Below are 55,018 nucleotides of genomic sequence, written 5' to 3'. Positions count from 1 at the left end.
TGCATCACGCCTACAGCAACGTGCCGATGTACAAACGCAAGTTTGACGCCGCGGGCGTTCACCCTGACGATTTCAAAGAGCTGGCGGATATCCGCAAATTCCCGTGCACCACCAAGCAGGACCTGCGGGATAACTATCCGTTCGATACCTTTGCCGTGCCGATGGAGCAGGTGGTGCGTATTCACGCGTCATCCGGGACCACCGGCAAACCGACCGTTGTCGGCTACACGCAGGGCGACATCGACAACTGGGCCAATCTGGTGGCCCGCTCCCTGCGCGCGGCGGGCGGCAGCGCGAAGGACAAAATTCACGTGGCGTATGGCTATGGCCTGTTTACCGGCGGGCTGGGCGCGCACTACGGCGCCGAGCGTTTAGGCGCGACGGTGATCCCGATGTCCGGCGGCCAGACGGAGAAACAGGCGCAGCTGATCCGTGATTTCCAGCCGGATATGATCATGGTGACGCCGTCCTACTGCCTCAACCTGATTGAAGAGCTGGAGCGCCAGATGGGCGGCGATGCCAGCGGCTGTTCCCTGCGCGTGGGCGTCTTCGGCGCCGAGCCGTGGACGCAGGCCATGCGGCGCGAAATTGAAAAACGCTTAGGCATTACCGCGCTGGATATCTATGGTCTTTCCGAAGTGATGGGGCCGGGCGTGGCGATGGAGTGTATTGAAACCGTCGACGGCCCGACCATCTGGGAAGATCATTTCTACCCGGAGATCGTCAACCCGAACGACGGCACGCCGCTGGATGACGGGCAGCAGGGCGAACTGCTGTTCACCACGCTGACCAAAGAGGCGCTGCCGGTGATCCGCTACCGCACCCGCGACCTGACGCGCCTGCTCCCGGCCACCGCCCGCAGCATGCGCCGCATGGACCGGATCAGCGGGCGCAGTGACGATATGCTGATCATCCGCGGCGTCAACGTCTTCCCTTCGCAGCTGGAAGAGGAGATCGTCAAGTTCGAACACCTTTCTCCGCACTATCAGCTGGAGGTGAACCGTCGCGGGCATCTTGATTCACTTTCCGTGAAGGTGGAGCTGAAAGAGAGTAGCCTCACGCTGACGCACGAGCAGCGCTGTCAGGTGTGCCACCAGCTGCGCCACCGCATTAAGTCGATGGTGGGGATTTCCACCGACGTCACGATCGTGAACTGCGGCAGCATCCCGCGCTCAGAGGGCAAAGCCTGCCGGGTGTTTGACTTGCGTAAAGCTGCGGCCAACGGCTAAGTTTTCCCTCACCCCGTCCCTCTCCAAAAGGGAGAGGGTTAGGGTGAGGGGCTATCCCAGAATCCTGTGCTATGATTCATCCAGGACAAAAATAACAACAGAATGAATCACATGAATAAACTCGACGCCTTTATCCAGCACGCGGTCAGCTCCGTACCCGTCAGCGGGACCTCTCTTATCTCCTCGTTATACGGTGATGCGCTTTCCCATCGCGGCGGTGAGATTTGGCTCGGTAGCCTGGCCGCCCTGCTGGAAGGCATGGGGTTTGGCGAGCGCTTCGTGCGCACCGCGCTGTTTCGCCTCAACAAAGAGGGCTGGCTGGACGTTTCCCGCATCGGGCGTCGCAGCTTTTACCGCCTGAGCGATAAAGGGCTTCGCCTGACGCGTCGCGCGGAGAATAAGATTTACCGCGCGGAACTGCCCGCCTGGGACGGCAAATGGCTGTTGCTGCTCTCCGAAGGTCTGGATAAAACCACCCTTGCCGACGTCAAAAAACAGCTGATCTGGCAGGGGTTTGGCACGCTGGCGCCGAGCCTGATGGCCTCGCCGTCGCAGCATCTGGCGGACGTGCAGTCCCTGCTTCACGATGCCGGCGTGGCGGAAAACGTGATCTTCTTTGAAGCCCACTCGCCGCTGGCGCTCTCCCGCGCCGCGCTGCGTTCGCGGGTAGAAGAGTGCTGGCAGTTAACCGAGCAAAACGCGATGTACGAGTCGTTTATCAACTCGTTCCGGCCGCTGCTGCCGCTGCTGAAAGAGGCAGCGCCCGAGGAGCTGACGCCGGAACGCTGTTTCCAGATCCAGCTGCTGCTGATTCACTTTTATCGTCGCGTGGTGCTGAAAGACCCGCTGCTGCCGGAAGAGTTGCTGCCCGCGCACTGGGCGGGACAAAGCGCCCGACAGCTCTGCATTAATATCTATCAGCGTGTCGCGCCGGGGGCGCTGACGTTTGTCAGCGAGAAGGGCGAAACCTCCGTGGGCGAACTGCCCGTGCCCGGCACGCTTTACTATCAACGCTTTGGTGGTCTTACTAGCGCATAAGGAGCGAAGATGCCAGTTTATCAAATTGACGGTCTGACGCCGGTCGTGCCGGACGAGAGCTATGTTCACCCGACGGCGGTGCTGATCGGGGACGTGATTCTGGGCAAAGGCGTTTACGTCGGTCCTAACGCCAGCCTGCGCGGTGATTTTGGCCGTATCGTGGTGAAAGACGGTGCCAACATTCAGGATAACTGCGTGATGCACGGCTTCCCGGAGCAGGACACGGTGGTGGAAGAGGACGGGCATATCGGCCACAGCGCCATTCTCCACGGCTGCGTGATCCGTCGCAATGCGCTGGTGGGCATGAACGCGGTGGTGATGGACGGCGCGGTCATCGGTGAAAACAGCATCGTCGGCGCGGCGGCGTTCGTGAAGGCGAAAGCGGAGATGCCCGCCAACCATTTGATTATCGGCAGCCCAGCCAAAGCGATTCGCGAACTCAGCGAGCAGGAGCTGGCGTGGAAGCGGCAGGGCACGCGGGAGTATCAGGTGCTGGTGGAGCGCTGCAAGCTCACTATGCACCAGGTGGAGCCGCTGCGCGAGGCTGAGCCTGACCGAAAACGGCTGACGTTTGATGAGAATTTAAGGCCGAAGTCGGCGGTGTAGGGGGAAGGTCCGCTTCATGGCAGGAGCGGCCATTGCCTTAGATCGATTATCGTTTTATAAACACTGACATGTAATGAGGACAATCACTATGCTCCTTGAGAAGCTTATTAGACTTGAATGTTCTCTACATGGCGACATGCGAAAAGACAGGGAGTGGCTTGAACAAATACTTCATAAAGAATTTAGAGAAATAACACGTACAGGCGTGTTAGTCACTCGTACAGAGACAATAGAATACCTTTCTGCTGAAATAAATGCGCCAACTATTCTCAGTCGCGATTATCAACTCATCAACGTAAGCGATAATTTCGCTATATTACATTACAGGACGTTTAATCCAGATGGCAGTCGTACTTCTCTTCGTTCTTCATGTTGGGAGCGTTTTGATAATGACCAGTGGAAACTGGTGTTTCATCAGGGGACTCCCGAGTCGAAAGAGAGTTAAATATAAAATCGGAGCATGGCGCAGTATAAATTATTAATCAAAGTTAAATTCAAGAATAAATAAACCATTATCCGAGTCCAGTAAACCAGGCGTTGGCAGCTTGTGCCGAAGAAAGACGTAGCTAATTCTCTGGGGAAATATAAAAGACGCTCAAGCGCTCTTTCCCGCTGTAAATGGCACTAACGGGAAGATGTTACCCGCCTCATCATGCTATTAATCCTCGATACAGACTCATCACGACAGAGGACGCAGAGTTATGCTGAGGGGTAAAAGAGCTGTTATCACCGGTGGCGGCGGGGGATTTGGTCAGGCGCTGTGCGTCTGGCTTGCCCGAGAGGGCGTTGAAGTGGATTTTAGCGCCCGCCGGGCGGTGGATATTCAAAACACCTGCAGCCTCATCGCGGCTGAAGGTGGTGAGGCGAAAGGGTATCTCTGTGATTTAGCCCTGCCGGAATCCATTTCTCAGTTTTCTTCGCAGGTCTTACATTCAGACAGGCCAATCGATATTTTAATTCTGAATGCTGCTCAGTGGTTGTCAGGGACAATAGACGAACATTCGAGCACAGAAATCTTCAATACCGTCAGTTCAGGCCTGACAGGTTCAATCCTGCTAACCCAGGCAATGCTTCCGGGTTTAAGACGCTCAGACAGTGCAGACATCATTGCGGTTATATCTGCGTGCGGTATTCCGAACTTTACAGATTCGATTGCCCATCCCGCTTTTTTTGCCAGCAAACACGGGCTCAGCGGCTTTACAACGAAACTGTCAGAACACTTATCCAAAGAAAACATTCGGGTAACCGGATTATATCCGCCTGATTTTGAACTGACCGGATTAGATGCGCATGTCGATAATCAATCAAGGATGGGGGAGCGTCTGGTGAATGGATGGTCAATCTGGGAAACGATTCGTTTTGTACTGACTCAGCCTCGAAGTTGCCATATTAGTACTATCTACTTTCAGGGGCCGACTCGCGAAGATCTTGCGCACCAGGCCTGAATCTGACGGCGGGCGTTCACTACTATTGCTGATAAACGCGTTTTGGAATCCCATTAATCGCAAAGCGGCTGCCAGGGCTCTGGCTGTCTTTTTTCGCCATATCCATTAATAGCGCGATGCCAATGTAATTACTCCAGTTAAAGGTATTTTGCAGCACCACCACCGCATTACCTTTTTCTTTGTCATAACCGATAAAGCTGGAGTAACCGCCGATATAGCCGACCTGATAGGTGATTTTTTCCAGACCGATAAAGTCGGTGGTCCAGGCAATACCCTGTACCCCGTCGGGACGTTGAATATCGGTATTTCTCACTTCGTCAAAAACGCTGTCCAGCAGGGGACTGTGGGTCGTCGATACGTGATAGCGGGCATAGGTCGCCAGATCTTCGGCGTTGCTGTACAAGCTCGCTGCCGCCACCATGTTGTTGGAAAAATGCCAGTCCGGGGTGAGCTGCCCGCGCGGGATAAATTTCGGCTGATCGCCCGCGTGGCCGAGCGCACGCTCCGGGTATCCTTTTAGCTGCTGGGGAATAAAGCTGCTGTTAGCCATTTGCAGCGGACGGAAAATATAGCGCGAGGCTAAACTCTGTATATCTTCGCCGGTTTTGTGCTTCAGGATATAGCCGATCAGCGCGTAGCCGGTATTGGAATATTGCGGCACTTTATTCTTTGGCGCCCGCCAGTCGGCGAGGTAGCGCAGCACGTTATCGCTGTCCAGCTCGCTATAGAAATTTTCACCCGTGCTTAAATAGCCGATGAATTTCCCAAGCATCGGAACATCCATATTCTGACGCGGCAGGCCGGAAGTGTGGGTAACCAGTTCAAGCAGGGTAATTTTTTGTGCATCCGCGCTAAGCGGCGTCCCCGGCGGAAGCAATGTCGCCAGGTTATCGTTCCAGTTCAGTTGCCCTTCATTCACCAGACAAGCCACCACTTCCGCCGTGATCCCTTTGCTGAGCGAGCCGAGCGCAAACAGGGTGTCGGGCCTGACCGGATAACGATTGACCGCATCGGTTACGCCCCAGGTGTAAAACTGCGGTGATCCGTGATTATGGATCACCGCGACCGTCATCCCGGGAACGGATTTTTGCGCCATATAGTGACGCACCACGCTGTCAACGTCGCCATCCAGTGAATCATGGGTGAGAAGTTCCTGAGTGCCTTCCGGGGAGGACATCTGTGAGAGCGTGCCACAACCGCTGAGGAGTGGGAGAGTAAGCAGAAGCCAGCGAATTTTTTTTGTTATGTTCTGCATACCTGATAGCGAGTGTGGTGGTCATTGGCGCGCCAGGAATGTATCACAAATAGCCTGCCTGAATGTAAACTTTCTAAACGGCGGCGGCCCTGTTGATGGTCACCGCGACTTTTCGGCCTGCTTTGAGGATTTCAGTATGACTCGCTTTTATCAACTTTCTGCCACACGTCTGGATGGGCAGCTTATATCAATGGCCGACTATGCGGGAAAGGTGGTTCTGGTCGTCAATACCGCCAGCCAGTGTGGCTTCACGCCGCAATATGCAGGTCTGGAAGCGCTATACAAGAAATACGCCGATCAAGGATTAGTGGTGCTGGGCTTCCCCTGTAACCAGTTCGGCAAACAGGAACCCGGCGGCGCCGATGAAATCTCAAAAACCTGTTACATCAACTACGGCGTGAGTTTCCCGATGTTTGAGAAGGTTGAGGTTAACGGTAGCGCAGCGCACCCGCTGTTTCGCTATCTGAAAAACGAATTGCCCGGCGTGCTGGGGGGGCGGATCAAGTGGAACTTTACTAAGTTTCTGATCGGCCGCGACGGTAAACCACTCCAGCGTTTTGCTCCGATGACTACGCCAGAGAAAATGGAGAGGGCGATTGTCGAGGCTTTGGGGAGGTGAGCGTTTTGGTGAATGGAACTAGCCATTAATGAAGCGATTAGGAGCCGCTCATTATCGGGGGATGAAAAATGCCGGCGTGTGTCTTGGCGGAACTAACTATCTTTCTTAATCTTGCCTTATAGTTAAAGTGGCTACTGGTATTAGTGCAAGGGTTATATTAACGCTCAATCACAGTATGGAAAGCATTTTTCAATCCCTATTTAAATCTTTTCTGGTAATATGCATAGTAGGCAGGGGTAAATGAAGCTATCGATAAAGTAAGTAGATCTACCCTAAAAAGGTCATTTTACATATAATGGGCAGCGAAAATGAGTTCGCATATCGATGATTTTAAAGAGTTTATCAAGGCAAATAGTGCTACTGACGCCTTTAGACGATATATTCTTCACTCCGATTGTCAAATGATAGAGTCCAGTCAGAGCTATGCCTTGAAAAGCAAAATCTGCGATAAGCTTAATGTGGGGTTCGATAATGTCATTGTGGTCGGTTCTTGCAAACTAGGATTTAGTATTAAACCTACAAAGAGATTTGTTCCATTTGGAGATGAATCAGATATTGATGTCGCAATCGTATCCCCTGTTTTGTTTGAAAATGTGTGGAAGACAGCGCTGGAATATAAATATAGTAATGCAGACTGGCAATCAAAAAAAGAATTTTTTAAATATTTATCATCGGGATGGATACGTCCAGATAAATTCCCGAGAGGTGAAAATTTTGCTTTTTCGACTGATTGGTTTGAGTTTTTTAGCGAATTGACAAATTCTCGGCAGTATGGTGATTATAAAATTGCAGCGGGGATATATTACAATTCCTTTTTTCTTGAAAAATACCAAGAAACCTGTTTAGAACAATGCATATTTGAGGTCAACAAATGAACACTTCAGCATCCAATAGACGTTTGCGTGTTTTACTAACAGCAATAGGTTCCGGGACTTTAATTCCGCAACCTGATTTTCAGCGTCGTCTTGTATGGACAAATAAAGATAAAGTAGAATTTATAAAAACTGTCGTTCATGGCTATCCCTTCCCTGAGATATATATAGCCGCAGGAAAGGTCGATCCTAAAACTGGTGAGGGAGCTGAAGTATTAGTTGATGGGCAACAAAGAGTTACGACTCTTTATCAATATTTCAAAGGAGACGCAGACTTGCGATTGCCTGCCGATCTTCCTAAATATGCTGATCTTCCAGAAGAACAACAAATCGATTTTTTAGAATATAGCGTAGTTGTAAGAGATTTAGGTGCAATGTCTATAGAAGTAATTCGGGATGTGTTTAAGAAAATTAACTCTACTAGTTATGGATTAAACGCCATGGAAATTGACAATGCAAGATATGGTGGAGAGTTTAAAAATTTCGGAGAGGAATTTTCAGGATATGATTTTTTTGAACACTACAAAATATTCACATCATCTGACATTAAAAGAATGAATGATGTTAGATATTGTCTTGGTTTGACAGTAACGATCATGACTACGTATTTCAATCGAGATAAAGAGATCGAATCTTACCTCGAAAAATATAATGAGGATTTTCCTGCTAAAGATGCTATTAAAAAGAATATTGAGGAAACATTAAACTTCATCGATTCTTTGAACTTCACACCAGACAGTAGAGCAATGAAAAAAGCTGATTTCTATACTTTATTTGTGGAGATATATCGACTTATTATTAATGAAAGGAAACAGTTAGATAAATCAAAATGTCGTGCATTTCTAGATGATTTTTATAAAAATGTTGATGAGGTTTCCTCTGATAAATATCATGGGGAAAATGATGAGCCGAGGGTATATTATAAGGCTGCCTTGCAAGCAAGTAATGATAGAGGTAATCGCATCAGTCGTGGTAAAATAATCTCGAATATTTTATCTAATTGCTGATTTTGGGACGGGGTTATATGACCCCGTATCTTTAAAAAAGTTTGGCTTTATCTTTTAATATATATGGTCCATAAAAACAAAATAGTTATTCATTTTTTTAACTCTTTTTGCACTCAAAGCCGGATTTTTCTTGTACAAGTCTGCTTCTCGCCAAAACCCATTTACCCCCGCAGCCACGGCGTAATCGTCAGCCCGGTAAGCAAGCCTTCCGGGCTGAGCAGGCGAGTGACGGTTTGCCCCCACGGTTCCGTGCGGTTAGCCACCAGCAGCCGATAGCCTTTCTTGCTCAGAACGCGGGTAGCCGAGTCCAGATCCTGAACCTCGTACTCTACCCATCCCTGCGGTATCGGGTGCTCAACTGGCCACTGTTCCTCTCCAAAACAGGATGCAGCCGCCTGTGTGAGCGGCCAGACGGCGAAATGCTTCACGCCTTCCAGCTGGCCCTCCTCAGTGAGCAGATATTCGGTATTCCCCTCCATCGGCTTCAGCGGAAGGCCGAGTGTCTGGACATAAAACGCGGTGCTGGACTCCGTATCCCGCGAAATGGGCCCGAACCCGGCGACGAACAAGACATCAATTTCCGGTAACGTCTGCGGCATATCCACTCCTGAATGAGGTGAGATTCACCCTGAATTTATCTTACGACCGACTGAAATACGACTCTCAATTCTGGTCTCGCATTCACCGTGCCTGCACGTCCACAACGGGTTTAAAATTCAGCGCGATAACGAAGCGTTTTGTTTCACAAACGCCATCGCTCATCGACCGTCCAGAATGGTATAACGTCGTGCGGCAATCGGGTTGCCGCCCGCTGACTCCATTCACAAAGGTGTATATGAAACAAATTACGTTCAGTGACCTGCAGCAACAAAGCGAGCAGGCTGCCAATTCTCCTCGCTTACGCGCGCACCGCAATTTACATCCCGAGCTGAGCGACCCGGTACAGCGCCTGGCTATTGCGATGGAGCCTGGTACCTATGTTCGCCCTCATCGCCACCCGCACACGTTTGAACTGCTGACGGCTCTGAGCGGTCGCTTTCTGGTGTTGAATTTTGATGACAGCGGTAACGTGACCCAGCGCGTGGTGTTAGGTGAAGACTGCAAAGTGCTGGAGATGGATGCCGGTACCTGGCATGCCGTGCTGTCGCTGGATAAAGGCGGCGTCATTTTTGAGGTGAAACACGGCGGCTATCAGCCTGTTCCGGAGCACGATACCGCTCCATGGTCACCGGCTGAGAACGCGCCCGGTAGTGCGGAGCTGATGAAATGGTACGCTCAGGCGCAGGTGGGTGACGGAGGTTTTACCCTGTAATGTTCTCTACTTTTCCCGACGCGCGGAAAGGCGCGCCGGGATAGAAAGAGACGATCCCGCCAACTCAACTGACCGTATTAAAATGCCAGTCGCCGACAGTCGATAGCATCACGAACGGTCCGGCCAGCGTGCTGTTGTGATGCGCAATGATGTCAGTGGCGGATAAATGTGCGTTATCCATTGTGGTATGCGCATCTGAAATCAATACCGTCCTGAAGCCCAGCTCCGGCGCGGCCCGGCAGGTGGTGTCGACACAAAATTCTGTTTTCATCCCGGCAATGACCAGCTGTTTGATGCCTCTCTGATTAAGTTCACGCAGCAATTCGGTATCCCGAAAACAGCTGGGATGGCGCTTGGTGAAAACAACATCCTGCTCCTTCACGTCCAGCTCGGGTATCAGCTGCGTCAACGGCCCCTGCGCTGAAAAGGGCGAGTCGTCTGGTCCAACATGGCGGGCAAAAAAGACGGGTACCTGAGCGTGGCGCGCGTTGGCTATTAACAAACGGATATTTGCCAGAACGGCATCGGCGGAGCAGGGGGAGACCGGGCCCCGGAAGAGACCCTGCTGCATGTCGATAATTAAGAGAGCATTGTCAGATGAAACCATTTTCTTTCACCATTCAGAGGGTGGTGAACGGAGAGTTATTTCCCCGTCCAGTTAGGCGGGGATTGAGGTTCTGTTTGTCAGTTGTTCGCTACAGATACGCTCACGCCGCCGAAGGTGCCGGTGGTGGTAAGGGTGGTTGTTGGCTGAATTAACTGATACATGGAATGACCTTTGTTTATTCATTACGCTATATGCGGAATTATCACGTTAGTTATAGCGTTGCTTAACTCATTGCTTCAAGACACCAACTTGAGTAGGGGTCCGATGCAGCGGCAGGAAGCTGTCAGCAAAGGCTCGTAACCTGCTGTGCACGCCTTTGCTGACTGGATAGCCGGGATTATTTAAGACTCTCTAGCCCTTGCAGGAAATCCTCAACCTGCTCAGGCGTCGCCGCGTCTGCCTGGTAAAGGATATCGAGCTTAACGTTCTTCAGCCCGCAGAAGCCAAACACGCCTTCGATTATCTGCGTCTGAATCGCCGTCGAATAGCCATGTTTGTCGAATCCGGTGAGATCGCTGCCGCCGGTGGCAATCAGGCGGACGGGAACATCGCGTAAGTTGCCCACAATCCGGCCGTCATCGGCTACCTTATACGCCCAGTTCAGGGTTAATACGCGATCGAACCAGCCTTTCAACAGCGCGGGGACCGACCACCAGTACACGGGGAAAACAAACACCAGCATATCCGCTCGCTCGACGCGCTGCTGCTCGCGCAGAATATCGTCGGGAAGGGCGCTCGGATCGCCGTGATACAAATCGAGATCGGCGCGGGTCATCGCCGGATTAAACCCTTCAGCATGCAGATCGGCAATCTCAACCTTCGTACCTTGCTCGCGTAATTTTCCGGCAATACGGGCTGCCAGCGAATGGGATAACGAATTGTCGACAGGATGAGCCGTCACGATCAGTGCGTTATTAATGGCATTTGTAGCAGACATAGCGACCTCGAATGGGTGAGAATTGACGCCTATATTACTATTGGTAACTTATGTGTCAATCCGCCCCCAGCGATCATTTTGTGCTATTTACGTAGGTCTCCAGCACGCCGGTCATGGCACCGCTGAGCGTATCTTCCGCCACGTTACGGGCGAGCACGCCGTTGCCCGCTGCGGTGCTGAGCGCGTCCGCCGCGCCGATGATGGCCGTCAGTACCGCTTCTCCCTGAACGCCTTTCAGAGTAACAAAAGGGGAAAGCGCGGTACGCAGACAGTCGGCACATTCGGCCACGCATGCCTCACGAAACGTCTGCAACGTGTGGGATCCGGACAGCGCCGCGGCGATTGGCCCGGTCTCAGGTCCGGCACTAATGGCGCAGTCGATATAGGCGGCGCTGAAAAAGCGGATCGTCTTCTCCAGCGTTTTGCTGTCGACCGCCAGCGTCTCGCGGAATTTCGCCAGCTGCCGGTCGCTATAATCCTGGTACAGCGCCATCAGCAGCCCTTCACGATCGCCAAAGTGATCGTAGGGGATAGGCTTGGTCACGTTGGCGCGTTCGGCCAGGTAGCCAAGGGTCAACGCCTCCGTGCCTTGCTGACGAACGATTCCGCGCGCAACCTCCAGCAGCTGCACGCGGCGGTCCTCTTTTCTTAAGCGCTTAACAACCATGCTTTCCTCAGAAGTGTTATCTACTCATGGTAGTTTACACGTTTTCTGCAGGGTGCTGCACGCGTTGTTCCTCAGGGCGGATCCGGAACCAGATCGCATACATCGCGGGCAGGAAGACGAGCGTGACTATCGTCCCGCCCAGCGTTCCGCCTATCAGCGTGTAAGCCAGCGTGCCCCAGAACACCGAATGCGTCAGGGGAATGAACGCCAGCACGGCGGCCATGGCGGTCAGAAGGACCGGGCGGGCGCGCTGGACCGTCGCTTCAACCACCGCCTGGAACGGCTCGAGACCGTCCTTCTGGTTATGATTTATTTGACCGATCAGGATCAGCGTATTGCGCATAAGAATGCCGGAAAGGGCGATCAAACCGACCAGCGCGTTGATGCCAAACGGCTGATTGAAAATCAACAGCACGGGCACTACGCCAATCAGCCCCAGCGGCGCGGTTAAGAACACCATCACCATCGCCGAGATTGAGCGCACCTGCAAAATGATGATCAGCAGGGTCAGGGCAATCATGATCGGGAACAGCGGAATCATTGCCTGCGTGGCTTTGCCCGATTCCTCAATCGAACCCGCCATGTCTATTCGGTATCCGGCCGGCAGCGCATCAACAATCGGCTGGAGCTGCTTCATGACGGCGACCGACACATCCGGTGGCTGAAGATTGTTAGCGATGTCGCCCCGCACGGTAATCGTCGGGGTGCGATCGCGACGGCGCAGGATCGGATCTTCCATACCGATCTCAATCTTGCCGATTTGAGACAGCGGAACGCGCTGTCCCGCATTGCCGACAAGGGTGAAACCCTCGATTTTAGCCGGATCGAGACGGATATCTCCCGCCGCGCGGCTAATGACCTCAACCGAGCGAATATCTTCCCGCACGGAGGTGACAGGCACGCCTGAGAGCAGAAACTGAAGCTGATCGGCAACGGCACTGGAGGTTAAGCCGGTCGCCTGCAGGCGGTTTTGATCGAGGGTGAAATGCAATACGGGAACACGCGACCCCCAGTCGGTGTTGACGGTTCTCATCATCGGGCTCGCCTGGAGCACGGCTTTCACCCTGTCAGCGATGTCATGCACCTGTTCGACATCCGGCCCCGACACGCGCCAGGCAACCGGGAAGGGCGAGTACGGGCCAAACACCAGCTGCGTTACCCGTACGCGCGCTTCGGGCGCAAGGCCGTCGGCGACAGCGTCTCTCAGCCGGAGCTTAAGCGCCTCGCGTGACGTCTCGCTGTCCGTCAGGATCACGATTTTTGCAAAAGACGGATCGGGCAGTTCAGGCGCCATCGCCAGATAAAAACGGGGCGAACCCTGACCAATATAGGCCGTGACAATTTTGGCTTCGGGCTGCTGGCCCAGCCACGCTTCTATTTTTGCGGTTGCGGCGCTGGTTTGCTCAATCGAGGTACCGTATGGCATCTGCACCTCAACCAGTACTTCCGGGCGATCGGAGGTCGGGAAGAATTGTTTTTTAACCAGCCCCATGCCGAGTACGGCAAGAATGAAAATGGCGACTACCGACCCGGCCACCCGCCATTTTCTGGCGATAACGCGGGCAAGCAGCTGGCGAAAACGGTTATAGCGAGGCGTGTTATAGATGGCGGCATGACCCCCTTCTACTTTAGGGATCGCCGGCAGGATCTTCACCCCAAGATAGGGCGTGAACACCACCGCGACAAACCACGATGCAATCAGGGCGAGGCCGACAATCCAGAACATATTGCTGGTGTATTCCCCTGCGGTCGACTGGGCAAAACCATTCGGCATAAAGCCAATGGCCGTCACCAGGGTACCGGCCAGCATGGGCGCGGCGGTATGGCTCCAGGCGAAGGCCGAGGCTTTGATTCTGTCGTAACCTTCCTCCATTTTAACCACCATCATTTCGATGGCGATAATGGCATCATCAACCAGCAGGCCGAGGGCGAGGATCAGGGAGCCCAGCGTAACGCGGTCAAAGTTTATTCCCGCGGCTTCCATCACCACGAAAACGACCGCCAGCGTCAGCGGGACCGCCGCCGCAACGACAACACCCACGCGCCAGCCCATGCTGACAAAACAAACCACCATGACCACAAGCAGGGCGACGAAGAATTTAATCATGAACTCATCGACCGACGAGCGAATATTCACGGACTGGTCGGTAACTTTGGTCAGGGACATGCCCAGCGGCAGGCTATCATTTATTTTCGCCGTTTCCGCATCCAGCGCTTTTCCCAGCGCCAGACCGTTCCAGCCTTCGCGCATCACGATGCCCAGCAGAAGGGCGGGCTCATGCTGATTACGTATCAGCATCGTCGGGGGATCTTCGTAGCCTCGCTCAACCGTTGCCACATCGGACAGCTTGAGCGTTTTGCCCTGAGCCACAAAAGGCGTATCGCGGATTTTCTGCAGTTCATCGAACGCGCCGTCCAGGCGGATAAAAATCTGCGCGCCTCGGGTCTCAATGGAGCCCGCCGCGGCTAACGCGTTCTGGCTGTTGAGGGCGTTGAAAATATCCTGGGGTGAGAGCCCTATCGTCGCCAGGCGGTCGTGGGAAAAGGAGATGTAAATCCGCTCGGCCTGTTCGCCAATAATGTTCACTTTCTTCACGCCGGGAACGTGCAGAAGCTGCTGGCGCAGGCCTTCGGCATCGCGTACCAGCTGCCGCTGCGGTTCGCCTTTCGCTTTCAGCGCAAAGAGGGCAAAGGTGACATCCGAGAATTCGTCATTGATCATCGGGCCGATGACGCCCGCCGGAAGTCGCTGAGATTCATCTCCAAGCTTCTTACGCGCCTGATAGAACTCCTCCTGCACTTCGGCAGGCGGAGTCTTGTCCTGCAATGACAACGTGATAAACGCCATGCCGGGACGGGTATAGGTTTCGGTACGGTCATACCATTTAAGTTCCTGCAGGCGCTTTTCCAGCGGCTCGGCGACCTGATCCTGAATTTCTTGCGCGGTGGCGCCCGGCCAGACGGTTATCACCGTCATTTGCTTTACCGTGAAGGGCGGATCTTCCGCTCGCCCGAGCCCAAGGAAGGCGTAAATTCCGGCAATCGTGACCAGAACTATCAGAAACAGCGTAATGGAACGTTCGCGGACGGCCAGCGCCGACAGGTTGAAGCGGCTTCCGCTCATGGCGTGTTCTCCGCCAGGGCGGCATTGCGTTGCTCAGCAAGTCTGACGACCTCACCTTCATGCAGAAGATGGACACCTAACGCAACAATCTTCTCACCGGGCTTCACGCCGCCCGTGACCTGCGCCGCATCTTCACCCACGCTCAGCACCCTGACGGGCGTCCATGCAACCTTTGCCGGCTGGGCGGAAATGCGCCAGACGCCGGGACCTTTTCCTGCATCATAGAGTGAGGCCAGCGGGACCTGCATAACCTGACCTTCCGCTTTATTGTCCTGAATGTTCAGCGTGACGGTCGCCCCCAGCGGCGCGTTCGCCAGCAGGCCATCCAGCACGTAGCGGGCTTCATACGTGCGGGTCGCGGCATCGGCCGAGTCAGACAGCAGGCGCAGCGTTGCGGTGACAGGATGTTTTTCATTGCCATACAACGTGGCCTGCGCTTCGCTGCCGACGGCAGGACGCAGCGTTTCCGGAAGCTGGACGAGCGCTTCACGCTGTCCCGCTCTGGCGAGCCTGATCGCCACCTGTCCGGCGCTGACGACCTGACCCGGCTCGGCGAGCGTCTCCATGACCACGCCGTCTGAATCCGCCAGCAGTACGGCATAGCCCGTGGCGTTTTGCGCCACGCTGGCCTGCGCCCGGGCGGCGCTGAGATCGGCCCTGGCCGTATCGGCCGCCGCTTTGATCTGGTCATACTCCGAGGCAGACACCGCGCCGGACGCCACAAGTCCACGATAGCGCGCCTCATCGCTGGTGGCTTTGCGCGCGCGCGCCTGAGCCGCATCCACCGCGCGCTGCTGCGCCTGAGCCTGTAATTTCAGGTCAACCGGATCCAGGCGCAGCAGGGGCTGGCCCTGTTTGACGGTCTGCCCCGTGTCGACCAGCCGCTCAAGGATTTTTCCCTGAACTCTGAAACCTAAATCGCTTTGCGTTCTTGCGACCACCACGCCCGTGAAGGCGCGGGCGCTATTGTTCGCAAGCTCGACGGAGGCGGATCTGACAAGCGGTGGCTTTGTGCGCGGATCGTCACTCGCGGAAATATCGCCGCACGCCACCAGGGCAAACGGCAGGAGACAAACGGCAACGCGGGCTGAAGTGAGCCTGAGCATGGGAAACCTTTTTGACGTAACAGGACGGTATCCGCATTCTCTGACTAGTGACCAAAATTGTCAATGGTCACAAATTAGGGGGCCAGGCTTCTTAAAATCAGTGAAGAGAGTAGCACTGCCGCCGTGGGGGCCATTTCGAGGTTGTACTGCAGCTGAACGGGGTTAATGTAAGGACACATCACCATGTAGACGGCAAATGTGACCTCATCCAGCGGCGTTTTTCTTTCAAACTCGCCGGCCTGCCTGCCTTCGATAATGATGCTCTCGATCAGCTTCATCAGGCTTTCACTGTATTTTTGGGTTGACGGCCACTGCTCCTGCGCGGCGACGGCGGCGATGTCGTATAGCTTGCGGTCGTGGAAAAACAGCTCGCTTCCCGCCTCGGTGAGCGCTTTGAAAAGGCGGCGTAATTTTTCGCTTGCTGACGGCGCATCCTCGATGGCGGAAAGCACTGCCGCCATGATCAGATCCAGGCGGTTAGCGCAGATCACCTCGCCGATAGCCTGTTTGGAATCGAAAAACTTATAGATGTAGGACTTTGAAAAACCAATAGATTTAGCCAGTTCGGCGACGGTGGTTTTTTCATAGCCGTAGTGACCGAAGTGCTCAAAAGCCGCTTCGACGATTTGCTCTCTGACAGCGTGGTCAAGGGGACCACGTGATGATGGGGGATTCATATTTTTAGTCATTATTTAAGCTTAGCGTGACGGGCTACGATTAACAACGAGTGACCATTTTGAGATTTGGTTACCGTCATTCATCAACCGTTCAGACGGGACGATCAACCAGGTGGGGTAAGTGTATCACTGTTTTTCGTGCACTATGGCATCTATCTGTCTGCGATAAGAGAGGATTTCAGCGCAACTCCCTTGCGCTGAACAGAGCCGTTTTTGCTTAAGCCGAGCGCGGGCGCAATATTTTTTCAACAATAATCACCAGACGCCTGCGCGTCACGAACCGGTGTAGCTGCCCCAGAAGCCAGTTACCGCATCCGGTAATCAGGTAGTTACGGTTACTCTCAACGGCCTTCAATGCCAGGGTGACCACCTTGTGAGCGGGCATTCTTTTCCCTACCGAAGCTTCCTCAGCATTCACCACATCAAAAAAGGCCGTATCCGTTGCGCCGGGGCAAAGCGCCAGGACGCGGATGCCCCTGGAGCGATATTCTCCCCACAGCGCGTTCGAAAACGAGAGCAGGAAGGCTTTGGTTGCGCCATAAATCGCCATATAGGGATCCGGTTGCATCGCGGCCGTTGAGGCAACGTTAATAATCACCCCGGAACCTTGCTGCAGCATTCCCGGCAGCAGGGCGTGAGTCAGCTCCACGGGGGCCAGGCAGTTCACGTTTATCTCATCACGCTGCCTGTCGATTGACAGCTTTTCGAATGGCCCATAGGTGGCGAACCCGGCGCAATTAATCAGAATGTCTGGGACGCGTCTTAAGGTTTCAAGCCGTTCCACAATGTGGGGAATGGCTTCCGGCTTCACTAAATCCTGCACGATAATCGTGATGGAGACGCCGTGCTTTCTGACCAACTCTGCGGCAAGCGCCTGCAGCTTTGGCTCGCTGCGGGCGACGAGGATCAAGGACACGTCTCGGGCGGCGAGCTGCCTGGCGAAATCACGACCGATGCCCGACGATGCTCCGGTAATCAGCGCTGTTTTTCCTGTATAATCAAAAGAATTCATATCTTTAATCCCGTATCCCTAATGTATGCCGCACAGGATAAACCGTGCACTTAGGTACACGGTCAAGCGTGATTTTTACAAGGCGAGGGCGACGCGATGAGAATTGGTGAACTGTGTGCGAAAACGGGATTGTCGAAAGAGACGGTGCGTTACTATGAGCGACAGGGATTGTTAGAGAATATCCCGCAGCCCAATCGCAGCAATAACTATAAAGTCTATTCCGCCGTCGATTTACAGCGTTTAAACATGATCAAGCATGCCAAAATGCTGGGTTTTACCTTAGCCGAAATTGCAGAGGTTTTAGCTGTCTGGGTTGACGACAAATTTACCGCTGAGCAAAAACAGGCGTCTCTGCGCTACAAGCTGCAGCAGCTTGAAGAGAAAGAAGCGGCGTTAATTGAACTCAGAGCCAGGTTGAAAAACGCCCTTAATAAGGTCGGCCAGCCTTGTGTCGACACGTTTTGATCGCCGGGTGAGAGGAGGCCGCAAAACCGATGCGGCCTTATCTGTCAGGCAGCCAGTTCAGGCATCTGTTCCTTCACGAAATTCAATACGTTCCTCGCGTCGAGAGAGGCATAGGGCAGGCTCTCAATAATGGCGATTGAACGCGTATTGCCCACCGTTTCTTTTATCTCATCGAGTTTGTACTGGATGTGCGGCGCGATGAGGAAACCATCGAAAGCGGGAGCGACGCTGGCGAAGTTATCCAGCCCAACAGCGCTAATCATCAGCGGATAGCCTTCGCGTTCTGCCAGAGACTGCATTTTTTTGGCGAGAGAGTTTGCGGTATTACCAAACAAACAACAGATCAGAAGCTTTTTCATATTTTGTACCTCCTCAAAACCGCACACAGAGTAGTCCTGAGGTTGTCAGCGAAATGCGCGCTATCTCTTATTTTGGCGAGAAATTAACCGCAGCTGCCTGACGTGATTTAATTTAATGTTTTTTTAACCAGTCGAGAAAAAACTGGCTAAACGCCGTGACCTGAAGCGGCTGCAGTTTGCGCTGGGGGTAAACAAGCTGCAGGCCGACATCTTTGCGATCGTATCGGCTAAAGCCGGTGAAGCTGTCGGCAAACAGTACCGTGAGCCTTCCGGTTTCAACATCGTCTTTGACGTCCCACCACGATTTCCCCGCGATGCCAGCCCCGCTGAGTGCCCACTGACGAAGCAAAGCCCCGTCGTCACACACCATGGCTGGCTCTACGCGAACGACGCTTTCCTCGCCATCTTTTTCAAAGCGCCATTCGTTCATCACCACGCCTTGAGACTCAAGCGCCAGGCACCGGTGCTGAGCTAAATCGGCAAACGTGGAGGGAATTCCGCGTTCGTTAAGATACTCCCCGGAGGCGACCAGCACCCGATGGTTCGGGCGGATGTTTCTGACGACAAGGCTGCTGTCCGGCAGGTTGCCAAAACGCACGCTCATATCCAGCCGGTTAGCGACCAGGTCCTCAACGTGTTCTCTTAGCGAGATGAAAAATTTAACGTCGGGATGGCGTCGGGAGAATTCCACGACGGCGGGGCTGAGATACTGCCTGCCAAAGTCCGAGGGCGCAGAAAGGCGAATGTTGCCGCTGAGCACGCCTTCCTTTTGCGTCAGTAACGACTCGGCGTGATGCACTTCTTCCAGCACGCGCAGCGCGGCATGGTAAAACTCTTCCCCGGCGCGGGTCAGCGCGATCGATCGCGTTGAGCGGTGAAACAGGCGCGTCTGGTAACGCTCCTCAATCGCCTTCAGCCTGGCCGTCATGGTGGCGGGAGAAAGCGACAGGCGTCTCCCGGCGGCAGAAAGACCGCCGGCCTCGGCAACTTCCACCAGTAACGCCATGTCTTCGAGTTTACCCATTATTCATATTTTCCGAAAAGTGCATCTGCTTTTAGCGTAATTATCAAAACCAGATGCCGCCTGTAAAGTGATTTCATCCAAACCATAAGGGATGAAAACATGCAACGTATCTCACTTTTTGAACGCTACAGGCTGGGTCAGCAAGACCTGAAGAACCGTATCGTCATGGCGCCGATGACCCGCGCGCGCTCCCTGCAGCCGGGAAATATTCCCTCGGCGCTGATGGCGGAGTATTACCGGCAGCGGGCCAGCGCCGGATTAATTATCACTGAAGCCACCCAGATTTCGCCTCAGGGTCAGGGATACTCATGGACGCCCGGCATCCATTCGCCTGAGCAGGTTTCAGGATGGCAACTCACGACGGGCGCCGTGCATCAGGCGGGCGGGGTGATTTTTTCGCAGCTCTGGCACGTCGGGCGAATGTCGCACGCCAGCTTTCATCAGGATGGTCAGCCCGTCGCCCCGTCAGCACTGGCGCCGGACGCGCAGGTGTGGGTGGTGAATGAAAAGGGGGAAGGCCAAATGGTTGACTGTCCGCAGCCGAGAACCCTCTCGCGCAAGGACATTCACAGCATCATCGCGGACTATCGTCAGGCGGCACTGAATGCCGTTCAGGCCGGGTTTGACGGCGTGGAGGTTCACGGCGGAAACGGCTATCTGATCGACCAGTTTCTGCGGCAAACCTCCAACAAACGCACGGACGAGTACGGCGGCACGCTGGCGAACCGGATACGCTTTGCTCAGGAGGTGCTAAGCGCCATTGCCGAGGCCATTGGTCGCGAGCGTACGGGCATCCGCCTTTCCCCGTTTATTACCCAGCGCGGGATGAACGATCCGCAGGTGACGGAAGCCATACTCGCTCTCGCGGCCTGGTGTGAACAAAAAGGGATTGCGTTCATCCACCTGGCGGAAGCCGACTGGGACGATGCGCCGCAGGTACCTGAACAGTTCCGTCAATCGCTACGCGAGACGTTCAGTGGAACCCTTATCGTCGCGGGGAACTATGACCTTGAAAAAGCGGAAAAGATCCTTGCTGCCGGCTATGCCGATTTGATTGCCTTCGGACGGCCGTTTATTGCCAACCCGGATTTACCCCACCGGCTGGCGCACCAGCTGCCTCTGGCCCAGGTGCGCGACCCCGCCACGCTGTTTGGCGGAACCGCGACGGGATATACCGATTACCCCATTTACACCCTGCAGGAGAAAACGTTATGACCCGTAAAACCTTAATTATCGGCGGCGCTTCCGGCATCGGTTTCGCCGTGGGCAGCCTGCTTGCCGGGCGCGGCGAGGAAATTATTCTTGCGGGCCGCGACGGCGCGAAGCTGGACGCTGCGCGGCAACGGCTGAGCGCCCACGCCGCGTCTGTTCACACCCTGGTGCTGGATATCAGCCGTGAGGCAGAGCTTGTCGCACTCGGTGAAACGCTGGGTGAGGTCAATAATATCGTCGTTACGGCGGGTTCACAGGCTCCGGGAGGGCTTCTTTCCGGGCTGGATCTCCGCGCGGCAAGGCTGGCCTTTGATACAAAATTCTGGGGAAGCATCAATGTCGCCCGCTATCTTAGCGAGAACATCGCCCCCCGCGGTACGCTGACGTTTACCAGCGGGTTCGTGGCGCGTCGCACCGTGGCGGGCGCCATTGTTAAAACGACGATGAATGCCGCCATTGAGGCCGCGACAAAAGTGCTGGCGAAAGAGCTTTCACCGCTGCGCGTCAACGTCGTGAGTCCGGGGCTCACCGACACGGAAGCGTACGCGGGCATGGACGCCGCCGCGCGGGAAAAAATGCTCGCTGGCGCGGCGGAAACCCTGCCAGCCAAAGCCTGGGGAAGAGCGGAGGACGTCGCGCAAGGGTATCTATTCTCCATTGATAATCCCTTTGTCACGGGGGCGGTCATTGATATTGAAGGCGGGGCGTTAATTAACTGACCCTCTCTGATTTGAACCGCAGGAAATCGACTGCGGGTAATGTAATACTCTATTGAGAGATATCATGAAATATACGACGTGTTTTCATTCGGCTGTAGCGATGGTTATTTTTGCAGGTCTGTCGGGCAATGCTATTTCCGCGCAGAGGGAATGGCTGCAGCCGAAACAGCTAATTGTGGACAACAGCCTGCCGCAGGCGAAATTAAAGGCGAATGAAGCTGTCGCCAGAGAATATGCTTCATTCTGGAACACGGGTAATGAAACCCTGGCGCGTAATGCCCTGGCGGCAGGTTTTATTGATAAAACGCCTCCGGAAGGGCGTAAGCAGGGGCCGGAAGGCGCTATTTTAGCTTCCCGCGCGTTTCGTGCAGCCGTGCCTGATTTAAGATGTGACGTTGAGCAAATGATTATTTCAGGCGATCGCGTGGTTTCGCATTTACATTTTCACGGCACCTTCACCGGAACCTTTGGCAAGCTGAAAGGAAAGGGGCAGAAAATAGATTTTATCGCCACGGATATTTATGAGATTGGTGACGGTAAGATTGTGGCTAACTGGCATATTGAGGACAACCTGACGCTGCTGAAACAGCTGGGCGCGCTGTAAATTCATCACTCCGGGGCGGCCCGGAGTGATGCAAAAATCCTATAAGCCAAGATCGCTCAGCGAAGGGTGATCGTCCGGGCGTCTGCCCAGCGGCCAGTGGAACAGTCGCTCAGAGGCTTTGATCGGCATATCGTTTACGCAGGCAAAGCGGCGCTTCATCAGTCCGTCCGGCTCAAACTCCCAGTTTTCATTGCCGTAAGAACGGAACCAGTTGCCGGAATCATCATGCCATTCATAGGCATAGCGCACCGCGATCCGGTTCTCCGTAAATGCCCAGAGCTCTTTAATCAGACGATAGTCCAGCTCTTTTTTCCATTTCCGCTCCAGAAACGCCTGGGCTTCTTCACGGTTGGTGGCGAACTCTGCGCGGTTACGCCATTGGGTATCCAGCGTATAGGCAAGCGCGACTTTCGACGGATCGCGGCTGTTCCAGCCATCTTCTGCCAGTCTGACTTTTTCGATGGCGCTTTCACGAGTGAAGGGCGGTAAAGGAGGACGTGTATTCATTGCGATTACCTCAGCGTTATATTAAGTAGACAGGTCTGTCTACTTGCGGTAATCTATGCCTGTAAAATAACGCTGTCAACATTCTTTTTGAGGCTACCCAAAAGTGAAAACAGAACCCGCAGGCAACGATACAAAAATCAGCGTCAGAGATAAAATATTACTCACGGCGCACGATCTGTTTTATTCCACGGGCTTCAGGGCGACGGGGGTGGATACGCTGATTAAAGCGTCTAAAGTGACCAAGGTGACTTTCTATCGCCATTTTCCGAGTAAGAGCTTGCTTATTCTCGCCTATTTGAAATATCGGCATGAAATATGGATTAACTGGTTTGAAACAACGCTGCGTCGACATCTCGATGAAGGCGAAATACCTGCCGATGCGATATCTGCAACGCTTTACGAATGGTTTATTTCGCCCGAGTTCCACGGCTGCGCGTTTATTAACGCCAGCGCAGAGGCGAAATCGGAAGATATTGAAAGCGAAATAAAAGAGATATGCCGCAGTCATAAGTCAGAAACAAAGAAAATTATTGCCTTGCTGACGAAGAATTCTGATGAGCGCGTCGTCGATGAAATCATGCTGCTCATTGACGGCGCAATTATTCATGCACAGATGGGCATGGATACGGATGATGTCGTCACTCCGCTGAAGAGGGCATTAGCCGCAGCGTTATTAGTGGGCAAATAATGTTTACACCTGCGACGACTGACAAACGTCCTCAACACAACAACACTTAGCGTTGAATAACCTTCACACCGGGAATGAGCAAATGGCCTGTAACCGTACTTTCGCCCTCGATATAAGCTGGAAAACGCTGCTGAAAGACGCGGGGCTTGAGCCAGAACGCATTCTCCGCAGGGCAGGATTACCTGACGATCTCTTTTTGCAAAAAACGCGCGGACTCGATACGGATGAATACATCCGCTTCTGGAACGCGCTGGAGGCAGAAACGAACGATCCCGCCTTTCCCGTACCACTTATTGAATCGATCTCTGCGGATATATTTGATCCGCCACTTTTTGCCGCACTCTGTAGTAGCAATATGATGCAGGCTGTCCAGCGTCTGGCCAGATATAAACAGCTTATTGCCCCCATGGTTCTGGAGACAATGGTCGACCAAAACGGCAACTTTACCGTTTCACCGCGCTGGCTTTTTGCGACGGATCTCCCGGTGTTTCTGCAGGTGGCAGAGTTGGGTTTCCTGCTCAAGCTTCTGCGGCTGGGGAGCCGCGAACGGGTTAACCCCTTACGGATCTGCGTTTCTGCGCTACCGTCAGCGGTTCAGAACAGCCACTTTTCTCGTTTCTTTGGTACTGACGTGCAATACGGAGAACAGCCAGCCATCAGCTTTTCCGCAGCCGATGCGCTTCGGCCCTTTTTAACGGTAAATGAGGGGATGTGGCAGGTATTTGAACCGGAACTGCAGCGTCGTCTCGGTCAGTTAAATGACACGGCCTCGACCGCCGAGCGCGTGCGTTCGGTACTCCTGGAACTTATTCCCGGTAACGAAGCGACAATTGAAAAAGCAGCGGAGCGCCTGGGAATGAGCAAACGCACGCTGCAGCGCAGGCTTGAGCAGGAAGGGGATAATTTTCGTAACCTCGTCAACGCGTGTCGTGAACACCTGGCCCGTCATTATCTTCGCAATACGCGTCTTTCCGGGTATGAGATCGCATTTTTGCTGGGTTTCGAAGATCCTAACTCATTCTATCGCGCATTTATGACCTGGACGGGCCAGACCCCTGAAGCGGCCAGGATGGCCATGCGTCTTGAGTAAACACGGGCATATTTATCGCTATGATGGCGCAATTTGCGAGTCATGTGGCGCGATGCGCTAGTTAACGTTGGGCCGAAGGAGGGCAAACTAACGACAGTCTACTCACCGAGGTATTTATGTTTACTCAGGACAAGAAAACCGCGCTGGTCACCGGTGCATCGTCAGGTATGGGCAAAGTCATCTCCCGTCGTCTTATTCAGGATGGCTATCAGGTTTACGCCGCTGCCCGTAGCGTTGAGAAAATGAACGATCTCGCCCAGCTTGGCGCGCGCCCTCTGAGGATGGATATCTCACGTGATGAAGACATTTTGGCTGTAGTGGATACCATCGTTTCGCAGACGGGTGGGGTTGACGTACTGGTCAACAATGCGGGTTTTGGGCTTTATGGACCGGTAGAAGAGATCGGTATTGATGAAGCTCGCTATCAATTTGAGGTTAACGTGTTTGGCGCAGCCCGCCTTACGCAGCTGCTGATCCCGGCCATGCGCGCCAGACGCAGTGGTTACATTATTAACATCACTTCGATAGGAGGGAAGATTTACACCCCTCTGGGAGCCTGGTATCACGCAACGAAACATGCGCTTGAAGGATGGTCTGACTGTCTGCGTCTTGAAGTGGCTGAATTTGGCATTAAGGTTGTGATTGTTGAACCGGGTTTAATCGAGACAGGTTTTGGTGATGTGGTCAGCGGCAATTTTGTCAAACGTTCAGCAAGTGGCCCTTATGGTCATCTGGTAGCGAACGTGGCTAACTCGGTCAAAAATGCTTATGGGAATGGCAGAGGCAGCGACCCGAAGGTGATTGCGGACGTGGTTGCCCGCGCGGTTAAAAGCCCGCATCCGCGTACACGCTATGCAGCCGGCAAGTATGCCCGGATGCTCATCGGCATGCGCGTCTGGTTAGGTGACCGTCTGTTCGATCGCATTATTCTTAGCCAGACCCGATGACCCGAGCGCCGAGGATTAAAAAACCTCGGCTCCGCATGTGCCGCTACACAACGCTGTAAACACCCGCTCCCCAGTACCCCTTACCCGTTCGAGTCTGTTCTTTCCAGCCTGATGCGATCAGTTCCTTTGCAATAAACCGGTTGATGATCCCATGCCCCATGAGCAAGACGGGTCCGTCGGATCCCTTAGCCGCCGTCACGAGGATCCCGGCCGCCTTAGCGGCACGTTTTTTTACGACGCTTACGCACTCTGCCTCGCCAGACAGGCCGCAGAGCCAAAGTATACGAAACAGCGCCGCCCAGTAAAAAGGCGATAACCTTAACCCTGGGATACGAAATACCGGCAGTTCCGCTTCCCGAAAAACCTCATCAATTAAGCCCGGTGAACACCCCAGCGTTTTCAATGATGAGAGGGCTCGCGGGAGAGGGCTGCTGAAAAACGTAAGCGCGCGGTACGAGAGGATTTGAGCCATTTCAGGTGGTCTATCGCTGCCCGTTGAAGAGCGGTTATAGCTCTCGATCCACTCCGCCATTTCCCTGTATGACACTTTTGGCTCACCTCTGTGCTGAGGTTCTCCATGCCGCATCAAAATAATTTCCATATGTTTTTTATCACCCATCATCCCTTCATCATAGGCAGAGTAGCGCGTTCGGATGAGGTTTTTCACCCACCCGTTTTGGTGTGTCTGAACCTGGAGCGGACTTAGCAGACTTATCAGTCTGTGAAATATTTTCATGCGCGCGTATTCTGTGGGAATGCGCTGAGCATAACCATTTAGGCTAAAGGAAACGAAAAATGAGAACACAGAAGCGATGCCTTGGCTGCGTGGCTATTGTGGTTGATGACTACGATCGTGCCATTGAATACTACACAGATAAGCTGGGTTTTACCCTTGTAGAAGATACGCCTCAACCGGGTAAACGCTGGGTGGTCGTCTCACCCAACCCGGAAAGCGACTGCAATATTTTGCTGGCTCGTGCTTCTAACGAGAGGCAGGAAAGCTTTATCGGCAATCAATGCGGCGGCAGAGTTTTCCTCTTCCTTCAGACGGACGATTTTTGGCGCGATTACCGTGCCATGAAAGATAAAGGCGTTCATTTCTGCGAAGAACCTCGTGAGGAAGAGTACGGTACGGTGGTGGTGTTTGAAGATATTTACGGCAACCGCTGGGACCTCTATCAAAATGCCCAACGCGGGTGATTACCAGGGAGACTTTCCATGACTCTTCGAATTCGCCAGGCCACCGGGGCCGATTCAACGCTTTTAAGCGAGCTGGGATACCGAATCTATCCCGCCCATTTTCAGCATCTGTGGGTGTCAGACGCAGAGATGAAGGATTTTCTGGACGGCGAGTACGCGCTTTCCGTACTTGAACAGAGCCTGAATGAGAACGCTGTTTCCTGGTATGTAGCCGAGACCGATCGGCCCGTGGGGTTTATGAAAGTGACCTGGGAAGCCCCGCTCCCGGAAACGGAGAAGAAGGGGGTTCTCCTCAACAAGCTCTACCTCGATCCCGCCGAGACCGGCAAGAACTATGGCCAGGTGATGTTCAACAACATCGCCGACATGGCCCGGAGCAGGGGAAAAGACTATCTCTGGCTGGAAGTGCTTGAGCAGAACGCGGGAGCGTACCGGTTCTACCGGAAGCAGGGCATGCTCTGCGTTAATAACGTCCTTTTCGAAACCGCTTCACAGCAGAGCATTCTCAGAATTATGGCGATGTCTCTTTAGGGCGAGAGCTCTCGTCGCGCTGTGCCAGCGATAGCGCGCTGGCGCTGGCGGGATCGAACAGCGAGAGGCTCTCAATCTGATTGAGTAAAATCACCTTCCGGAATGACATGGCGCTGCGGGATTCGGAGTCGAGCGTGATGTCATGCTCCGCATACCACCTGCTGTAGTTATTCTCGATGCGAAAGTTCATCGTCTTCGCGTCTCTGTACCCGCTTAACATCGGGATCAGCACGATATTGGCCGTTTTTTCATATTCCAGCGTCGCGGTGTGGATCATGCCGACGTAAATCCGCCTCGATCGCAGCGTGACCTGCGCCAGTTCGCCTTGCTCCATACACTGATACAGCAGCTGTTCAATACCGCTCGACTGCGCCAGACGTTTGTAGAGCTTTTTCCGGCTTTCGCCGTCCAGCCTGGCGCTGCCAGCCCAGTTAGAGCGGTAGAGGCAAAACAGGATGGCAAACGCCAGCATCACGACCACCGGCGCCTGAATGCCTAAAAAGCTCCAGTTCATAAAGTCGATTTGCCAGTCGGTATATTTTGGCGAGGCAAAGTGAAAAGCGTTGTTGGCCGCAGAAAGGGAGAGCAGGAGCAGCCAAAGCAGACCTGTGGCAATCACGCCCTGCAGAACGAAAATACAGCCGTACAGCGCCACAAGAAAATAGACGTCCCAGCCAAAGGAGCGCTTGATTTTAAAGCGGGTCGACAGATCGCGGCTGGTGTACCAGTACCCGCATACCATCAGCACCATAAATATCGCCGTTCCCATATCAGGCCCTCTTCAGCGTGTTGACGTGACGCAGAAAATCCTGCCGCACCTCGTTGCTTTTGTAGTTCACCGAGGCGTTCCCGTCCTGGTCGATAATGATGCGATCGCCATCTTCGACGGCTTCAATGATTTCCTGCTGGCTCATCACCTGCAGTAAGGATTCCGGGCTGGAGAAAAGGGAGAAAAAGAAACGTTTCATGCGGGCATCCTTATGAATAAAAAGGATAAGCCTGGAAGAAGACCGGCGAGTTTGCCTTAAGGATATCCTGAAAGTTAAAACCGGGTGGCGTCTACGCCTTACCCGGCCTACAGAATTCACTCTTTTGTCTTATTTTAAGTTTATGATTCATATATAAAATAAAAAATAAATCATCACAAACTTGGACAAATAACGTTAATTGTGTAAGTTTTAATTATGCGATTACGCCACGTTGTTTACAGCCAGGATGTGACCCATGAGCACTTTGCCCTCTGTCGTGAGTCGGTTTGTTGAGTACTACGCCGCACTGGATAGCCAGCCGCCGTCCGCGCTGGTGGGGCTTTACCATTCGAATGCCACGCTTATCGATCCGTTTGGCGAGCATGACGGGATTTTCGCGCTTCAGCGCTATTTCACCCATCTGCTGGCCAACGTCGAGCATTGCCGTTTTTCCATCGATACGCCGCTGTGCAGCGGGAACCGGTTTGCTGTGACCTGGGTAATGCACTGGTCGCATCCGCGCATTGCCGGGGGAGAGCCGCTCGAACTGCCGGGATGTTCGGTGGTGGACACGGAAAACGATCTCATCACGCACCAGCGCGACTACTACGATGCGGGAGAGATGATTTACGAGCACCTTCCTCTGCTTGGCTGGGCGGTGCGCGGCGTGAAGCGGAGGGTCAAATCATGAAAACGGTGCTGATCACCGGCGCAAGCTCGGGCATTGGCGCTGGGCTGGCGAAATCCTTTGCCGCAGACGGCTACCACGTGATTGCCTGCGGACGCGATCCGGCGCGCCTCGAAGCGCTGCATCAGACCTGCCCCAATCTCACCGTTCGCCTGTTCGATATGACAGACAGGGATGCCTGTCGCCAGGCGCTGACCGGCAGCTACGCCGATCTGATTATTCTCTGCGCCGGTACCTGCGAATATCTCGATGGAGGCGTGGTGGATGCGGCGCTGGTGGAGCGGGTTATGGCGACAAATTTCCTCGGCCCGGTGAACTGCCTTGACGCGCTGCAGCCCCAGCTGACGGCTGGCAACCGCGTAGTGCTGGTGAGTTCCATGGCCCACTGGCTGCCTTTCCCACGGGCAGAAGCCTACGGCGCGTCCAAAGCGGCCCTGAGCTGGTTTGCCGAGAGTCTGCGCCTGGACTGGGAGCCAAAGGGAATTGCCGTCACGGTGGTCTCGCCGGGCTTTGTTGATACGCCGCTGACGCGCAAAAACGACTTTGCCATGCCGGGCAGGGTGAGCGTCGACGAGGCGGTCAAGGCGATCCGTACCGGGCTGGCGGCAGGGAAAATGCATATCGCGTTTCCTGACGGGTTCGGCTTTATTTTGCGGTTGCTCTCCGGGCTGCCTGCGTTTCTTCAGCGCGCGCTGCTGCGCAGGATGGTGCGTTCATGAACATTGCGATTATCGGCAGCGGCATCGCCGGGCTGACCTGCGCCTGGCGCCTGGCCGGGCACCATCAGGTGACCTTATTTGAAGCGGGCGCCACGCCCGGCGGCCATACCGCAACGGTTGACGTCTCAACGCCACAGGGCACATACGCGATCGATACCGGGTTTATCGTTTACAACGATCGTACCTATCCGCGCTTTATGGGCCTGCTCAGCGAGCTGGGCATTAGCGGGCAAAAAACGCAGATGAGCTTTTCGGTGCACAACCCGGCGACGGGGCTGGAGTACAACGGACACACCCTGACGTCGCTGTTTGCCCAGCGCCGAAACCTGGTGAATCCGGCATTCTGGCGGCTGCTCGGGGAGATCGTCCGCTTCAATCGTCTGGCTAAACAGGCGCTGGACGGGGAGGTGGACCCGAACGCCACGCTGCAAACGTTTCTGGAACAGCACGGCTTCACGCCGTTTTTTGCGCGCCACTACATTCTGCCGATGGGGGCCGCCATCTGGTCCTCGTCGCTGCAGGAGATGAAGCGTTTCCCGCTGCCGCTTTTCTTGCGTTTCTTCCAGAACCACGGGCTGCTGGATATCACCCAGCGCCCGCAGTGGTACGTGGTGCCGGGCGGCTCGCGGGAGTATATCCGCGCCATGCTCGACAACCTGGGAGACCGTCTGAATCTGCATCTCAATTCACCGGTGCAGCGGGTGAGCCGCCACGAGCACGGGGTTACGCTTCAGCTTGAAAACGGCAGTCATAACTTCGATCGGGTGATTTTTGCCTGCCACTCCGCCAGCGCCCTGGCGATGCTTGATGACCCGACGCCCGCAGAGCGCGAGGTGCTGGGCGATATCGGCTGGCAGCGCAACGAGGTCGTTTTACACAGCGATCCGCGCTGGCTGCCGGTGCGGCAGCGCGCGTGGGCCAGCTGGAACTACCGCCTGAGCGCGGAGGAACAGGCCAGCGCCTGCGTCACCTACAACATGAACATCCTGCAGGGGCTGCCTGCGGGCAGTCCGCTGTTCTGCGTCACCCTCAACCCGGACGCGCCGGTGGATGAACGCTTCGTTCTGCAACGCTTTGTCTATGAACATCCGCTGTTTAACCCGCAAAGCTGGCGGGCGCAGGCGCGGCGCGGCGAGGTCAACGGTCATAACCGGAGCTGGTACTGCGGGGCCTACTGGTACAACGGTTTTCATGAAGATGGCGTGCGCAGCGCGCTGGACGTTGTCAACGCGATAGCGGTCGGAGAGGGGAAGTGAGATGAACAGCTGCCTCTACCACGGCGTGTTACGCCACCGCCGCCTTCAGCCGAAAACCCATGAATTCAGCTACAGCGTCTTTATGGCCTGGCTGGATCTCGATGAACTGCCGCTGCTGCCGTCCATCGGCGTGCGGCGCAATCGCTTTGCCGCCGCCTCGTTCCACGACGCGGACTATCCGCTCGGCGCGCCGCTTAAAGAGAACGTGCTCAGCAGGCTGGAGAGCCTGACCGGGGAACGTCCGGACGGGCGGGTGATGCTCCTGACGCAGCTGCGCTATTTCGGCTTTCATTTCAATCCGGTCAACTTTTACTACTGCTACGACGGGAAGGGGACGCTGCGCTGGGTGCTGGCGGAGGTTCGCAACACGCCGTGGAATGAACGTCATTACTATGCCGTCAACGGACAGGATGCGCAGCCGACGGAAAAAGCGTTTCACGTTTCCCCCTTCAACCCGATGGACATGATCTACCACTGGCGCTTTAACGACCCGGATAACACGCTGCATATGCACATTGAAAATCATCAGGAAGCGAAGGTCTTTGACGCCACGCTGGCGCTGTGCCGGGAGCCTTTGACGCGCTTCGCGCTGCGCTCGCTGTTGCTGCGCATTCCGCTCATGACCCTGAAAACCGTTTTTGCCATTTACTGGCAGGCGCTGCGCCTGTGGCTCAAGCGCGTGCCGCTGTATAACCATCCCTTCAGCAGGAGTGAACGCTCATGACCGATCCCGTCTTTGCGTTAGAACCCGATATTCCGCGCAATGTTCGCATCGCACGATGGCTGCTGTTTCGTCTGTTAAGCGGTATCCGCGGCGGCTCGCTCACGCTGCGTGAAGGGGCGCAGACCTTTCATTTTGGCGAGACGTCCTCCGCGCTGCATGCCGACGTGCAGATCCTCACGCCCGGCGTCTACTGGCGCGTCTTAACGGGCGGGAGCCTTGCTGCGGCAGAAGCCTGGATGGACGGCGAATGGGAAACCGCACACCTTACGCCGCTTCTGGAGCTGCTCGCGATCAACGGCGAGGTGCTTGGCCGTCTGGAAAGCGGGTTCCGTCTGCTCGGCAGGCCGCTGGAGCGGATACGCCACTGGACGCGGCGTAACTCCCGCGTGCAGGCGCGTGAAAATATTGCCGCCCATTACGATCTGGGCAATACCTTTTATGCCCATTTTCTGGATAAAGAGCTGCTCTATTCCAGCGCGCTGTTTACTGGTGACGAGCAGGATCTCACGGCGGCTCAGCGGGCCAAAATGGCGCGCCTGTGTGACCAGCTGGCGCTAAACCCGGGTGACCACCTGCTTGAAATTGGCACCGGCTGGGGCGCGATGGCGGAATACGCGGCCCGTCATTACGGCTGTCGGGTGACGACCACTACGCTGTCGCAGGAGCAATATAGCTGGGCGACCGAGCGGATCGCCCGCGCCGGGTTGCAGGATCGCGTTGAGGTACTGCTCTGCGACTATCGCGACCTCAGCGGACAGTACGACAAGCTGGTCTCAATTGAGATGATTGAAGCCGTCGGGCAACGCTATCTGCCCACGTTCTTCCGCACCTGCCAGGCGCGGCTGCGCCCCGGAGGACGGATGGCGATTCAGGCCATTACCATTCGGGACCAGCGCTATCGCGACTACAGCAAAAGCGTCGATTTTATCCAGCGCTACATTTTTCCCGGCGGCTTCCTGCCGAGCATTACCGCGATGAACGAGCTGATGACGCGCCACACCGATTTCGTGGTGCGCAACCTCTTCGACATGGGCCCCGACTACGCCCGCACGCTGGCCCACTGGCGGCAGCGCTTTGTCCACGCCTGGCAGGAGATTGAAAAGCTTGGCTTCGATGAACGGTTCCGCCGCATGTGGCTGTACTACTTTGGCTACTGCGAAGCCGGGTTTAACGCTCGCACCATCAGCGTGGTGCAGCTGACCGCCGAGCGCGTATGAGACGTTACCTCCAGGTCTTCCTGCTGGCCGTCGCGTTCGACCTCTACTGGGCGCTGGTGGTGCTCTTTCGCGAACAGGGCCTGATTATCTGGCTCGCGCTGGCGATCCTGGCGTGCCTGCTCTTGCCGCCTGCTTACCGGTTTTACGCCATTGGGCTGGCCGCGGCGGGCAGTCTGCTGGACGCACTCTGGGCCCTGACCGGGCTGATTGCCTTTGCGGGCGAGTCCCTGATGCCGTTATGGATGGTGGCACTGTGGCTGATGTTCGCCACGGTCTGGACGCAGCTGACGCGCACCACCACGTTACCCGGCTGGCTGCTGACCCTGCTGACCGCAGTGGGTGGACCGGTGGCCTACCTGTTTGGCGAGCGGCTGGGGGGCATCACGTTTCTTGAGCCGACCTTTATCGTCGTCAGCTGGATGGCGCCGGGCTGGCTGGTGTTGATGCTGTTTTTCCACCTGCTGATGGGGAGACAAAAATGAGATCTGTGGTTTTGCTGCTTTGGCTGACGCTGGTTGTTCCGGTTGCCCAGGCCGCCGACTGGCTTGCCTGGCGGAAGGTGGGTGACGCCACGCTCACCTGGGGTCCGTTCACGGTCTATACCTCTCAGCTGCGCACCCCGGACGGGCTTTATAGCCGGGATAATCAGGATCAGGCGCTGATTATTACCTATGCGCGGGACATCGATCGCGATGAACTGGTTGAGGCGACCCGCGACCAGTGGCAGGCGCAGGGGATCCTGGCGCAGGAACCGCAAAGCGAAGCCTGGCTGCGGATGCTCCAGTCCCTTTGGCCGGATGTTCGCCCGGGCTCACAGCTGGCGTTTGTTCTCAACGATAAGCAGGGACAGTTCTGGTACCGCGCGTCGGCGGCGCAAACATCCTTTATTCCACTCGGACCGCGTCAGTCGGAAGCGTTCAGCACCCGTTTTCTGGCCATCTGGCTCGATCCCCGCACGCAATATCCTGAGCTGCGTCAGCAGTTAATCGGAGGCCAAAAATGAAACTTATCCTGATGATGGCGCTGGCATTCACGATGCTGCTGGCGGGCTGTAGCACTGAAGTGGCCGAGTATCGCCAGCAGCAGCCGCGGTTTGATATCTTCCACTACTTCCAGGGCAAAACCGAAGCGTGGGGGATGGTGCAGGATCGCAGCGGCAAGCAGATCCGCCGTTTCCACGTTGAGATTGCCGGAGACGTTATCGGCGATACGCTGACGCTGAATGAGCACTTTGTCTACGACGATGGCGAGAAGCAGCAGCGGGTCTGGCACATCCGGCGCGTGGGGAACGATCGCTACGAGGGAACAGCAGGGGATATTGAAGGCGTTGCCACGGGGCAGGCCGCAGGCAACGCCTTCAACTGGCATTACAGTATGAACGTGAAGGCCAACGGCAGCACCTGGCTACTGAACTTCGACGACTGGATGTATCTGCAGGATGAGACGCATCTGTTTAACAAAACCGAGATGAAGAAGCTGGGCGTCACCGTCGCCACGGTGACGCTGTTCTTTACCCGTAAGACCTCAGCTTAGTCGCGGGCGCTGCCGGTTTTGCTGCTGGAGTAGATGAAGTACAGGGCAATCCCCAGGCACACCACCGCGCTCAGACGGCTCGGTGAAAACGGAATGGTGGGATTGCCCAGCCAGCCAAAGTTATCAATCAGCATACTCATGGCGAGCTGGCCGAAGATCACCGCCACCGTCGCGACGGCGGTGCCGATGCGCTGCACCGCCACGACCATGATCACAATGTAAGGCACGCCGAACATCGCCCCGATGAGCTGCCATTTCGGCACGTCCAGCAGCGTGACCGCCTGCTTCGGTTCAAAGAAGAAAATGAGCAGGGCGGTCACCAGCGCGCCGACGGAAAACGTCAGAAACGCGCTTTTAAATACCCCGACATTGCTGCCGAGCTGCCCGTTAATCGCGGCCTGAATGCTCAGGGTTGCGCCGCCGCAGACGGCCAGAAGAATCATTATCAGCGTCATATCATCACCCCTGCGCGACCAGAACCAGTGCCGCAATAATAAAAACCAGCGCCACGATACGTTTTGCGTTTATCTTCCTGTGCGGCGTACCCAGCAGGCCAAAGTGGTCAATGATCAGGCTTTTAAAAACCTGACCAGCCAGAATGCCAATCATCGTCAGAGCGATGCCGATGGTCGGCGTGGCGATCGTCAGAATGACCACGTAAACAGGGCCAAGCACGCCGCCGAGCAGCTGCCAGCCGGGCTGGGCGAAAAACGACGGGCTGCTGCGCGGGCTGAAAAACAGCATCAGCAGAAACGTCAGCGCGGCGCCGACGCCAAAAATGCTGAAGGTAGCCCATAAATCGCCCACTTCTCCCCCTAATGGCCCCAGCAGCCCCGCCTCGACGGAGAGGCCCATCCCGCCGGCAATCACCAGTAAAATCAAAACAAACTGCATTACGCTTCCTCCGTTTTCAGGCGAAGAAGATTACGTCGGTAGACCCGTGAGAAAAATGCCATAATGCATGAAACACTTTTGCAGGAAATGCATTAATGCCAGATACCGGAAGCATGAACCTTCGCTCACTGCTGCTGTTTATTGCCGTCTATGAAACGCAGAACTTTTCCATCGTCGCGCGACGAGAGGGAATCTCTGCCTCGCAGGTGTCGCGCATTGTTCATCAGCTTGAGGACGCGCTCGGCCAGCAGCTGTTCTATCGCAATACCCGGGCGGTGATCCCCACGGAAAGCGGGCATCTGTTTATCCGCTATGCCCGGGCGATGGTCGATAACTTCGAAGAGGCGCGTCGGGAGCTGGACGAACGTTCGACCGAACCCTCCGGCACGGTCCGCATAAATGGGCCGGTATTTTTTGGACAGAGACACGTTGCGCCCGGACTGGCAGGCCTGGCCGAGCGTTATCCACGGTTAACCATAGAGCTAACGCTGACCGATGACTTTATCGACCCGCACCGGGACGCCGCCGATCTCATTTTCCGCATCGGCACGCTGACGGATTCGACGTTCCACGCCCGTGTTTTTGGGCAGCAGCGCTACCACCTCGCCGCGTCGCCCGCGTATCTGCGTCAACACGGCGTCCCGGCCGATCCGGCCGAGCTGAGCCAGCACAAATGTCTGGTCTATCGCGGTTCGTCCGGGCCTAACCGCTGGCTCGTACGTCGCAAAGGGGAGAATTGGGTGCATTATCCCGTCGCGCCGCTGATGACGTCCAATAATGCGGAGTCGCTGCTCATTGCCGCGCTGGGCGGGATGGGGATCGTCCTGTTTCCGGACTGGCTGATTGGCGACTGGCTGAAGCGGGGGGAGCTGGTCGCCCTTATGCCGGAAATGGCGTGCGCCATCAACACGGAGCAACTCAATATTGCGGCGATCTATCCTAACGCACGTCATCCGCCCCTGAACGTCAGGGCGGTGATTGATTATTACGTGGCGTTTTTCGGTACGCCGCTCTACTGGCAAACGTAAGGGATTACGCGCCGAGCTCCTTGCGGATAATCTCTGCGCCGGCGCTGAGCGCTTTCAGCTTGCCGTTAGCCACCTGGCGCGAAAGCGGGGCCATGCCGCAGTTGGTTGACGGGTAAAGCTTGTCGGCATCGACGAATTGCAGCGCTTTACGCAGCGTATCGGCGACTTCCTCCGGCGTTTCAATGGCGTTGGTTGCCACATCAATCGCGCCGACCATCACCTTTTTACCGCGGATCAGCTCCAGCAGATCCATCGGCACGCGGGAGTTGTGGCACTCCAGTGAGATGATGTCGATATTAGAGGTCTGCAGCTTAGGGAAGGCCTCTTCGTACTGGCGCCACTCTGAGCCGAGCGTTTTTTTCCAGTCGGTATTGGCTTTGATGCCGTAGCCGTAGCAGATATGTACCGCGGTTTCGCACTTCAGCCCTTCAATGGCGCGCTCCAGCGCGGCGATACCCCAGTCGTTCACCTCGTCAAAAAAGACGTTAAATGCCGGTTCATCAAACTGGATAATATCCACGCCTGCGGCCTCTAACTCACGCGCTTCCTGATTGAGGATTTTGGCGAATTCCCAGGCCAGCTTTTCGCGGCTTTTATAGTGCGCGTCGTAAAGGGTGTCGATCATGGTCATCGGCCCGGGCAGGGCCCATTTGATCGGCTTGTCCGTGAGCTGACGCAGGTATTTCGCATCGTCCACGAATACCGGCTTCTGACGCGCAACGGCAGAAACCACGGTCGGCACGCTGGCGTCGTAGCGGTTACGAATGCGCACCGTCTGGCGATTTTCAAAATCCACGCCGCTCAGGTGTTCAATAAAGGTGGTGACGAAGTGCTGGCGGGTCTGTTCTCCGTCGCTGACGATATCGATACCCGCGCGGATCTGCTCATCCAGAGACAGGCGCAGCGCGTCCTGTTTACCCGCCAGGAGTTCCTGATCCTGTAATTTCCAGGGTGACCACAGCGTTTCAGGTTGTGCAAGCCAGGTCGGTTTAGGCAGGCTGCCAGCCGTAGAAGTCGGGAGCAATGTTTTCATAATAAAAGACCTTTTTTGTGATGAATTAAAGCGTGTAGTTATCAGACCACTGCTCAAGAATGTGTTGGTAAGGCTTAATAAAGTACGTTTCGGTGAAGCGACCCTGTTCAATCGCCAGTCGGCTACGCTCTTCCCGGTCATAAACAATTTTGGTTAAGGAGTGATCCTGCTGGTTCAGATCCGGTCGGTAGCACAGTCCCGCCGCCGAGTTTGCGTTATAAATTTCCGGGCGATAGATTTTCTGGAACGTCTCCATCGTACTGATGGTGGCAATCAGCTCCAGATCGGTGTAGTCGCTCAGCAAATCGCCGGTAAAGAAGAACGCGAAAGGCGCCACGCTGTTTTCCGGCATGAAATAGCGAACCTGCAGGCCCATCTTCGCGAAGTACTGTTCCGTCAGCGACTCGCCATCCGGCTGATATTCAATGCCCAGCACAGGATGCTGGTTACCGTTGCGGCGATAGGTGTCTTTGCTGGAGACGCTCAGGCAGATCACCGGACCCTTGCTGAAGTTCTCTTTGTATTCCGGCGAGCTCACAAAGTGGCGGAAAATATTGCCGTGCAGTTCGCCAAACTTTTCCGGAATGCTGAAGTGCTGCTGGTTCTTGTTGTGTTCCAGCAGCCGCACGCTGAAATCATAATCCCGCACGTAAGAAGAGAAGTTATTTCCGACGATGCCAGGGATACGCTTGTTATTTTTTTTGTCGACAATCGTGGTTTGCAATATCTCAATGGCCGGGAACGGTTTTTCCGCGCCAATGTTCAAGTCGACAGAGATGATTTCCAGCTCAACCGCGTAGCGATCGGCGTTTGGGTTATCCCAGCGCGCCAGGGCGTTAAAGCGGTTGTTGATCATCACCAGCGTATTGCGCAGGTTTTCCTGACGCTTTTCCCCGCGCGCCAGGTTAGCAAAGTTGGTGGTCGTACGCGTATTTTCTGACGGGTTGTAATTCTCATCGAAGCAACTGCGCTTAAGGGTATATGTGAAAGCTTTGCTCATTGTGGTTATGCATCCTAAGTTCATGTTGCTAAGAAGTTACCGATGCATAATTTATGCCTGAGCCCGCGGCGCAGGGGAAGTGACTTAATTTCAATGCAACATGAGCGAACTTCATGAACGGCGCACTTCACGTTATACTGCCCAAAATTTCCAACCGGTTTAGAAACAATCATGACAAAACTCACCTTACAAGAGCAGATGCTGAAAGCGGGCTTAGTCAGCAGCAAAAAAGCGGCGAAAGTGCAGCGCACGGCAAAGAAATCACGCGTTCAGGCGCGCGAGGCTCGGGAAGCGGTAGAAGAGAACAAGAAAGCGCAGATCGAGCGTGACAAGCTGCTGAGCGAGCAGCAGAAGCAGGCCGTGCTGGCGAAAGAGTTTAAAGCGCAGGTGAAGCAGCTGATTGAGATGAACCGCATCACCGTGGCGAAAGGCAACATCACCTTTAACTTCACCGACGGCAATCTGATCAAAAAAATCGAGGTCGACAAGCAAACTCAGGCTCAGCTGATCAACGGCCGTCTGGCGATTGCTCGTCTGGTCATCAACGCCAGCGGCGACTGTGAATACGCGATTATTCCGGCGGTGGTGGCCGATAAAATTGCCCAGCGCGATGCCGACAGCATCGTCTTAAACAGCGCGCTCAGCCAGGAAGAGCAGGATGAAGACGATCCGTACGCGGACTTCAAAATCCCTGACGATTTGATGTGGTAAACCGCATTCAGAACGGGGCGGCGTGACGGGCGTTAACCGGCTCTCCGCTCACGGGATGAATAAAATTCAACTCGCTGGCATGCAGCATCAGCCGGGGCGTTTCCTCAGCCCCAGGCGCTTCAAGACCACCATACAGGTCGCAGCCCAGAATCGGGTGCCCCAGCTGCTGACAGTGAATGCGCAGCTGGTGGGTTCGCCCGGTCTCCGGAGTAAGTTCCACCCGCGTTAACGGCAGTCCCGTTTCCTGATAAAACCGTTCCACCACCCGATAGCCGGAACGGGCGGGTTTTCCGCTGATGGGGCAGATCGACATCAGCGGGAACAGCGCCGGGTCTTTGGCAATCGGCGCATCTATTATTCCCTCGTCATTTTCCACATGACCGCAAAGCAGGGCGCTGTAGACCTTCTCCACGCTGCGCTGGCTGAACTGCTGGCACAGCGCCGCGTTGATGGCCTTATTGCGCGCAACCACCATCAGCCCGGACGTGCCGAAATCCAGACGGTGTACCAGCGTGCAGCCGGGGTACGTCTGGACCAGACGATAATGGACGGAATCAAGATTTTGCGGTTTTTTGCCCGAGAGGCTGAGCAGACCGGAAGGCTTATCGATCAGCAACAGATGTTCATCCTGCCAGAGGATCTGAATGTCGTCGTGACACGGTGGGGCAATAAAAGAATCAATAATCGCAGACATCAGGCCGCCCGGCTGGAGAGTGGGAGCGGATGATAACGAAATGCGGGGAAAAGAAAAACCCTCCCACCAGGCGGTGAGAGGGTGAAGTCTTAGGCTGCTACCAGGCTGTCGATGGCGGCTTTCGCGTCGGTCTGCGCTTTGGTCGCCACTTCCGGACCGTAAGCGATACCTTCAGCGAACACGAAGTTCACGTCGGTGATGCCGATGAAGCCCAGGAACAGGCTCAGGTACGGCGCAACCAGGTCGGTCGGGGTGTCTTTATGGATACCGCCACGGCTGGTCAGTACGATCGCACGTTTACCTTTCACCAGGCCTTCAGGGCCGTTCTCGGTGTAACGGAAGGTTACGCCAGCGCGCGCCACCAGGTCGAAGTAGTTCTTCAGCTGGGTAGGGATGTTGAAGTTGTACATTGGGGCGTTGATGACGATAACGTCGTGCGCCTGCAGTTCAGCAATCAGCTCGTCGGACAGGGCCAGGGCTTCCTGCTGACGTGGAGACAGCGGTGCATCGCTTGGGCGCAGCGCGCCAACCAGCTCGCCGTCCAGCACAGGAATTGGGTTTGCAGCCAGGTCACGCACGGTGATTTCGTCAGCGGAATGCTGTTCACGCCACTGTTCAACGAAGTAATCAGACAGCTGACCAGACTGAGAGTACCCTGCCAGAATACTGGATTTCAAAACTAATACTTTGCTCATGGGTGATTCCTGTTTTTGCATTTGATTGAAGGGGGTTGCCCCGTTGCTTGTTGACACTCTATTCACAATCCTGTCGCAGGGATAGCGCAATATATCGAAGCCTATGTTCGAATTTTTTGAATAAGGCGCTAAAAGCGCTGATGTGGTACTCTATATCAATCATTAAAAAGAGATTTTACCCGGCAGAGCACTGCCCACTATCGCTATGACAGAACAACAAAAAATCACCTTCCCGATGCTCCTGCAGCAGCTTGATTCTCTGATGCTGCGCGATAAGCAGCGCTTTGCGCGCCGTCTGCACGGCGTGAAGAAGGTTAAAAATCCTGATGCACAACAGGCCATTTACCAGGAGATGGCGAAAGAGATTGACCAGGCGGCAGGGAAAGTTGTGCTGCGCGAAGCCGCACGTCCGGCGATTACCTACCCGGAAAACCTGCCCGTCAGCCAGAAAAAACAGGACATCCTTGAGGCTGTACGCGACCACCAGGTGGTGATCGTCGCGGGCGAAACCGGTTCGGGAAAAACCACCCAGCTGCCGAAAATCTGTATGGAGCTGGGACGCGGCCTGAAAGGGCTGATTGGCCACACCCAGCCGCGTCGGCTGGCGGCGCGTACCGTGGCGAACCGTATTGCCGAAGAGCTGCAGACCGAGCCGGGCGGCTGCATCGGTTACAAGGTGCGATTCAGCGACCACGTCAGCGATAACACCATGGTGAAGCTGATGACCGACGGTATTCTGCTGGCGGAAATCCAGCAGGATCGTCTGCTGATGCAGTACGACACCATCATCATCGACGAAGCGCACGAGCGCAGCCTGAACATCGACTTCCTGCTTGGCTACCTGAAAGAGCTTCTGCCGCGTCGCCCGGATCTGAAAATCATCATCACCTCCGCGACCATTGACCCGGAGCGCTTCTCGAAGCATTTCAACAATGCGCCTATTATCGAGGTGTCAGGACGCACGTACCCTGTGGAAGTGCGCTATCGCCCGATTGTGGAAGAGGCGGACGATACCGAGCGCGACCAGCTGCAGGCCATCTTCGACGCCGTTGACGAGCTGGGCAACGAAAGCGCGGGCGATATCCTGATCTTCATGAGCGGCGAGCGCGAAATCCGCGACACCGCCGATGCGCTCAGCAAGCGCGACCTGCGCCACACCGAGATCCTGCCGCTGTACGCGCGCCTGTCAAACAGCGAGCAGAACCGCGTATTCCAGCCGCACGGCGGGCGCCGCATCGTCCTGGCGACCAACGTGGCGGAAACCTCGCTGACCGTACCGGGGATCAAATACGTGATCGACCCGGGCACGGCGCGCATCAGCCGATACAGCTACCGCACCAAGGTCCAGCGGCTGCCGATTGAGCCGGTCTCCCAGGCGTCCGCTAACCAGCGTAAGGGCCGCTGCGGCCGCGTGTCGGAAGGGATCTGTATTCGTCTCTATTCCGAAGACGATTTCCTGTCGCGCCCGGAATTCACCGATCCGGAAATTCTGCGCACCAACCTGGCGTCCGTTATCCTGCAGATGACCGCGCTGGGGCTGGGCGACATCGCGGCGTTCCCGTTCGTCGAAGCGCCGGACAAACGCAACATTCAGGACGGCGTGCGTCTGCTGGAAGAGCTCGGCGCCATTACCACCGACGAGCAGGCGACGGTCTACAAGCTGACGCCGCTGGGCCGCCAGCTCAGCCAGCTGCCGGTGGATCCGCGTCTGGCCCGTATGGTGCTGGAAGCGCAGAAGCACGGCTGCGTGCGCGAGGCGATGATCATTACCTCGGCGCTCTCCATTCAGGATCCGCGCGAGCGTCCGATGGACAAGCAGCAGGCGTCTGATGAAAAGCACCGTCGCTTCCACGACAAAGAGTCCGATTTCCTCGCCTTCGTAAACCTGTGGAACTATCTCGGCGAGCAGCAGAAAGCGCTCTCCTCGAACCAGTTCCGCCGCCAGTGCCGCGTGGATTTCCTCAACTACCTGCGCGTGCGCGAGTGGCAGGATATCTACACCCAGCTGCGCCAGGTGGTGAAAGAGCTGGGCATTCCGGTCAACAGCGAGCCGGCGGAGTACCGCGAGATTCATATCGCGCTGCTGACCGGCCTGCTGTCCCACATTGGGATGAAGGACGCCGAAAAGCAGGAGTATACCGGCGCGCGTAACGCCCGTTTCTCCATCTTCCCGGGTTCCGGCCTGTTCAGGAAGCCGCCGAAATGGACCATGGTTGCCGAGCTGGTGGAAACCAGCCGCCTGTGGGGGCGCATTGCCGCGCGCATCGATCCGGAATGGGTGGAGCCGGTGGCCCAGCACCTGCTGAAACGCTCTTACAGTGAACCGCACTGGGAGCGTGCGCAGGGCGCGGTGATGGCGACCGAGAAAGTGACCGTTTACGGCCTGCCGGTAGTTGCCGCGCGTAAGGTTAACTACAGCCAGATTGACCCGGCGCTCAGCCGCGAGCTGTTTATCCGCCACGCGCTGGTGGAGGGTGACTGGCAGACGCGCCATGCGTTCTTCCGCGAAAACCTGAAGCTGCGGGCAGAAGTGGAGGAGCTTGAGCACAAGTCGCGCCGCCGCGACATTCTGGTGGACGATGAGGCGCTGTTTGAGTTTTACGACCAGCGCATCAGCCACGATGTCATATCCGCTCGCCATTTCGACAGCTGGTGGAAGAAGGCCAGCAAAGAGACGCCGGACCTGCTCAACTTTGAAAAGAGCATGCTGATTAAAGAGGGGGCAGAGTCGGTCAGCAAGCTCGACTACCCGAACTTCTGGCATCAGGGCAACCTCAAGCTGCGTCTGACGTATCAGTTTGAACCGGGTGCCGACGCGGATGGCGTGACCGTTCATATTCCGCTGCCGCTGTTAAACCAGCTTGACGAGAGCGGGTTCGAGTGGCAAATCCCCGGCCTGCGCCGCGAGCTGGTGATTGCGCTGATCAAATCCCTGCCGAAACCGGTGCGCCGTAACTTTGTGCCTGCGCCAAACTATGCGGAAGCGTTTTTAGGCCGCGTTACGCCGCTGGAGCTGCCGCTGCTGGACGCTCTGGAGCGTGAATTCCGCCGCATGACCGGCACCACCATCGACCGCGATGACTGGAACTGGGATCAGGTGCCCGATCACCTGAAAATCAGCTTCCGCGTGGTGGATGATAAAAACAAAAAGCTGCTGGAAGGGCGTTCGCTGAGCGAGCTGAAAGAGGCGCTGAAAGGCAAAGTTCAGGAAACGCTGTCTGCGGTGGCGGACGACGGTATCGAGCAGAGCGGGCTGCATATCTGGAGCTTTGGTCAGCTTCCGGAAAGCTACGAACAGAAGCGCGGTAATTATAAGGTCAAAGCCTGGCCGGCGCTTGTGGACGAGCGCGACAGCGTGGCGATCAAACTGTTTGATAATCCGCAGGAACAGCAGCAGATGATGTGGCGCGGGCTGCGTCGCCTGCTGCTGCTCAACATCCCGTCGCCGATCAAGTATCTGCACGAGAAGCTGCCGAACAAGGCCAAGCTCGGGCTGTACTTTAACCCGTACGGCAAGGTGCTGGATCTGATTGACGACTGCATCTCCTGCGGCGTGGACAAGCTGATCCACGAGGCGGGCGGTCCGGTCTGGACGGAAGAGGGCTTTGCTCAGCTCCATGAAAAGGTGCGCGCGGAGCTGAACGACACCGTGGTGGAGATTGCCAAACAGGTCGAGCAGATCCTTACCGCCGTATTCAATATCAACAAGCGCCTGAAGGGGCGCGTGGATATGACCATGGCGCTGGGGCTGTCGGACGTGAAGGCGCAGATGGCGGGGCTGGTCTATCGCGGCTTTGTCACCGGCAACGGCTTTAAGCGTCTGGGCGATACGCTGCGCTATCTTCAGGCGATTGAAAAACGTCTGGAAAAAATGGCTATCGACCCGCACCGCGATCGCGCGCAGATGCTGAAAGTGGAGAGCGTGCAGCAGGCGTGGCAGCAGTGGCTAAACAAGCTGCCGCCGGCGCGCCGCGACGATGAAGACGTTCAGGCGATCCGCTGGATGATAGAGGAGCTGCGCGTCAGCTTCTTTGCCCAGCAGCTCGGTACGCCGTATCCGATTTCGGATAAGCGTATTTTGCAGGCGATGGAGCAGATTTCCGCTTAAAACCCTTGCCCGGTTTTCTCCCTCTCCCTGTGGGAGAGGACCGGGGTGAGGGCATCAGCCCGCACGTTTTTTCACCCGTTCACTATTGCCAGCGTAAATCCATCCCATCCTTTAACCCCCACCGTTTGCAGCGCGGTGGCGGTTAGGCGCGGGTTATCCCCAATCATTTCGATAAAACGCCGCACCCCCAGCACGCGCGCGTCGTCGCTTTGCCCGTTAATCACTTCGCCGTCGCGCACCACGTTATCGCCGATAATCACCGTACCCGGGTGGGAGTAGTGCAGCGCCCACTCCAGATAGCCGGGATTGTTTGGCTTATCGGCATCAATAAAGATCAGGTCGAACGGCGGAACGTCACCGAAATTCTCCAGCGAGCTCAGCGCCGGGCCTTCAATAAGTTCAATGCGATCGCTCAGCCCCGCGAGGTGAATATTCTGGCGGGCCACATCGGCATGCGTCGGGTCAGCCTCGAGCGTAATCAGCTTTCCGTCCGGCGGCAGGGCGCGCGCCATCCAGATTGAGCTATAGGCGCCCAGCGTACCGATCTCAAGAATGCGTCTTGCCTGGGTCATACGCACGAACAGCGCCAGCAGTTGCCCCTGATTGGCCGCAACATCGTGTTCGGGTAGCCCGGCGCGCTTGTTGTTTTCCAGTACCTGATGAAGCACGTCATCGTCAGGGATCAGCGAAGAAATCATGTAATTATCTACTGCAGGCCATTGTTGATGCATAGATTGACTCCTTGGATTTTTCTCCCTCTCCCTGTGGGAGAGGGTTGGGGTGAGGGCATTAGCGCGCAAGGCGGTTCACGCGCTCTTCCAGCCGCCGCCCAGCGCCCTGTACAAATCGATCTGCGCCAGCAGCAGGTTATTTTTCACCTGCACCACGCTGGTCTGCACCGAGTACAGCGTGCGCTGGGCGTCCAGCACGTCCAGATAGGAGGAGTAGCCGTTGCGATTGCGGTTCTGCGCAATGCGCAGCGTCTCCTGCGCCACCTCCTGCTGGGCAAGCAGCTCCGTCAGCTGTTGCTGATAGCGCGTAATAGCATCAAGGCTGTTGTTCACTTCGGCAAACGCGTTACGCACGGTTTTTTCATAGGCGTACAGCGCCTGATTACGCTGGGACTGGGAAATATCCACCTGCGCATTCAGCGCCTGGCGGTTCAGCAGCGGGGCGAGAATACTGCCCCCGACGCTCCAGAGCTGAAGCGGGTTGTCCAGCAGGCCGGACAGGGTGCGATCCTGTATCGATCCTGTTGCGGTCAGGTTGAACGACGGCAGCAGGCTCGCGCGCGACGCGGCAAGCGAGGCGTCAGCCGCAACCAGCTGGCGTTCGGCCTGAACGATATCCGGCCGACGGTTCAGGAGCGTAGAAGGCAGCTGTGACGGCAGCGTCAGCGGCGTCAGCGTCTCAAAGCTTTCGCTGCGCGCTACCGCGCCGGGATTGCTTCCCAGCAGCAGGCTGAGGGCGTTCTCCTGCTGTGCAATCTGATGCTGCAGCACGGGAACCTGCGCTCGCGTTGAGCGGAGTTCGGAATCCGACTGCATCAGCTCCAGACGCGAGCTGTAGCCCGTCTCAAACTGACGTTTCGCGAGGTTAAATGCCTCTTCGCGCGATTTCAGCGTGGATTCGGTCACCCGCAGCTGTTCGTCAAGCGAGAGCAGGGTGACATACCCGGACGCAACGGAAGACGCGACGGTCAAATCCGCGGCGGCAGCGGCGGCTTTTTGCGCCGCCAGCGAGGCTTCGGCGGCATTGGCCGTGCTGCGGTTAACGCCCCAGATATCCACATCGTAGCTCGCCGTCAGGCTACCTCTGTACAGCGTGCCGTAGACCGGCAGCCCGGTCGCGGCGGATTGCGAACGGGCGCGCGTCCCCGTTACGCCCGCGTCAAGCGACGGAAACAGGCTGCCGTCGGCCGCAAAGGCCCGCGCCTGATACTCGTTAATTCGTTCGCGGGCGATCAGCACGTCGCTGTTGTTTTTAAGCGCCTGGTCCACGTAGCGGTTGAGGTTATTGTCGTGGAAATTGCGCCACCAGAGCTGCTCCGCCGGGCTGGCAGGGCCGGAATCGGCGCGCCACTGGGTGGGGATGTGCAGCGTCGGCTGCGCCGGTTTTACGTCGACGGACTGGCATCCGGCCAGCGTCACCGCCAGTACCAGACCGGCAATCGGGCGAAGGGTCATTGTTTGCCCTCCCGCGTATCAATGGTCACCTGCACCGACATGCCCGGACGCAGCAGGGCGGACTCCTCAGGCTTGCCGAGCACCTCGATGCGCACCGGAATACGCTGGGCGATTTTGACAAAGTTGCCGGTGGCGTTGTCCGGCGTGATGGCGCTGAATTCAACTCCGGTTGCCGGCGAGATGCTCTCCACTCGGCCCTGATACGATTTGTTGTTCAGGGCATCGACGGTGAATTTGACAGGCTGACCAACGCGCAGCTCCTCGAGCTGGGTCTCTTTAATATTGGCAATGACCCAGTGCTGCGGAGGCACAAGGGTGGTGAGGTGGGTCCCTGCGGTTACGTACGCCCCGAGACGCACGGCAATCTGGCCGAGTTGGCCGTCGCGCGGGGCGGTAATTCGGGTGTTTTGCAGGTCAATTTGCGCCAGCTCCAGCGCCGCTTTCGCATTTTCGACATCCGCCTCCAGCGCGCCGCGGTTCACAATTACCGTCTGCAGATCCTGACGCGACATCTCAAGCAAGGCTTTGGCCTGCTCGATGTCGGCGCTGCCCTGGGCCGCGCTGGCCAGCGCCGCGTCGCGCTCGCGAATGGAAAGCGATCCGTCAGCCGTCAAATCCTTCACCCGCTTTAAATCCGCCTGGGTTTTCAGGCTCTGGGCGCGGGCATTTTTCAGCGCCGCGTCGTTTTTGGCGATCGTCGCTTCGGCGCTTTTACGCTGCTGCAGGTTGTTATTGAGCGCGGCAGTTTTCATCGCCAGCTGTGCCTCGGCCTGATGCACGCGCTGACGATAGATGCGGTCATCAATCTGCAGCAGCAGGTCGCCTTTTTTAACCTGCACAAAGTCCTGAACCTTCACCTCGGTGATATAGCCATTCACCTGAGGACTTATGAACGTCGTCTGACCGCGCACGTAGGCGTTGTCGGTAAACTGCGCGTGGCGGGTGAACGGCGGCAGCTGCCATGCGTAAAGGATCACCAGTACGCCGACAATACCGATGGCAGCGGCGGTGAAAACGGAAACAATGCGCACATTTTTGCGGGTGTTGGCCTGCTCTTTGGCGGCATCCTGCTGACTCATAAACTCTCCAGAAATATTTTAATTATTTGTTGCCGGTGGCGTTCTTAAGCGCCATACGGGCAGTGATGCGCAGGCGCAGCAAGCGCCATAAAATCCAGACCAGCGTGGCGGCAGCGATGCCCGCCGTCAGCAGATAAGTATCGTTGTAAGCCAGAATATTCGCCTCAAGCGTCGTCACCGTTTGCAGCTGCGTTATCGCCTGCGTTCCCAGCAGCGAACTGTCGCCAATCAGGCTCCGGTACATCTGGGTGTAAAGCTGGATACGCTCGTTGACCAGCGGATTGAGCGTGGTGAGCTGGTCCGCCAGCAGGCTGGAGTGGTACTTCTCGCGCCAGGTCTGGAAGGTTCCGAGGATCGCGGAGCCCAGCAGGCCGCCGAGGTTCTGACTCATGCCGAACATCACCGAGAAGCTGACCAGGTTGCGCGGGTCGGCGATCACGCCGCCAATGGCGGCCAGCATAGCGGGCGCCAGGAAAAAGGCGCTGCCGAAGCCCAGCAGAAACTGGCTTAGCATCAGCTGATCCGGCCGGGTCAGGTTGTTGGACTGGCTGTCCAGCAGCGAGGCAACAATCATCAGCGCCAGGGAGGTGATGATTGGCCACGCCAGTTTGGTCGGCTTAATCGTGAGGCAGCTGGTGACAATCCCGCAGACGATCCCGGCGAAAATGGACCACGCCAGGTGGGTCATCTGCTCGTTCTGCAACCCCACGTACTGCAGCCAGCCGATGACTCCGGTGTTTTGCTCTGCCAGCACGATACGGATCAGCAGCATGATCAGCCCCAGACGGACGATGCTGCCGCTCGACAGCCAGCGGGTGTTCAGCAGCGGGTTGGTGCGGTTATGTTCAAAGACGATGGCGGCCACAATCAGCACCAGCGATAGCGCCAGCGACCAGCCGATCCACGGCGCCTCGAACCACCAGTCAAGGCGGCCCAACGAGAGCACGGCGCAGAGCAGGGCCATTCCGGGGGCCATTAAAAAGAAGGTGATGAAGTCTTTCTTCTCAAAGACCTTGCGCCTGTCGCCCGGCGGCAGTTTTAAGGCTATCACGCAGGCCAGGGAGATCAGCGCCAGCCCGAGCTCGAAGAAATAGAGCCCGCGCCACTCGTCCAGCTGCAGCAGTTCGGTGGAAAACAGGCGGGCCAGAGGGATGGCGAGCGACGACCCGGTAATCCCGATGGTGAGCGCCTTCAGGCGGTGCTTCGCAGGCCAGGCCTGGATCTGATAGTAAATCCCCAGCGAGCTGAGCGCGGCGGCCACCATCCCGTGCGCGGCGCGCACCATCAGCGCCGAGCTGAGATCGTTAACGAACAGGTGGAAAAAGGTCACCAGCACGTACAGCACCAGAAAACCTTCCGTGAAGGCGCGCAGACCGTACTGCTGGCGGAACTTGACCAGCAGCAGGTTGATAGAGATGTTGGTCATGACGTAGACCGCGGGCAGCCAGGCGATTTCGGTCGACCAGGCCCCGAAGGTGCCCTGCAGATTTTGCAGGTTGGCGGTCACCACCGCATTTCCCAGCGCCCCCGTCAGGCACACCAGCAGGCCAACGACGCCGTAGGCAATCCGTTTTGGCGTACTGTGCTCAGGTGTGGAAGGCGAACCCAGCAGGGCGGGTTTCTCATGTGGCTGCCACTCGCGAGGAGCATAAGGGTCGCGTTCGGGCAGGCGCATAACGTCATTTACCTTAGAAATAATTGAATAATTAGCGTGCTAGCGTTTCCACGTCTGCCGCAAATGATAATTCAAGTGAATATGATTTACGCATGTTAATCAAATGTAGAAGGGAAGTTTAAGGAAAAAGAGCGGCCCGAAAGTCGGGCCGACAACGATCAGAGATGTTCGGGCTGTGCCTGCAGAGGGGATGTTCGCTTAACGCGGCTGGCGCAGAAAATCGCAATTAGGGAAATGGCTACCGTGACGGCAAGATACCAGGCCACCGGAACCCAGTCGCCGTCATATTTCGCCAGCAGTCCGGTGGCAATCAGCGGCGCGGTACCGCCTGCCAGCGCGGCACCCAGCTGATAACCGAGCGTAATGCCGGTGTAGCGTACGTTTGCACTAAAAATTTCAGAGCACAGCGTGCCGAGTACCGCCGTTACCGGTGCCCACAGCACGCCAAAGGCGATGACCGTCGCAAGCACAATGCCCCAGGTTGTTCCGGTATTGAGCAGCATAAACCACGGCACGATAAACAAACCCAGGATGAAGACGCTCGCGGCATACATGCGTTGACGGCCAATTTTATCCGAGAGCATCCCCATTAACGGGATCATCACCGTGGCCACCAGGGCTCCCAGCGTCACGGCTTCCAGCGCCTGAGACTTTTGATACGTCAGCGTCGTGGTGGCATAGCTCACGACAAACGTCGAGAAGATGTAGAACGGTGCGGTTTCTACCACCTTCAGACCGGCGGCAATCAATACTTCGCGCCAGTGGTGTTTCAGGGTATCGCGCAGAGGCGCTTTCGCCACCTGGCCCGATTGTTTTACCTTCTTGAAATCAGGCGTCTCGTCGATGTCCTTACGGATCCACAGGCCAAGCAACACCAGAACCGAGCTCAGCAGGAACGGGATGCGCCAGCCCCAGGAGAGGAAATCCTCCTCGCTGAAAAGCGTCATCAGCGAAACGATAAAGGTTGCCATTAGCATACCGATGGTGACGCCCGCCTGCGGAATACTGCCGAAGAAGCCTTTACGTTTTTCGGGCGCGTATTCATAGGCCAGCAGCAGCGCGCCGCCCCATTCACCGCCTATGCCCATCCCCTGAATGATACGCATCAGGATCAGCAGAGCGGGCGCCCACAGGCCAATCATTTCATACGTGGGCAGCAGACCGATCATGACGGTTGCACCTCCCATCAGAGAGAGGGTGAGAACGAGGGTTTTTTTACGTCCGATGCGGTCGCCGATATGGGCGAAAAGTACCCCGCCAATGGGGCGAATGAAAAAGGTTAATGAGAACGAGAGATAAGAGAGGATGAGCCCGATAACCGGATCGACCATCGGGAAAAAGATCTTATTGAAGACCAGCGCGGCCGCCGTACCGTAGAGAAAATAGTCAAACCATTCAATGGCGCTCCCGGTAAGGCTGGCGATTAACACCTTCTTATTTTTTCGTAATACCGTCGTCGTACTTTCATGTTCTGTCATGACCTGAAACCCCGCCACGTTGATGATGTATGAGGTGTCACCTGGCGCGCTTCAGGTGCAACCTGTGATGATGAAAAAAGGTTGTGAAGTTGTTAAGCAACTTAGGGTTGTATGTTGTATTTGGCAAGCTAACGGGGGATGATACTGGTCAGATCACGGTGAAATATGCAGCGTTGAGTGCTTTTGCAGAGAGCATGTGCAACAGGATGTTTTGTATGATGGAAAACCAAAAGCATAATATGCAGGTGCAACCCGATTGTTTTTGGATGTTTCTGGTTATTTCAGAAAAATGACAATTTGGGCGATAAAAAAACGTCTGGTTTCAGAGCCCGCCTCTGCGTTATCGGTAAGAAGCCGCTACCCTGAAGAGACATAAATGAGGAGTTCACCATGGTTCAGCCCCATTTTCCCATCCTGCCGGATGCCACGCTGGCGGCCATCAATACTGTCGGTGAATGGCTGGCGCAGGATGACCTGAGCGGCAGCCGCCAGTCCCCGGACGTCGATGCGGTGATCCTGGCCGGGAACGCGGTAATCCCGACCATTGAGGCGGCCTGCCGTATTGCCGCGCAGCGAGAAATCCCGCTCCTGATTAGCGGCGGTATTGGTCATTCAACCGCGTTTTTATATTCAGCTATTGGCAGTCATCCGCGTTATCACACCTTACAGGTCGAAGGGCGGGCCGAAGCGAGCATTCTTGCCGACATTGCGCGGGAGTTCTGGCAGATCCCCGATGCGCGCCTGTGGATTGAGGATCGCTCCACCAACTGCGGTGAGAACGCGCGTTTTAGCTGGAATATGCTGAAACAGCATCAGCGAGCGACCGGGCGGATGCTGGTGGTGCAGGATCCGACGATGCAGCGCCGAACGATGGCGACGTTTGCCCGCGTTTGCCAGGATGAACCCGCGTCACCGCAGTGGAAAAGCCACCCAGGGATTACGCCGATACTGCATAACGGCAAAGAGGGCGTGGAGTTTAGCGAGGGCAACAGCGGACTGTGGCCCGTTGACCGCTACCTTTCACTGGTTCTGGGGGAGCTGCCCCGTTTGTATGATGACGTTAACGGCTATGGCCCGGCCGGGCGGGATTTTATCGCGCACGTTGAATTCCCAGATGCGGTGGTTGCCGCGTGGAAAAAGCTGCAGCAGGATCCGGTCCTCGCGGATGCGTTGTCCAGGCGCTCGCTTCTCTGAATATTCAGTAAACACCCCTCTCTGGAGAGAGGGGGGAACATATTACAGCGCCGCAAACTTATCCAGCGTCCGCACCAGCTGCGTCACGAAACCATATTCATTGTCATACCACGCTACCGCTTTCACCAGCTGTAGCTCTCCCGCTTCTGACACCTCCGTCTGCGTGGCGTCAAACACCGAACCGTAATGCGAGCCAATCACATCGGACGACACAATCTCTTCGTCGGTATACCCGAACGATTTATTGCCCTGCGTCGCCTTTTTCAGCGCGGCGTTGATCTCCTCAACGGTGACTTTCTTGCCCAGAATCGCCACCAGCTCGGTGACCGAACCCGTTTTTACCGGCACGCGCTGCGCGTGGCCCTTCAGCTTGCCGCTGAGCGCCGGGATCACCAGACCGATGGCCTTTGCGGCACCTGTGGTGTGGGGAATGATATTCTCTGCCGCCGCCCGTGAGGCGCGAAGGTCTTTCCCGCGCGGGCCATCCACCAGCGCCTGCGTACCGGTATAGGCATGAATGGTGGTCATGGTGCCCACTTTTATTTCAAACGCATCGTTCAGGGCTTTCGCCAGCGGGGCGAGGCAGTTGGTGGTGCAGGATGCGACGGAAATAATGGTGTCACTGGCGTCAATGGTGTCGTCATTCACGCTGTAGACGATGGTTTTCATCTCGCCCGCAGGCGCAGAGATCAGCACTTTCTTCGCGCCGGCGTCCAGGTGCGCCCGTGATTTCTCTTCAGAGGTATAAAAGCCGGTGCACTCCACGACGATATCCACGCCTGCGGCTTTCCACGGAATGTGCTTCGCCTCTTTTTCGGCGTACACCGCAATGGTTTTTCCGTCCACAATCAGCGCATCCTCGGTGAAATCCACGCTCCACGGGAAGCCGCCATAGTTGGAATCATGCCTGAGCAGGTAGGCCAGCACTTTCGGTGAGGTGAGGTCGTTGATGGCGACGACGGTATTGCTGTCCTGGGTTTCAAGAAGGCGGCGCAGTACAAGGCGCCCAATGCGTCCAAAGCCGTTAATGCCAATTTTACTCATGGTGTTCTCCTGTAAACGTGTCGATGCGACAGTTTGAACTCATCCAGGCTTAGACCATCACGGGCAGGGCGGCAATTGAAGATGCTTCATGCGGGAGGAAGTATTTGAAAAACCATACAGAAAATTTAATGAATTTTTAAGGAAAGGAGATTATGTTGGCGCGATAACTGTTTTTAATCGGGAAATCACATGCGCACTAAATATACAAGCCTGCAAATCGGCATCCACTGGCTGGTGTTTCTGTTAATCATCGTCGCCTACTGCGCCATGGAGTTCAAAGGTTTCTTCCCGCGCACCGCGCGTCCAGTAATCAATATGATCCACGTTTCGTGCGGTATCAGTATCCTGGTGCTGATGGTGACGCGTCTGCTGGTTCGCCTGAAATTCCGCGCGCCGCCGATTCAGCCGAAGCCAAAAGCGATGGTAACGGGGATGTCCCACCTTGGGCACCTGGTGGTGTATCTGCTGTTTATTGCGCTGCCGCTGATTGGCATTGTGATGATGTATAACCGGGGCAGCGACTGGTTTGCTTTCGGCCTGGCGATGCCGCATGCGGCGGAGTCCAATTTCGACCTGGTTGATATGTTGAAAGAGTGGCACGAGACGCTGGCGAACCTGGGCTACTTTGTGATTGGCCTGCACGCGGCGGCGGCGCTGATGCATCACTATTTCTGGAAAGATAATACTCTTCTGCGCATGATGCCGAAAAAGCGTTCGTAGTCTTTAACGCTTGCCGGGTGGCGCAGCGCCACCCGGCTTATTTTTTAACCCAGCAGCGCACGCTCTTCAGCAGTTAGCGCCAGCGGCTGCGTTGACCCCGTCTCCGACGACTTCACCGCCGCTTCCAGCACGGCCATGACCGCCAGTGCCTCAACAGGGTGGACAGGATTGGTGATTTTCCCGAGCAGCGCATCACGTACGTTGACGTAATACTGGCGCTGATCGCCTTTCGGGGTAGGGATCGTCTGCGGTGCGCCGTCGGCCCCAAAGAACACCATGCTGTCGCCGTCTTCGCCCCAGGTTTCACTGCCGGGGATCACCCCTGCGAGCAGCTGCGCTTCCTGCTGGTCGATTCTGGCTTTCACCACGCTGCCCTTGTCCCCGTGGGCGGTAAAGCGTGCCGTACCGCCAGCAACCAGCATGCTGGCGTGCAGAATGACCTTATGCTCCGGGTAGTTTAAGACCACGTGCGCCCAGTCGTTAATTTCTGCGCCGTCGCGCAGCGTCGCGATATTCCCCTGAACCGACTGCGGCAGGCCAAAGAGCTGTAGCGTCTGGTCAATCAGGTGAGGGCCCAGATCAAACCACAGACCGCTCCCGGGGACGTTCTGCTCGCGCCAGCGCACGCGCACTTCCGGGCGGAAGCGGTCAATGTGCGATTCGAGGTGTTTAACCTTGCCGAGCGTGCCTTGCTCAATAATCTGCTTAATGCCGAGGAAATCGCTGTCCCAGCGGCGGTTGTGGAAGACGGAGAGCAGCAGCTGCTTTTCATCCGCCAGCGCAATCAGGTCGCGGGCCTCCTGCATGTCGAGGGTAAAAGGCTTATCCACGACCACGTGTTTCCCCGAGTTCAGGGCCAGCGTCGCCAGCGGGGCGTGCGTGGCGTTGGGGGAGGCAATCACCACCAGATCGATATCAGGATGCTGAATGGCCTCTTCCGGTGTCGCTACCACCTGTACGTCCGGCAGATCGCGTTTAACTTTCTCTTCATCACGAGAAGAGACCACGGCCAGCTTAATCCCGTCCACAGACTGGATCAGCGGGGCATGGAAGGTTTTACCGACAAATCCATACCCGATCAGCGCAACGTTGATTGTTTGAACTTTACTCATGACCTTCTCCACGTTAATTCGCGCACACCGTAACCTGCAGTGCGCTATGGTCCCCAAGCTCAGGCCAGGGACGATCTAAAAAGAGTTGTTGGATGCTGGATAACCCGGACACCAGATACGGCTCGCAGCGGTTAATTTTCAGGTGGTCGGCGACAATCCAGTGCGCGTGGCTTGCGTCCAGCATCGCGCGTTTAACCTCGGCATCCGCTTCTTTACCGGCGCTCAAACCGAGTTCAGCATGAATGGCGCACGCCCCAAGAATGGCGATATCTGCCCGATAACGAGACAGCAAAGACAGCGTAGCGCTTCCGGCAAACAGTCGCTGCTTGTGGTCCCATTTCCCGCCGAGCAGGATCAGCTCAATATCTTCCCGGTCGCTAAAATGCTGGGCGATATCCAGCGA

The 55,018-nt window shown here is 56.0% G+C and carries 60 protein-coding genes (2 of these 60 cut by a window edge); 31 read left to right on the top strand and 29 right to left on the bottom strand.

Features of this window, described 5'->3' with window-relative positions; all coding sequences use genetic code 11:
• From paaK to UTM25_RS07545, 5 genes are all read left to right on the top strand, one after another.
• Positions 1–1,229, top strand: the 3' portion of a protein-coding gene (gene paaK / locus UTM25_RS07565) for a phenylacetate--CoA ligase PaaK (protein WP_121423609.1). The gene continues 88 nt to the left of window position 1, outside the view; 1,229 of the gene's 1,317 nt are visible here — the last part of the coding sequence; its start codon lies beyond the left edge, outside the window; the stop codon is at positions 1,227–1,229.
• 102 nt (positions 1,230–1,331) lie between these two features.
• Positions 1,332–2,267 carry a phenylacetic acid degradation operon negative regulatory protein PaaX gene (paaX, locus tag UTM25_RS07560; RefSeq protein ID WP_088205386.1) on the top strand — a complete coding sequence of 312 codons (936 nt, stop codon included), beginning with the start codon at positions 1,332–1,334 and terminating at the stop codon, positions 2,265–2,267.
• A 9-nt stretch (positions 2,268–2,276) separates the two neighbouring features.
• Positions 2,277–2,873 carry a phenylacetic acid degradation protein PaaY gene (paaY, locus tag UTM25_RS07555; protein ID WP_106105952.1) on the top strand — a complete coding sequence of 199 codons (597 nt, stop codon included), beginning with the start codon at positions 2,277–2,279 and terminating at the stop codon, positions 2,871–2,873.
• An 88-nt stretch (positions 2,874–2,961) separates the two neighbouring features.
• Positions 2,962–3,318 (top strand): DUF4440 domain-containing protein, encoded by a 357-nt coding sequence (locus tag UTM25_RS07550; protein ID WP_194399132.1) that lies wholly within the window; start codon positions 2,962–2,964, stop codon positions 3,316–3,318.
• 256 nt (positions 3,319–3,574) lie between these two features.
• A complete protein-coding gene (locus UTM25_RS07545; RefSeq protein WP_194399133.1) occupies positions 3,575–4,318 on the top strand; it encodes an SDR family oxidoreductase in 744 nt (247 codons plus the stop codon).
• 22 nt (positions 4,319–4,340) lie between these two features.
• On the opposite strand, the gene UTM25_RS07540 is transcribed toward UTM25_RS07545, so the two are convergent.
• Positions 4,341–5,573, bottom strand: coding sequence for a serine hydrolase domain-containing protein (locus tag UTM25_RS07540; RefSeq protein WP_194399134.1), 1,233 nt, complete (start codon positions 5,571–5,573; stop codon positions 4,341–4,343).
• Positions 5,574–5,709: 136 nt separating this feature from the next.
• Here UTM25_RS07540 and UTM25_RS07535 point away from each other — a divergent pair, with 136 nt between their 5' ends.
• From UTM25_RS07535 to UTM25_RS07525, 3 genes are all read left to right on the top strand, one after another.
• Positions 5,710–6,192: a glutathione peroxidase gene (locus tag UTM25_RS07535; RefSeq protein ID WP_194399135.1), complete on the top strand. Its 483-nt coding sequence runs from the start codon at positions 5,710–5,712 to the stop codon at positions 6,190–6,192.
• A gap of 308 nt (positions 6,193–6,500) precedes the next feature.
• Entirely contained in the window at positions 6,501–7,067 is a 567-nt protein-coding gene (locus UTM25_RS07530) for a hypothetical protein (protein WP_194399136.1), read from the top strand.
• Positions 7,064–8,071: a DUF262 domain-containing protein gene (locus UTM25_RS07525; RefSeq protein WP_194399137.1), complete on the top strand. Its 1,008-nt coding sequence runs from the start codon at positions 7,064–7,066 to the stop codon at positions 8,069–8,071. Before UTM25_RS07530 ends, UTM25_RS07525 begins: the two co-directional genes overlap by 4 nt.
• A gap of 161 nt (positions 8,072–8,232) precedes the next feature.
• Here UTM25_RS07525 and UTM25_RS07520 read toward each other — a convergent pair whose 3' ends face one another.
• Positions 8,233–8,670 (bottom strand): VOC family protein, encoded by a 438-nt coding sequence (locus tag UTM25_RS07520; protein ID WP_194399138.1) that lies wholly within the window; start codon positions 8,668–8,670, stop codon positions 8,233–8,235.
• Between the two features lie 236 nt (positions 8,671–8,906).
• Between UTM25_RS07520 and UTM25_RS07515 the strand changes: the two genes are divergently transcribed.
• Positions 8,907–9,383, top strand: coding sequence for a WbuC family cupin fold metalloprotein (locus tag UTM25_RS07515; RefSeq protein WP_014883727.1), 477 nt, complete (start codon positions 8,907–8,909; stop codon positions 9,381–9,383).
• A 64-nt stretch (positions 9,384–9,447) separates the two neighbouring features.
• On the opposite strand, the gene UTM25_RS07510 is transcribed toward UTM25_RS07515, so the two are convergent.
• The 7 genes from UTM25_RS07510 to UTM25_RS07480 form a co-directional block, all read right to left on the bottom strand.
• Positions 9,448–9,990, bottom strand: coding sequence for a cysteine hydrolase family protein (locus UTM25_RS07510; protein ID WP_194399139.1), 543 nt, complete (start codon positions 9,988–9,990; stop codon positions 9,448–9,450).
• A gap of 337 nt (positions 9,991–10,327) precedes the next feature.
• On the bottom strand, positions 10,328–10,927 hold the full coding sequence (locus UTM25_RS07505; protein WP_194399140.1) for an NAD(P)H-dependent oxidoreductase: 600 nt from the start codon (positions 10,925–10,927) through the stop codon (positions 10,328–10,330).
• A gap of 73 nt (positions 10,928–11,000) precedes the next feature.
• Positions 11,001–11,594, bottom strand: a complete 594-nt coding sequence (locus UTM25_RS07500) for a TetR/AcrR family transcriptional regulator (RefSeq protein ID WP_194399141.1) — start codon at positions 11,592–11,594, stop codon at positions 11,001–11,003.
• Between the two features lie 34 nt (positions 11,595–11,628).
• Positions 11,629–14,718 (bottom strand): efflux RND transporter permease subunit, encoded by a 3,090-nt coding sequence (locus UTM25_RS07495; RefSeq protein ID WP_194399142.1) that lies wholly within the window; start codon positions 14,716–14,718, stop codon positions 11,629–11,631.
• Positions 14,715–15,824 (bottom strand): efflux RND transporter periplasmic adaptor subunit, encoded by a 1,110-nt coding sequence (locus UTM25_RS07490; RefSeq protein WP_194399143.1) that lies wholly within the window; start codon positions 15,822–15,824, stop codon positions 14,715–14,717. Before UTM25_RS07490 ends, UTM25_RS07495 begins: the two co-directional genes overlap by 4 nt.
• A 74-nt stretch (positions 15,825–15,898) precedes the next feature.
• Complete coding sequence (locus UTM25_RS07485; protein ID WP_194399144.1) at positions 15,899–16,513, bottom strand: TetR/AcrR family transcriptional regulator; 615 nt, start codon at positions 16,511–16,513, stop codon at positions 15,899–15,901.
• Positions 16,514–16,718: 205 nt separating this feature from the next.
• Positions 16,719–17,513 carry an SDR family NAD(P)-dependent oxidoreductase gene (locus UTM25_RS07480; RefSeq protein ID WP_194399145.1) on the bottom strand — a complete coding sequence of 265 codons (795 nt, stop codon included), beginning with the start codon at positions 17,511–17,513 and terminating at the stop codon, positions 16,719–16,721.
• A 96-nt stretch (positions 17,514–17,609) separates the two neighbouring features.
• Here UTM25_RS07480 and UTM25_RS07475 point away from each other — a divergent pair, with 96 nt between their 5' ends.
• Positions 17,610–17,978, top strand: a complete 369-nt coding sequence (locus tag UTM25_RS07475) for a MerR family transcriptional regulator (RefSeq protein WP_194399146.1) — start codon at positions 17,610–17,612, stop codon at positions 17,976–17,978.
• Positions 17,979–18,022: 44 nt separating this feature from the next.
• On the opposite strand, the gene UTM25_RS07470 is transcribed toward UTM25_RS07475, so the two are convergent.
• Together UTM25_RS07470 and UTM25_RS07465 are read right to left on the bottom strand one after the other, a co-directional pair.
• Positions 18,023–18,337, bottom strand: coding sequence for a PTS sugar transporter subunit IIB (locus tag UTM25_RS07470; RefSeq protein ID WP_032639262.1), 315 nt, complete (start codon positions 18,335–18,337; stop codon positions 18,023–18,025).
• A gap of 112 nt (positions 18,338–18,449) precedes the next feature.
• Positions 18,450–19,361: a LysR family transcriptional regulator gene (locus UTM25_RS07465; protein WP_194399147.1), complete on the bottom strand. Its 912-nt coding sequence runs from the start codon at positions 19,359–19,361 to the stop codon at positions 18,450–18,452.
• A 99-nt stretch (positions 19,362–19,460) separates the two neighbouring features.
• On the opposite strand from UTM25_RS07465, the gene UTM25_RS07460 reads away from it, so the two are divergent.
• From UTM25_RS07460 to UTM25_RS07450, 3 genes are all read left to right on the top strand, one after another.
• The gene (locus tag UTM25_RS07460) at positions 19,461–20,576 is read left to right on the top strand and encodes an alkene reductase (protein ID WP_194399148.1); all 1,116 of its coding nucleotides are present in this window, start codon (positions 19,461–19,463) and stop codon (positions 20,574–20,576) included.
• Positions 20,573–21,292, top strand: a complete 720-nt coding sequence (locus tag UTM25_RS07455; RefSeq protein ID WP_194399149.1) for an SDR family oxidoreductase — start codon at positions 20,573–20,575, stop codon at positions 21,290–21,292. The genes UTM25_RS07460 and UTM25_RS07455 overlap by 4 nt, the downstream gene beginning before the upstream one ends.
• A 64-nt stretch (positions 21,293–21,356) precedes the next feature.
• The gene (locus UTM25_RS07450) at positions 21,357–21,896 is read left to right on the top strand and encodes an ester cyclase (RefSeq protein ID WP_194399150.1); all 540 of its coding nucleotides are present in this window, start codon (positions 21,357–21,359) and stop codon (positions 21,894–21,896) included.
• Positions 21,897–21,935: 39 nt separating this feature from the next.
• Here UTM25_RS07450 and UTM25_RS07445 read toward each other — a convergent pair whose 3' ends face one another.
• Entirely contained in the window at positions 21,936–22,403 is a 468-nt protein-coding gene (locus UTM25_RS07445; protein WP_194399151.1) for a DUF1348 family protein, read from the bottom strand.
• Positions 22,404–22,506: 103 nt separating this feature from the next.
• Here UTM25_RS07445 and UTM25_RS07440 point away from each other — a divergent pair, with 103 nt between their 5' ends.
• The 3 genes from UTM25_RS07440 (at position 22,507) to UTM25_RS07430 (ending at position 25,128) form a co-directional block, all read left to right on the top strand.
• A complete protein-coding gene (locus UTM25_RS07440) occupies positions 22,507–23,091 on the top strand; it encodes a TetR family transcriptional regulator (protein WP_194399152.1) in 585 nt (194 codons plus the stop codon).
• Between the two features lie 82 nt (positions 23,092–23,173).
• Positions 23,174–24,181: an AraC family transcriptional regulator gene (locus tag UTM25_RS07435; RefSeq protein WP_194399153.1), complete on the top strand. Its 1,008-nt coding sequence runs from the start codon at positions 23,174–23,176 to the stop codon at positions 24,179–24,181.
• Positions 24,182–24,297: 116 nt separating this feature from the next.
• Complete coding sequence (locus UTM25_RS07430) at positions 24,298–25,128, top strand: oxidoreductase (protein ID WP_194399154.1); 831 nt, start codon at positions 24,298–24,300, stop codon at positions 25,126–25,128.
• Between the two features lie 43 nt (positions 25,129–25,171).
• Here UTM25_RS07430 and UTM25_RS07425 read toward each other — a convergent pair whose 3' ends face one another.
• Entirely contained in the window at positions 25,172–25,795 is a 624-nt protein-coding gene (locus tag UTM25_RS07425) for a phosphoglycerate mutase family protein (RefSeq protein ID WP_320714554.1), read from the bottom strand.
• A gap of 128 nt (positions 25,796–25,923) precedes the next feature.
• On the opposite strand from UTM25_RS07425, the gene UTM25_RS07420 reads away from it, so the two are divergent.
• Positions 25,924–26,328 carry a VOC family protein gene (locus UTM25_RS07420; protein WP_032639272.1) on the top strand — a complete coding sequence of 135 codons (405 nt, stop codon included), beginning with the start codon at positions 25,924–25,926 and terminating at the stop codon, positions 26,326–26,328.
• Positions 26,329–26,346: 18 nt separating this feature from the next.
• On the top strand, positions 26,347–26,859 hold the full coding sequence (locus tag UTM25_RS07415) for a GNAT family N-acetyltransferase (protein ID WP_194399155.1): 513 nt from the start codon (positions 26,347–26,349) through the stop codon (positions 26,857–26,859).
• Here UTM25_RS07415 and UTM25_RS07410 read toward each other — a convergent pair.
• Both UTM25_RS07410 and UTM25_RS07405 read right to left on the bottom strand, forming a co-directional pair.
• The gene (locus UTM25_RS07410; RefSeq protein WP_194399156.1) at positions 26,840–27,628 is read right to left on the bottom strand and encodes a hypothetical protein; all 789 of its coding nucleotides are present in this window, start codon (positions 27,626–27,628) and stop codon (positions 26,840–26,842) included. The two genes, UTM25_RS07415 and UTM25_RS07410, sit on opposite strands and share 20 nt — an antisense overlap.
• A gap of 1 nt (position 27,629) precedes the next feature.
• Positions 27,630–27,827, bottom strand: coding sequence for a hypothetical protein (locus tag UTM25_RS07405; protein ID WP_032639280.1), 198 nt, complete (start codon positions 27,825–27,827; stop codon positions 27,630–27,632).
• 256 nt (positions 27,828–28,083) lie between these two features.
• Here UTM25_RS07405 and UTM25_RS07400 point away from each other — a divergent pair, with 256 nt between their 5' ends.
• Genes UTM25_RS07400 through UTM25_RS07365 form a run of 8 tightly spaced genes read left to right on the top strand, consistent with a single transcriptional unit; the run spans position 28,084 to position 33,964 of the window.
• Positions 28,084–28,518: a nuclear transport factor 2 family protein gene (locus tag UTM25_RS07400; RefSeq protein WP_047061796.1), complete on the top strand. Its 435-nt coding sequence runs from the start codon at positions 28,084–28,086 to the stop codon at positions 28,516–28,518.
• Positions 28,515–29,234 (top strand): SDR family NAD(P)-dependent oxidoreductase, encoded by a 720-nt coding sequence (locus UTM25_RS07395; protein WP_032657315.1) that lies wholly within the window; start codon positions 28,515–28,517, stop codon positions 29,232–29,234. The genes UTM25_RS07400 and UTM25_RS07395 overlap by 4 nt, the downstream gene beginning before the upstream one ends.
• On the top strand, positions 29,231–30,490 hold the full coding sequence (locus tag UTM25_RS07390; RefSeq protein ID WP_194399158.1) for an NAD(P)/FAD-dependent oxidoreductase: 1,260 nt from the start codon (positions 29,231–29,233) through the stop codon (positions 30,488–30,490). Before UTM25_RS07395 ends, UTM25_RS07390 begins: the two co-directional genes overlap by 4 nt.
• 1 nt (position 30,491) lies before the next feature.
• Positions 30,492–31,214, top strand: coding sequence for a DUF1365 domain-containing protein (locus tag UTM25_RS07385; protein ID WP_194399159.1), 723 nt, complete (start codon positions 30,492–30,494; stop codon positions 31,212–31,214).
• Positions 31,211–32,431 carry an SAM-dependent methyltransferase gene (locus tag UTM25_RS07380; protein ID WP_194399160.1) on the top strand — a complete coding sequence of 407 codons (1,221 nt, stop codon included), beginning with the start codon at positions 31,211–31,213 and terminating at the stop codon, positions 32,429–32,431. The genes UTM25_RS07385 and UTM25_RS07380 overlap by 4 nt, the downstream gene beginning before the upstream one ends.
• Positions 32,428–32,913, top strand: a complete 486-nt coding sequence (locus UTM25_RS07375; protein WP_194399161.1) for a DUF2878 domain-containing protein — start codon at positions 32,428–32,430, stop codon at positions 32,911–32,913. The genes UTM25_RS07380 and UTM25_RS07375 overlap by 4 nt, the downstream gene beginning before the upstream one ends.
• On the top strand, positions 32,910–33,434 hold the full coding sequence (locus tag UTM25_RS07370; protein ID WP_194399162.1) for a hypothetical protein: 525 nt from the start codon (positions 32,910–32,912) through the stop codon (positions 33,432–33,434). Before UTM25_RS07375 ends, UTM25_RS07370 begins: the two co-directional genes overlap by 4 nt.
• Entirely contained in the window at positions 33,431–33,964 is a 534-nt protein-coding gene (locus UTM25_RS07365) for a DUF3833 domain-containing protein (protein WP_194399163.1), read from the top strand. Before UTM25_RS07370 ends, UTM25_RS07365 begins: the two co-directional genes overlap by 4 nt.
• On the opposite strand, the gene UTM25_RS07360 is transcribed toward UTM25_RS07365, so the two are convergent.
• Positions 33,961–34,419: a DMT family transporter gene (locus UTM25_RS07360; protein ID WP_194399164.1), complete on the bottom strand. Its 459-nt coding sequence runs from the start codon at positions 34,417–34,419 to the stop codon at positions 33,961–33,963. The genes UTM25_RS07365 and UTM25_RS07360 overlap by 4 nt on opposite strands.
• Before the next feature lie 4 nt (positions 34,420–34,423).
• Positions 34,424–34,858: a DMT family transporter gene (locus tag UTM25_RS07355; protein WP_047647834.1), complete on the bottom strand. Its 435-nt coding sequence runs from the start codon at positions 34,856–34,858 to the stop codon at positions 34,424–34,426.
• Between the two features lie 95 nt (positions 34,859–34,953).
• Here UTM25_RS07355 and UTM25_RS07350 point away from each other — a divergent pair, with 95 nt between their 5' ends.
• The gene (locus tag UTM25_RS07350) at positions 34,954–35,886 is read left to right on the top strand and encodes a LysR family transcriptional regulator (RefSeq protein WP_194399165.1); all 933 of its coding nucleotides are present in this window, start codon (positions 34,954–34,956) and stop codon (positions 35,884–35,886) included.
• A gap of 4 nt (positions 35,887–35,890) precedes the next feature.
• Here UTM25_RS07350 and UTM25_RS07345 read toward each other — a convergent pair whose 3' ends face one another.
• Positions 35,891–36,919, bottom strand: coding sequence for a methionine synthase (locus UTM25_RS07345; protein ID WP_194399166.1), 1,029 nt, complete (start codon positions 36,917–36,919; stop codon positions 35,891–35,893).
• A 25-nt stretch (positions 36,920–36,944) separates the two neighbouring features.
• Complete coding sequence (locus UTM25_RS07340) at positions 36,945–37,919, bottom strand: DUF1852 domain-containing protein (protein ID WP_194399167.1); 975 nt, start codon at positions 37,917–37,919, stop codon at positions 36,945–36,947.
• A gap of 171 nt (positions 37,920–38,090) precedes the next feature.
• Here UTM25_RS07340 and UTM25_RS07335 point away from each other — a divergent pair, with 171 nt between their 5' ends.
• A complete protein-coding gene (locus tag UTM25_RS07335) occupies positions 38,091–38,630 on the top strand; it encodes a DUF2058 domain-containing protein (RefSeq protein ID WP_021242569.1) in 540 nt (179 codons plus the stop codon).
• Positions 38,631–38,637: 7 nt separating this feature from the next.
• On the opposite strand, the gene UTM25_RS07330 is transcribed toward UTM25_RS07335, so the two are convergent.
• Both UTM25_RS07330 and azoR read right to left on the bottom strand, forming a co-directional pair.
• Positions 38,638–39,324, bottom strand: a complete 687-nt coding sequence (locus UTM25_RS07330; protein WP_320714548.1) for an RluA family pseudouridine synthase — start codon at positions 39,322–39,324, stop codon at positions 38,638–38,640.
• 89 nt (positions 39,325–39,413) lie between these two features.
• Positions 39,414–40,019: an FMN-dependent NADH-azoreductase gene (gene azoR / locus UTM25_RS07325; RefSeq protein ID WP_008502313.1), complete on the bottom strand. Its 606-nt coding sequence runs from the start codon at positions 40,017–40,019 to the stop codon at positions 39,414–39,416.
• A 205-nt stretch (positions 40,020–40,224) separates the two neighbouring features.
• On the opposite strand from azoR, the gene hrpA reads away from it, so the two are divergent.
• On the top strand, positions 40,225–44,127 hold the full coding sequence (hrpA, locus tag UTM25_RS07320; RefSeq protein ID WP_194399169.1) for an ATP-dependent RNA helicase HrpA: 3,903 nt from the start codon (positions 40,225–40,227) through the stop codon (positions 44,125–44,127).
• 71 nt (positions 44,128–44,198) lie between these two features.
• Here hrpA and UTM25_RS07315 read toward each other — a convergent pair whose 3' ends face one another.
• From UTM25_RS07315 to UTM25_RS07295, 5 genes are all read right to left on the bottom strand, one after another.
• The gene (locus UTM25_RS07315; RefSeq protein WP_194399170.1) at positions 44,199–44,858 is read right to left on the bottom strand and encodes an O-methyltransferase; all 660 of its coding nucleotides are present in this window, start codon (positions 44,856–44,858) and stop codon (positions 44,199–44,201) included.
• Between the two features lie 75 nt (positions 44,859–44,933).
• Complete coding sequence (locus tag UTM25_RS07310) at positions 44,934–46,313, bottom strand: efflux transporter outer membrane subunit (RefSeq protein ID WP_194399171.1); 1,380 nt, start codon at positions 46,311–46,313, stop codon at positions 44,934–44,936.
• On the bottom strand, positions 46,310–47,392 hold the full coding sequence (locus UTM25_RS07305) for an HlyD family secretion protein (RefSeq protein ID WP_320714547.1): 1,083 nt from the start codon (positions 47,390–47,392) through the stop codon (positions 46,310–46,312). Before UTM25_RS07305 ends, UTM25_RS07310 begins: the two co-directional genes overlap by 4 nt.
• 22 nt (positions 47,393–47,414) lie before the next feature.
• Complete coding sequence (locus UTM25_RS07300) at positions 47,415–49,067, bottom strand: MFS transporter (RefSeq protein ID WP_194399173.1); 1,653 nt, start codon at positions 49,065–49,067, stop codon at positions 47,415–47,417.
• A gap of 158 nt (positions 49,068–49,225) precedes the next feature.
• Positions 49,226–50,545 carry an MFS transporter gene (locus tag UTM25_RS07295; protein ID WP_194399174.1) on the bottom strand — a complete coding sequence of 440 codons (1,320 nt, stop codon included), beginning with the start codon at positions 50,543–50,545 and terminating at the stop codon, positions 49,226–49,228.
• A gap of 390 nt (positions 50,546–50,935) precedes the next feature.
• Between UTM25_RS07295 and UTM25_RS07290 the strand changes: the two genes are divergently transcribed.
• Positions 50,936–51,739 carry a YdcF family protein gene (locus UTM25_RS07290; protein ID WP_194399175.1) on the top strand — a complete coding sequence of 268 codons (804 nt, stop codon included), beginning with the start codon at positions 50,936–50,938 and terminating at the stop codon, positions 51,737–51,739.
• 42 nt (positions 51,740–51,781) lie between these two features.
• Here UTM25_RS07290 and gap read toward each other — a convergent pair whose 3' ends face one another.
• Positions 51,782–52,783, bottom strand: coding sequence for a type I glyceraldehyde-3-phosphate dehydrogenase (gene gap / locus UTM25_RS07285; RefSeq protein WP_029740556.1), 1,002 nt, complete (start codon positions 52,781–52,783; stop codon positions 51,782–51,784).
• Between the two features lie 189 nt (positions 52,784–52,972).
• Here gap and cybB point away from each other — a divergent pair, with 189 nt between their 5' ends.
• The gene (cybB, locus tag UTM25_RS07280; protein WP_047061828.1) at positions 52,973–53,503 is read left to right on the top strand and encodes a cytochrome b561; all 531 of its coding nucleotides are present in this window, start codon (positions 52,973–52,975) and stop codon (positions 53,501–53,503) included.
• Positions 53,504–53,547: 44 nt separating this feature from the next.
• Here the strand turns inward: cybB and UTM25_RS07275 are convergent, their stop codons facing one another.
• Positions 53,548–54,615 carry an oxidoreductase gene (locus tag UTM25_RS07275; RefSeq protein WP_194399176.1) on the bottom strand — a complete coding sequence of 356 codons (1,068 nt, stop codon included), beginning with the start codon at positions 54,613–54,615 and terminating at the stop codon, positions 53,548–53,550.
• 13 nt (positions 54,616–54,628) lie between these two features.
• Positions 54,629–55,018: the 3' portion of a DeoR/GlpR family DNA-binding transcription regulator gene (locus tag UTM25_RS07270; RefSeq protein ID WP_023311644.1), read on the bottom strand. Its footprint extends 354 nt past the window's final position; the window shows 390 of its 744 coding nt (coding positions 355–744); its start codon lies beyond the right edge, outside the window; its stop codon occupies positions 54,629–54,631.

The sequence above is a fragment of the Enterobacter sp. 61D5 genome, from assembly GCF_034107965.1.
GTDB classification, from domain to species: domain Bacteria; phylum Pseudomonadota; class Gammaproteobacteria; order Enterobacterales; family Enterobacteriaceae; genus Enterobacter; species Enterobacter cloacae_M.
Note: the sequence above shows the minus strand (reverse complement) of the source record. Positions and strands in the feature narration are given on the sequence as shown.

Bases quoted from the DNA above. Each gene is read 5' to 3' on its own strand.
- UTM25_RS07375 (WP_194399161.1), top strand. From the start codon at position 32,428: ATGAGACGTTACCTCCAGGTCTTCCTGCTGGCCGTCGCGTTCGACCTC.
- UTM25_RS07520 (WP_194399138.1), bottom strand. From the start codon at position 8,670: ATGCCGCAGACGTTACCGGAAATTGATGTCTTGTTCGTCGCCGGGTTC.
- UTM25_RS07445 (WP_194399151.1), bottom strand. From the start codon at position 22,403: ATGAATACACGTCCTCCTTTACCGCCCTTCACTCGTGAAAGCGCCATC.
- UTM25_RS07540 (WP_194399134.1), bottom strand. From the start codon at position 5,573: ATGCAGAACATAACAAAAAAAATTCGCTGGCTTCTGCTTACTCTCCCA.
- UTM25_RS07495 (WP_194399142.1), bottom strand. From the start codon at position 14,718: ATGAGCGGAAGCCGCTTCAACCTGTCGGCGCTGGCCGTCCGCGAACGT.
- UTM25_RS07315 (WP_194399170.1), bottom strand. From the start codon at position 44,858: ATGCATCAACAATGGCCTGCAGTAGATAATTACATGATTTCTTCGCTG.
- UTM25_RS07390 (WP_194399158.1), top strand. From the start codon at position 29,231: ATGAACATTGCGATTATCGGCAGCGGCATCGCCGGGCTGACCTGCGCC.
- UTM25_RS07360 (WP_194399164.1), bottom strand. From the start codon at position 34,419: ATGACGCTGATAATGATTCTTCTGGCCGTCTGCGGCGGCGCAACCCTG.
- UTM25_RS07550 (WP_194399132.1), top strand. From the start codon at position 2,962: ATGCTCCTTGAGAAGCTTATTAGACTTGAATGTTCTCTACATGGCGAC.
- UTM25_RS07370 (WP_194399162.1), top strand. From the start codon at position 32,910: ATGAGATCTGTGGTTTTGCTGCTTTGGCTGACGCTGGTTGTTCCGGTT.
- UTM25_RS07435 (WP_194399153.1), top strand. From the start codon at position 23,174: ATGGCCTGTAACCGTACTTTCGCCCTCGATATAAGCTGGAAAACGCTG.
- UTM25_RS07295 (WP_194399174.1), bottom strand. From the start codon at position 50,545: ATGACAGAACATGAAAGTACGACGACGGTATTACGAAAAAATAAGAAG.
- UTM25_RS07545 (WP_194399133.1), top strand. From the start codon at position 3,575: ATGCTGAGGGGTAAAAGAGCTGTTATCACCGGTGGCGGCGGGGGATTT.
- UTM25_RS07365 (WP_194399163.1), top strand. From the start codon at position 33,431: ATGAAACTTATCCTGATGATGGCGCTGGCATTCACGATGCTGCTGGCG.
- UTM25_RS07430 (WP_194399154.1), top strand. From the start codon at position 24,298: ATGTTTACTCAGGACAAGAAAACCGCGCTGGTCACCGGTGCATCGTCA.
- UTM25_RS07400 (WP_047061796.1), top strand. From the start codon at position 28,084: ATGAGCACTTTGCCCTCTGTCGTGAGTCGGTTTGTTGAGTACTACGCC.
- UTM25_RS07420 (WP_032639272.1), top strand. From the start codon at position 25,924: ATGAGAACACAGAAGCGATGCCTTGGCTGCGTGGCTATTGTGGTTGAT.
- paaY (WP_106105952.1), top strand. From the start codon at position 2,277: ATGCCAGTTTATCAAATTGACGGTCTGACGCCGGTCGTGCCGGACGAG.
- UTM25_RS07275 (WP_194399176.1), bottom strand. From the start codon at position 54,615: ATGAGTAAAGTTCAAACAATCAACGTTGCGCTGATCGGGTATGGATTT.
- UTM25_RS07335 (WP_021242569.1), top strand. From the start codon at position 38,091: ATGACAAAACTCACCTTACAAGAGCAGATGCTGAAAGCGGGCTTAGTC.
- UTM25_RS07345 (WP_194399166.1), bottom strand. From the start codon at position 36,919: ATGAAAACATTGCTCCCGACTTCTACGGCTGGCAGCCTGCCTAAACCG.
- UTM25_RS07515 (WP_014883727.1), top strand. From the start codon at position 8,907: ATGAAACAAATTACGTTCAGTGACCTGCAGCAACAAAGCGAGCAGGCT.
- UTM25_RS07300 (WP_194399173.1), bottom strand. From the start codon at position 49,067: ATGCGCCTGCCCGAACGCGACCCTTATGCTCCTCGCGAGTGGCAGCCA.
- UTM25_RS07480 (WP_194399145.1), bottom strand. From the start codon at position 17,513: ATGAATTCTTTTGATTATACAGGAAAAACAGCGCTGATTACCGGAGCA.
- UTM25_RS07385 (WP_194399159.1), top strand. From the start codon at position 30,492: ATGAACAGCTGCCTCTACCACGGCGTGTTACGCCACCGCCGCCTTCAG.
- hrpA (WP_194399169.1), top strand. From the start codon at position 40,225: ATGACAGAACAACAAAAAATCACCTTCCCGATGCTCCTGCAGCAGCTT.
- UTM25_RS07290 (WP_194399175.1), top strand. From the start codon at position 50,936: ATGGTTCAGCCCCATTTTCCCATCCTGCCGGATGCCACGCTGGCGGCC.
- UTM25_RS07380 (WP_194399160.1), top strand. From the start codon at position 31,211: ATGACCGATCCCGTCTTTGCGTTAGAACCCGATATTCCGCGCAATGTT.
- cybB (WP_047061828.1), top strand. From the start codon at position 52,973: ATGCGCACTAAATATACAAGCCTGCAAATCGGCATCCACTGGCTGGTG.
- UTM25_RS07505 (WP_194399140.1), bottom strand. From the start codon at position 10,927: ATGTCTGCTACAAATGCCATTAATAACGCACTGATCGTGACGGCTCAT.
- UTM25_RS07410 (WP_194399156.1), bottom strand. From the start codon at position 27,628: ATGGGAACGGCGATATTTATGGTGCTGATGGTATGCGGGTACTGGTAC.
- UTM25_RS07510 (WP_194399139.1), bottom strand. From the start codon at position 9,990: ATGGTTTCATCTGACAATGCTCTCTTAATTATCGACATGCAGCAGGGT.
- UTM25_RS07305 (WP_320714547.1), bottom strand. From the start codon at position 47,392: ATGAGTCAGCAGGATGCCGCCAAAGAGCAGGCCAACACCCGCAAAAAT.
- azoR (WP_008502313.1), bottom strand. From the start codon at position 40,019: ATGAGCAAAGTATTAGTTTTGAAATCCAGTATTCTGGCAGGGTACTCT.
- UTM25_RS07470 (WP_032639262.1), bottom strand. From the start codon at position 18,337: ATGAAAAAGCTTCTGATCTGTTGTTTGTTTGGTAATACCGCAAACTCT.
- UTM25_RS07485 (WP_194399144.1), bottom strand. From the start codon at position 16,513: ATGACTAAAAATATGAATCCCCCATCATCACGTGGTCCCCTTGACCAC.
- UTM25_RS07405 (WP_032639280.1), bottom strand. From the start codon at position 27,827: ATGAAACGTTTCTTTTTCTCCCTTTTCTCCAGCCCGGAATCCTTACTG.
- UTM25_RS07460 (WP_194399148.1), top strand. From the start codon at position 19,461: ATGCAACGTATCTCACTTTTTGAACGCTACAGGCTGGGTCAGCAAGAC.
- UTM25_RS07500 (WP_194399141.1), bottom strand. From the start codon at position 11,594: ATGGTTGTTAAGCGCTTAAGAAAAGAGGACCGCCGCGTGCAGCTGCTG.
- UTM25_RS07330 (WP_320714548.1), bottom strand. From the start codon at position 39,324: ATGTCTGCGATTATTGATTCTTTTATTGCCCCACCGTGTCACGACGAC.
- gap (WP_029740556.1), bottom strand. From the start codon at position 52,783: ATGAGTAAAATTGGCATTAACGGCTTTGGACGCATTGGGCGCCTTGTA.
- UTM25_RS07465 (WP_194399147.1), bottom strand. From the start codon at position 19,361: ATGGGTAAACTCGAAGACATGGCGTTACTGGTGGAAGTTGCCGAGGCC.
- UTM25_RS07310 (WP_194399171.1), bottom strand. From the start codon at position 46,313: ATGACCCTTCGCCCGATTGCCGGTCTGGTACTGGCGGTGACGCTGGCC.
- UTM25_RS07530 (WP_194399136.1), top strand. From the start codon at position 6,501: ATGAGTTCGCATATCGATGATTTTAAAGAGTTTATCAAGGCAAATAGT.
- UTM25_RS07475 (WP_194399146.1), top strand. From the start codon at position 17,610: ATGAGAATTGGTGAACTGTGTGCGAAAACGGGATTGTCGAAAGAGACG.
- UTM25_RS07455 (WP_194399149.1), top strand. From the start codon at position 20,573: ATGACCCGTAAAACCTTAATTATCGGCGGCGCTTCCGGCATCGGTTTC.
- UTM25_RS07340 (WP_194399167.1), bottom strand. From the start codon at position 37,919: ATGAGCAAAGCTTTCACATATACCCTTAAGCGCAGTTGCTTCGATGAG.
- UTM25_RS07350 (WP_194399165.1), top strand. From the start codon at position 34,954: ATGCCAGATACCGGAAGCATGAACCTTCGCTCACTGCTGCTGTTTATT.
- UTM25_RS07525 (WP_194399137.1), top strand. From the start codon at position 7,064: ATGAACACTTCAGCATCCAATAGACGTTTGCGTGTTTTACTAACAGCA.
- UTM25_RS07355 (WP_047647834.1), bottom strand. From the start codon at position 34,858: ATGCAGTTTGTTTTGATTTTACTGGTGATTGCCGGCGGGATGGGCCTC.
- UTM25_RS07395 (WP_032657315.1), top strand. From the start codon at position 28,515: ATGAAAACGGTGCTGATCACCGGCGCAAGCTCGGGCATTGGCGCTGGG.
- paaX (WP_088205386.1), top strand. From the start codon at position 1,332: ATGAATCACATGAATAAACTCGACGCCTTTATCCAGCACGCGGTCAGC.
- UTM25_RS07415 (WP_194399155.1), top strand. From the start codon at position 26,347: ATGACTCTTCGAATTCGCCAGGCCACCGGGGCCGATTCAACGCTTTTA.
- UTM25_RS07490 (WP_194399143.1), bottom strand. From the start codon at position 15,824: ATGCTCAGGCTCACTTCAGCCCGCGTTGCCGTTTGTCTCCTGCCGTTT.
- UTM25_RS07450 (WP_194399150.1), top strand. From the start codon at position 21,357: ATGAAATATACGACGTGTTTTCATTCGGCTGTAGCGATGGTTATTTTT.
- UTM25_RS07535 (WP_194399135.1), top strand. From the start codon at position 5,710: ATGACTCGCTTTTATCAACTTTCTGCCACACGTCTGGATGGGCAGCTT.